The following is a 57,671-nucleotide window of genomic DNA, read 5'->3' on the forward strand; positions in this document are numbered from 1 at the left end:
TGAGCTAGTAATGGGGTTGGTAAAACCATTAGATTTGATTGAGTCTGCACGTTAACCGCTCATATTTTAAATACTGGATATGCCCAATGTTTGAGCCACAAAGGGTTGGTTATGTTCAAGCATAAACCACAGAATTGTTACAGCGCAGTGTGTAAACACAGCCAGAAACTGGACTGATATTGGAACTAAACGATGACTGAGGCGAAAGCCAAGGGCATTAATTAATCATCAATAATGCTTAATTAAACTGCCTAAATTCATATGGGTGACTGGTGCATATTCACACCAATCGACGTCATTACTGGATGCGTAGCCATATTCAAATTGAGTTTAAAAATAACAACACTTGGTTTTTGAATAAAAAAATCAAGAAAACACAGCTGCCTGCTTGACCGGAACTTTCTAATGGGTGACCCCATTCGCTCGACCCCATTCGCTCACAATCAGTATAAATACAAAGCACATTAAAAAAGCTTTTCAAAAATGGAGACATATCACTCACTACATTGTTCAATAATTACTAATTGATTATCAATCTTGATTTTAATTGGCTTGTTATATGACTTTACTCATTTAACCTAACCGTGCCATCAGCACTTACAATTATAAGTCTAAAATGGTCTAAGCTTTCATATTCAAAACCTAGTTCGCACCAATCAAGCTTGTAGGGCTTTTTGCTCATAAATTGTGGGTCATATCCAATTTCATTTATAAAAGATACCGCTAATTCCAAAGACCTTGATTCAGAAATAGAACAAGTATACTCAGTATGATAAAAAGCTATCAGCTCCCAACTTACTAAAAAAGCCACAAAGCTTGGTAAGATGAAAAGGCTATAGCTTGATTTTTGTTGTTTAACTTTTAGGAATGCACAATGTAATAATGATGTATAAACTCCCAAAGTTAAAAATGTTACTCCAATACTCATGCTAGTGTTTGAAATATACTTCAACTTTGCTATTGAATAATCAATCGATAATCCGAACACTATCCACAGAATTAGAATAAAAAAACCTTTTAGCATTTTGCCACTCTATTTGATAGTTGTATAACGCTTTTGACATGCGGGTTTTAGGAGTGCTTTGGACGAAAGCCAGCGGGTAAAATTCCTAGTACTTTACGAATGACATAATTCATTTGTTATTTACCCGATTGTAAAATTTGCTTTGCAATACCTGTGATCTCAATATCGCCCGAATTAATAGCGCTTTGTGATGCAATTGAAATAATAAAGCTATGCTTGGTGCTTTTTACAACATAAAAATAGAAGTAAAAAGTTAAATGTTCTTTTTCAACTTTAGCTTGAGCATACATACTTTCACAACCATCACCACACTCTTTTGGGGATAGTACAGACCCCATTGTTGCTAAAGTTTCATTTACCCTTGATACAATCTCTGAATATTGTTCGTAAACGCCGTTCCCGAACTCAATATTAACAAAAGGATTTCGTTCTTTGTCAAAAGCTAAAATACGGCTAACTTTATCAGTCTGAACAGTTAATTCATCAGGAAGAGTAATACTAAACGACTTAGTTTCAACTAATTGAGCATTCGATTGTGTCGATATAAGTATCAACAAAAGTAGGATGTAGCGCATAATTCTCCTCAGATATATACGTTTCACATATGGGGCGCAGGCTTGCTGGCTATACTTTCGCGAAGCGCAAGCCAGCGAGTAAGCGTCCCAATGAGCGAAGCGAATGAATATGATGTGTTTGTCATAATTTATTCAAAATCAACCTCTAGTGTTACATACATGCCACATCCAGTACCGTAGCTAAAACTTAAATAATGCTGCTGAGAGTTTTTATGGTCTGTAACGAACCATACTTTAGTAACATCATCATCTTCGTATGTGCTTAACATAGCGAAAAAGGTTGGTTTTTCAAGGTTGCTCACGAATAGTGAGACTGAATGAAAGCGTTGACCATCAATACTCTTTGGCAACTCTGCAATTACGTCGTATGCACCACTGTTCAAAGTGGTTTCTACTTTGAAAAGATTACCGTATTTTATATTCCACTCTGCCGCTTGCGCTTCTGTATGAAAGCAAGTTGTTGAATTAGCAAAACAACTAAAAAAACACAATGCAAAAATAGCTCTAAATGTTCAATCCCTAGAAAAATATAACGCCGCGCTAAACGGCTAAGTAATAGTTGGCTAAAATTGAAGCGAAGCGGAAACGAGCCAACTGTTACGTGTCCGATTTTTTAAGCGTTTTGTTAGCTGTACTGTAATCCGTAACTACATACAAACCAAAAATATTTTCTTGCACCGAAATCACGAGCGTATTGCCCACTGATTGAGAATTCCAAAATTCTTCGCCAACTTTTAGATCTAGCGTGCCGAATTTTTCTGGAGCTATAGCCAATATATAACTAGTCGACTTCCCTCTGCTGATTCTTTTTTCGATTATTTCAGTATCAAAATACTCCGGCTCACCAACTAACATGTAAGAGTTCAAGAAACCTACAACGGCGAGAAAAAAGAACATATAAGTTGTTCTACGCTGACTTCTAAAAAAATTCCTCTTATCTACAAAACTATCCCAAAGCTCAGATGGGTTACGCTTTTTGTGTAAGACAAGCCCTATTATTAAACCAAACAGAGCAGTACCTATTGCTAGCTCAAAGCCGAAAAAGGTACTGTTCACGGTTTCGATTGAAAACCAAACACCTAGTATTAGGAAAATGAACCACAGAAATTGAGACGTTTTATCAGTTTTCATGAGTACAGCTAACATGTTTATAGCGAGCGAATCGCACGTTCTTCTACCTCATCGTCGCTAGTTTGTCTGAATTACTCATTTGTAACAAACTTCTTAACTATTTGCCAGCACTACCAAAATATAGTAGTTCTGGTTTTTACTTAAGGGCAAAAACGAGCGATTAGGTCGTTTTCATGACTATTCAAGAATATACTTTGACCAAATTGAAAAGTAACTGTTAACGACGGCTTCTCGCTCATAGCAGTTTGTCGGATGAACTCCAAACCTATTCACGTAAACTGTAAGATCAGACATGAGCAAGGCGATATCAATATTCACGTGTTAACATTAATGCTTAAGTAGATGACAATAAAATACTGGTTTCGCTATTTAAAATGCCATCTATCTCGCGTACTTGCCTAAGTACGCCATCAAAGTCACTTAGGTTTCCTGCTTGTATTTCTGCTACTAAATCCCAAGCGCCGTTGGTGGTATGTAACTTAGTGAGCTCGGGTATGCCGCGCATTGTTTTTATAACTTGCGAGGTCGATTTACCCACCACTTCCACCATCATTATTGCTCTTACGGCTTCGGTTTCTATGTGTTCGTGCACCCGCACAGTAAAACCTAATATAGCGCCCGATGAAACTAACCGATCCAAGCGGTTTTGTACTGTCCCGCGCGACACCTTTAAAACATCAGCTAAAGCAGAAATAGATGCACGGCCGTCTTTTCTTAATTCGGCTATTAGGGCGTTATCTAATGAGTCATAAATATAAGGGAGCATACGCTTACCTCTAATTATTTTTTATACAAAATACTAAAAATTTATATTTATGCCTAGCAAATTGCTAAAAAATACCATTATTTGTATAAAGTATTAGCATTTTAAGTGGCATCTGTAGTCGATAAACTTATTTTAATTAGTTTATATTGTTATTACAGAGGTAGTCATGAGTCATTTTATAGCGCAGCCAAAACACGGTGTTCCATTTGTAAGTGTTCAAGCTATGGCCAAGCTAATAAACACATTAGGAATAGAAAATGTATTAGTTAGCCTAACTAACAAACTAAAACACGACTTTGCTCGTTGGCACGAATTTGATAAATCGCCGCGTTATGCAGCACATTCTCCCGATGGTGTAATAGAGCTTATGCCGGTAAGCGATGGCAAAATGTTTAGCTGCAAATACGTAAATGGCCATCCAAAAAACACGTTTAAGGAGCTTCAAACGGTTGCGGCTTTTGGTATTTTGTCAGATGTTGATAGCGGCTACCCGGTAATGATTAGCGAAATGTGCTTATTAACCGCACTACGCACTGCTGCAACATCAGCGCTTGTGGCTACTTATTTAGCACCAAAAAACTCAACCACCTTAACCCTGATTGGTAATGGAGCTCAGTCTGAGTTTCAGGCTTTAGCGTTTAAAGCGGTATTGGGTATTACACACATTCGTTTATACGATATAGACGAAGCAGCCTCTCTAAAAGCGTTTAATAACTTAAGCACTAAAGGTTTAAACGTGACTATATGTGAAAGTGTTGAAGAGGCAATAAAGGGCGCACACATAATTACCACATGCACGGCCGATAAAACAAACGCAACCATTTTAACAAACGATATGATCCCAGAAGGTGTTCATATTAATGCGATTGGTGGCGACTGCCCAGGCAAAACCGAGCTCGATTCCGCTTTACTCGAACGCGCTAATGTATTTGTAGAGTATGAACCACAAACCAGAATCGAGGGTGAAATTCAACAAATGAGCAGGTGCTTTGCTGTAACCGAGTTTCATAAAGTCATTAATAAACAGCAATTTGGTCGTACAAGCGAAAAAGAGCTTACTATTTTTGATGGTGTCGGCTTTGCAAGCGAAGACTTTAGCGCGTTAGTATATATTCGCGAGCAGCTTATTGAGTCAGGAGAATACGAAATACTCGACCTGATCACTCAGCAGGGCGACCCGCGCAATTTATTTTCAGTTCTTGAAGTACCGCTTATAGATAAAGAGAGCGCAGCATGAGCCTAACACAACAAGCAGCGAGCGCAGTTGTGATGGTGCGTCCGCATCACTTTACGTCTAATCCACAAACTATGCTCGACAATGCGTTTCAAAGTGAATGTGCAGCAAAAAATGAAAGCGAACAAGCCTTTAAAGAAGTTACTAAAGCGGTTGAGTTACTACAAAACGAAGGTGTAACCGTTCATTTATTTGAAGATGAGCAAACACACACACCCGACTCGGTTTTTCCAAACAACTGGTTTTCTACCCATCAAAATGGGCAATTAATTATTTACCCAATGTTTGTTGAAAACAGAAGGTTAGAATATCGTAAAGATATAATTGATTTTTTAACGGATCACTATAAAGTGGCGGTAGTGACTGATTATGCGCATTTATCGAAAGAAAATTCATTTTTGGAAGGTACCGGATCACTGGTGCTCGATCACCAATATAAACTTGCCTTCGCGGTAGAATCTAAACGCACAACAAGGTCGGTCGTTAATACAGTGTGTAATTTACTTTCGTTCAAGCCGGTTGTGTTTAATGCAACTGACGAGCAAGGTATAGCGGTGTATCACACTAATGTACTAATGTGTGTGGCTAGCAAGTTTGTAATGATTGGCTTAAATATGGTGCCTGAAGACCAACGCAGTGAGCTGGTAGGGCATTTTTTACAAAGCCATCACGAAGTAATCGATCTGTCGGTTGAGCAAATAAATAAATTTTGCGGTAATGCCATTGAATTAAAAGGTAAAAACGGCCGAATTTTAGCGCTGTCTCAAACCGCTTACAATGCGCTAACAGGCGAGCAAATAATTGCGATACAAAAAACGGCTAAACTAGTGCCTTTGCCTATACCTACCATTGAATCTGCTGGTGGCTCTGTAAGGTGTATGATTGCAGGGGTACATTTACAAAGCAAATAAGGCGAAATTTAAAGGCAACATGGTTGCCTTTATTGCGTGTGAAAGAGTAAGCGTTGCCAGTACATTTTAAAATGCCTATGTTAAAGCGCATAACTATAAAAATATAATAAGGAATTCGCAATGTTCGATACGGTAGTAAAAAGTGTAAATAACCTTTTGTGGGGAGAAGGTCAGGTACTCATTTATATTTTACTTTTCACCGGCGTATGGTTTTCTGTGCGTTTAAAAGCAATTCAAATACTTAAATTTAAACACATGTTTAGCCTGTTAAAAGGCAGTAGTAAATGTAATAAAAACGATATTTCGTCATTTCAGGCACTGTGTACCGGGCTTTGTGCTCGGGTAGGTACGGGTAATTTAGCGGGTGTTGCAGTCGCTATATCGCTTGGTGGCAGTGGTGCCATATTTTGGATGTGGGTTATTGCTATATTGGGCATGGCCACAGGCTTTGCTGAAAGCGTTCTAGGGCAAGTGTATAAAGTACGCGATAGTAGCGGAGAATTTAGAGGTGGTCCTGCGTATTACATTCAACAAGGGTTGGGCAGCCGTGCCTTTGCTATAGTATTTGCCGCGTGTTTATTTTTAGGTTATGGCTTTACCTTTAGCGCAATGCAAACAAATACAATTACCGATGCACTAAACTATGCATTCGAAGTACCCACTTTTTATTCAGGTTTAGTTATTACGGTATTAGCAGGGTCAATTATTTTAGGCGGCTTTAAAGCCATTGCCCGTTTTGCTGAGCGTGTAGTGCCATTAATGGGCATATTGTTTGTAGCAGCTGCCGTTATTATTACAATTATGAACTTACCGCAAGTACCTGCCATGCTAAAAGATGTGTTTTTATCGGCCTTTGGTTTACAAGAGGCTGGCGCAGGTGCGATGGGCGCTGCCATTAAAAATGGTATTCAACGCGGTCTATATTCTAACGAAGCGGGTGCGGGTAGTGTGCCGCATGCTGCTGCAAGCGCAAGCCCCATTCCTAATCACCCAGTTACACAAGGCTACATACAAATGCTTGGCGTATTTTTCGACACCATCGTACTTTGTAGTTGTACCGCCGTCGTTATTTTATTAGCCGATGTAGACATAAGCGGCGAAATGGAAGGCATACGTTTAACGCAAAGCGCTATGACCGCGCATTTAGCACAAGGTGGTGTGTACTTTGTAGCAGCAGCTATCACGCTATTTGCATTTACCTCGGTGGTAGCTAACTATGCCTACGCTGAAAGTAATTTACATTTATTTAAGCTCGATAACAAAGTAGGGCGCGGTATTTACACCTTACTATATTTATCAATGATGCTTTGGGGCGCATCGGCCACATTAAAAGAAGTATGGGATTTAGCCGATATTGCCTTAGGATTAATGACAGTGGTTAACGTAATCGCTATCATACTGTTAACGCCAACTATTCTGTCGGTAACACACGATTACCACGCACAAAGAGACAAAGGCATAGAACCCGAATTTAAAGTAAAAGACGTAAAAGTACAGGGAAAATGCGAAGACGGCATTTGGGATTGATCTAGCAACTTTAACGATAAAAAGCGGTTTTATGGCAGCATAAAGTCGCTTTTTAATTTTGCATAATTATTCATATTTAGAGCGTGCTAAAGTTTAAAATAGATATATAAAAGGTAAAAATACAGACATGATCGACATTGTCGCAGGGAAGAACGCAGCAAAAATAATAAACGAACAAGGTTTTAAACCCGAGCTATTTACCTCTTTTTTAGGGGCAAGTGGCGGGCCTAAATGGTTTACCTTATTTGGATTAGACAAATATATTTTTGGTGAATTTTTTAAAAACCGCACTCAACCCCTTAACTTAATTGGATCATCTGCTGGCGCATTTCGATCTGCCTGTTTTGCCCAAAACGATCCGGTTGCTGCCATTGAGCGGTTAGCAAAATCGTATTCGCAAACACGCTATTCTAGTAATAAACCAACACCTAGCGAAATCACAATAAAAGCGCGCGCATTACTTGAAGATGTATTTGGCGATAATGGCGTAACCGAAATAATAAATAACCCCGTTTTTAAAGCGCATTTTATAGTGGCTAAATCGAATGGCTTTATTGCCAGCGAAAATAAATTAATTCAGCTTTTAGGCTTATCAAAAAGTTATATGCTAAACCGCGTTAACCGAAAGTTATTAGGCTCGCAGTACGAGCGGTTTATTTTTGGTGCGCCAAACAGTAACTTATCAATAACCGACAGTTATAATTTTAAAACGAAAAACATAGCACTTAGCCAAACTAATTTAAAAGATGCCTTACTTGCCTCGGGCTCTATACCGCTTGTTATGCAAGGTATAAAAAATATTGCAGGCTCGCCACAAGGTATGTATCGCGATGGCGGAATAATTGATTACCACTTTGATTTAAAAATTAATAACCCTGGCTTAATTTTATATCCGCATTTTAACAGCGAACCAAAAGCAGGGTGGTTTGATAAAAACTTAAAACGCAAAGTAGCACCACAAAATTACGACAACGTGGTGATGATCACCCCATCAAAAAAATTTGTAGCCGGCTTACCTTACGGCAAAATCCCAGACCGAAACGACTTTACCGATCTTGATGCCGACACGCGTATTAGATATTGGAATACCGTGTTTAGTGAGACTGAAAAATTGGCTGAAGCATTTGATAATAATTTGAAAAAGGAGAAATATAATGCATAAAAGGGTTAAGTTAGATAACGGTATCACGGTTGATATAGATAAAGCTCCAGATATATGTCCTATTTGTAATCAAGCACAATTACCGGCTAATATTTTTGCAAAACTAACTGGCGATGTTGAAAATAACAAAACGAAGTTAGAGCTTGCAATGGAGTGTATGAACCTTAACTGCGCGCGATTATATATTAGTCGTTATAGTAAAACTCGTAGTACATACAACCATAATTTCAAATTTGACCAATCAATACCAGAGACTTTTAATGCTCCTAATATTTCCCAGGAAATAATAAATATCTCTGAATCATTTGAAAAAATATTCATTCAAGCAAGTGAAGCTGAATCAAGACAATTAGAACAGTTGGCAGGTATTGGTTATAGAAAAGCACTTGAATTTTTAATTAAAGACTATTGCATTAGTATAAAACCTGAAAAGGAAGAAGATATCAAATCAAATCAATTAAGCCGTGTTATAAATAACTATGTAACAGATGAGAATCTAAAAAATTGTGCAAATAGAGCTGTATGGCTTGGTAATGATGAAACTCATTATATTAGAAAATGGAAAAACCACGATCTTAAAGATTTAAAAATCTTAATTCAATTAACTTGTGCCTGGATAGAAACCTCAATTTTAACAAAGAAGTATATGGATGAGATGGATCGTATTTAAGTCAGTTTGATGACAGTCCATAAAATAGAGAATAAAAACCAAAAAGTAAGCTATCTATATTTATATACATAAACAACCCATAAATTACGTTATGTTAAATTGCGTTGTTTATAATAAAGCGAGCGTGATTATGCAAATCAGCCCGCTTTTAGGAGAGTTATTAACGGTTAATTTAGCTCAGAATCTACCCAAAACTTAGTCCCTTTTAATACAGCTTGTAGTGCAAGGCCATTTTCGGTTACAGAATATACAGTAACTTGGTCTGCAATGGCTTCGGCCACCAGTGCGCCACCTTTATCTTCGTATTTTGCTGCTGCATCTGCATTTCCACCAAATGCCCAACCGTGTTCAATAAATCTATTTACTGCTGCTTGGGTATGAAAAACCATAACTACATTAAAATCTTTAACACCTAAACCTAACCCTAAACCAGCTTCACCCATGTTCATGTAAGTAGATTTACCTGTTAGGTTATTTTTTACTACGCCATAGCCACCACCAAAACTAGCAAGAATAACGTTAACATTCGCGTTATCAAAAACAGCATAACCAGCAGAGTTTGCTATTTGCGTTTTAACATCAGGCTTTTTAGTATAAAGTTTACTAAGTGTGTTACTTTTCATACTTTGTACTAAAGAACGTTTTTCACTAGGAGATGCACTACCGGTAGTCGCACAACCTGTGAGTATTAACGAGAGTGTAAGTAAAAATAATATACTAACTTGTTTCATAATTTTTCCTTAATAAGATTTGGCATGGCAATTTAAGCAAAGTCTAAAATAAGTGTTTAATTACTATGTCCAATACTAGACAGTATCGGACTTAAAGGTTATTCTGTAAATAACTTATTTAATTGAATATTTATATACTATGCTTGTTGCGTTAGTCGATACGTTAAAACAATTAAGGTATCAAATTGCTCATCTTGATGATGGCACTCTCAATTCAGAATACCCAGAACTTGCTACATTTATACAGCAAGTTAGCTTGACTGTAACTGAATCAGAATCTGATCTTAAATTTTTATACCAATTTTTATATGTGTATGGCCGAAAATCAGAGGCAACATATAGTCGTTTTAGAAACGAACTTGAACGTTTTTATTTATGGTCATGGTTAATTGCCGAAAAATCAGTGTTCGATTTAAAACGTGAAGACATAGAAGCTTATGTAGATTTTATGGTTGAGCCTGATAAAAAATGGGCATCAACATCAGTCCAATGGCGCTATAAAGATGAGCAAGGTATTCGCCGATTAAACCAAAATTGGCGCCCTTTTATGTTAAAAGAATCAACGGCAAGTCAGCAAACATTATCGGCAATGTTTACTGCACTCAATGTTTTTTATAAATTTTCATTATTAGAAGAAAAAACCTTTGCTAATTTTGTTCCTGTTGTGAAAAAAAATAGCCCGTATTTAGTTGTGCAATCTCAAATTCAGATCCCAGATACCTTAAGCGATATACAGTGGGAATATGTGTTTGGGGTTACTCGCGATTTATGCGAGCAAAAACCAGATCTAGAACGTAATTTATTTACCTTAGCTTGTTTAAAAGGTTTATATTTACGAATTTCTGAATTGTCGGAGCGCCCACAGTGGTCGCCAGTTATGTCGCATTTTTGGCAAGACAATGACGGCTTTTGGTTTTTACGTATTATGGGTAAGGGGAATAAATTACGAGATGTTACGTTAAGCGATGATTTTGTTGAATATTTAAAACGTTATAGATTATACAGAGGGTTACCCGCCCTTCCCCGCGTTGACGAATCAGAACCTTTGGTCCATAAAATTAGGGGCCAAGGTGGCATGACTGTTAGGCAAATTAGGCGTTTAGTTCAACAAAGTTTTGATTTGGCTCAACAATCATTATTAGATGATGGTTTTAAAGATGATGCAGAACAACTTGAAGCTGCTACTGCACATTGGCTTCGTCATACTGGTGCAACACATGATGCGCAAACGCGGCCGCTTAAGCATTTATCTGAAGATTTAGGCCACGCAAAAATTGCGACAACAGATCAAATTTATATTCAAACTAATATTAAAGAGCGAGCAAAGTCTGGCGTCAAAAGGAAAATTTAATGACCTATTTAATTATCGCCTTTATAGGTGCATTATTTTTAATTTATTCATTAACATTTAGACAGTTAGAAAAAACAGAAGTCACCGGCCCAATGTTTTTTGTAATGGGCGGCATTGTTTTAGCTAACGTATTGCCTAATAACGGCGGTGAATTAAAAGCTGGTGTAGATTTATTACTTCCGTTTATAGAGTTAACCTTAAGTATATTTTTATTTTCGGATGCGGCAAAATCTAAATTGAGCGTACTAAGGCATAGTTTTCAATATCCAGGCTTATTGTTATTTATTGCCCTCCCCTTAACATTATTGTTGGGGATAGGTGTTAGCTTGTTTATATTTTCTGAACTTTCATTAATTCAATCTGCATTAATCGCAATTATATTAACACCAACCGATGCAGCATTAAGCAAAGGATTATTAGCAAGCTCACAAGTTCCTGAAAAAATTCGCGAGGGTATTAATACCGAAAGTGGATTAAATGATGGATTATGTGTTCCAGTATTTTTAATATTTATTTTGTTAGCTAAAAACCCTGAGTCAGCTATTACCGTTTCTCATGTTGTAAGTGTATTTTCTCGAGAACTTGGATTAGCACTGTTTGTTGCTGCAGTTAGTATTAGTATTTTTATTCCCGCTTTAAACTTTGCAATGAAACGGCACTACTTTGCACAAAACACTAGCCCATTTTTATTGTTAGGTTTTGCAATGGTTGTATTTTCTATTACACAGTATTTTCATGGTAGTGGATTTATAGCTGTGTTTGTTGCGGGTTTATTGTTTGATAAGTTCTCAACTAAAGCAGTTAGTTCTGAGTTAATTGAGGATTCAGAACATATTGCTGATTTTACGTCGCTGATGATTTGGTGTTTATTTGGGTATGCATGTGCGTATTTAGTTTTTCCAAAAATGAATTTTGAAATTGTAGTTTATGCGTTGCTAAGTACTACGCTAATCAGAATTATTCCGGTTATGTTATCGCTGCAATTTACATCTTTAAATCTAAAAGAACGATTTACCTTTGCATGGTTTGGACCTCGGGGACTTGCATCGATAGTATTTACTTTAATGGTGATTGATACGCAAATAGAAAATAAATTTAAAATTGCGAGCATTGCTATGACCACAATATTATTTAGTGTGTTTATTCATGGGATAAGTACAAAACCAATCGCGGATAGTTTTAAAAAAACATCAAAATAAACGTATAGAAAAATTTAAATAAAAAGGCAGCGATAAATTTATTGCTGCCTTTTTATTTGATTAAATTATTTGAGCACGTGTGCTAGTAATTCAATTGGGTGTTTAGGTTTAAATTTCTCATAGCGCTTTACTTGGCTACGACATGAAAATCCGGTTGACAACAGTTGTTCTGATTTAGTTTTATCAACAATGGGCTTCCAACTCATTTCGTATAATGCACGAGAGTTATCTTGGTTTTGGGCTTCGTGCCCGTAAGTTCCCGCCATGCCGCAACAACCTGTATTGGTTGTGTTTAATGTTAGCCCAATATCGGAGAATATAGTTTGCCAAACATTGGCTGCCTTTGGCAGTGATGTGGTTTCAGTACAATGGCTCAATAATGTAAATTCGGTTTCATTATTTTTATTTGCACTTAAGCCTTTAAACGATTGAGTTTCTAGCCATTCGTGGGCAAGTTGCACATTAAAATCACCGCGGTTATTTTCTAAAATTGTATTATATTCATCGCGGTAACACATAACCAACGATGCATCTAATCCTACTAATGGCGCATTTATATCATTTAATTTATTTAAAAATTCAGCTGCGTTTTTGGCGGTTATTTTAAATTCATGCAAAAACCCTTTTACATGTTGTGGTTTACCATTGGGTTTAAACGGTAACAACATTGGTTTTTTGCCAAGTTGAGTTATTAGAGTAATAAAGCTTTCTACTAATTCAGCTTCATAAAAACTAGTAAATGGATCTTGTACTATTAAAACGTATTCGCTTTGTTGCTGGGCATTTAAGTTAGTTAAAAGCTCAAAGTTAAATTGCTGTGCTTTGTTAATTCGTTTTGAAAGTGCCGGAATGCTCAGTTGGGGTGTATCAACATAGCCAACTGTTTTTTTAATTAAGCTGCTAACAAACGTTGTATTTACAACTGGGTTAATTATTTTTCCAAACTTGGCCATCAGTGGCGCGCTACTTTCTATGTTACCCACTAAGTAATCCTTAAGTGGACGTGCATAGTAACTGTGGTAGTAATTTAAAAACCGAGCACGAAAAGTAGGAACATCAACTTTTATAGGACAAGCCGTTGTACACGCTTTACAGGCTAAACATTCATCCATAGACGTTTTTACTTCGTGAGAAAAATCGTAAAGGCCTTTCTTTTTCTCGCGGCTATGTACAAATCGTTCCCACCAAGTAATAACTTCGCCTTTGTTTAATTCTTTTTCTACACCAAGCAAATCTATGTTTTTAGATTCTTGCAAACGCAGCCATTCGCGCATTAAACTCGCTCGTCCTTTTGGAGAATTCCGACGATCGCCAGTTACTTTATAAGACGGACACATTGGCGAATTTTCATCGTAGTTAAAACAAATACCATTACCGTTACACGTCATCGCATTATTAAAACTGGTTTTAACATCGATTGAAATTTGTTTATCGAACCACGATCTTTTTTGCCCATCGACGCTAACTAGTGAGTCTTCACTATCGATTGGAGTACATATTTTACCTGGGTTTATTCGGTTATATGGGTCGAACGCTGTTTTAATTTTTCGTAGCTGAGTAAATAAATGTTCGCCAAAAAACGCTGGGCCATATTCACTGCGGTAGCCTTTACCATGTTCGCCCCACATTAAACCGCCATACTTGGCTGTGAGTTTAACCACTTCATCTGAAATGGTACGTAATAATTTTTCTTGTTCAGGATCGCACATATCCAGTGCGGGCCTTACATGTAAAACACCAGCATCAACATGGCCAAACATACCATATTGTAAATTATGACTGTCGAGTAAGGCTCTAAACTCAACGATATAATCGGCTAAATTTTCAGGCGGTACGGCGGTATCTTCTGCAAAGGCCAATGGCTTTTGGCTGCCTTTTACATTACCAAGTAAACCAACCGACTTTTTACGCATTGCATAAATTTTTAAAATGTCGCTTTTGTCGCTGGTAAGCTGATAGCCAATGACTCCATTAGTTTGATTGGCTACACATTCATCTAATAATGTACAAAGTGTGTTTACTTTATCTTTTATGTCGTCGGGTGATACTGCATTAAACTCAACCATATTGAGTCCTTGCATATCTTTACTTGGAACGTCGGTTATTAAGTCCGATACTGAATGCCAAATTATATCTTCGCGCGCTAAATTTAATACTTTACTGTCGACAGTTTCTACTGAAGTTGCACGGGCATCTACCAAAAAAGGTGAATGACGAAGTGCAGAATCAAAACTATCGTACTTTATATTTATAAGTGTTTTAAATTCAGCAATAGGTGTAAGGTTTAATTTTGCCTCGGTGACAATACCTAGCGAACCTTCTGAGCCTGTTATTAAGCGGCTCATATCAAAAGTAAGTAAGTCATCACTTAGTACATGTTCTAGGTCATAGCCGGTTAAAAAACGATTTAACCGAGGAAACTTATTTAAAATAGCATCACGTTCATCAATGGCAATATTAAGTACGGTTTTGTATATAGTGCCAACTAGTGTGTCTTGCTCTGCAATAATTTTTGCTTTTTCGACATTTATTGGAGCGGTACTCATTGGTGTACCGTCTACTAAATAGGTTGTAAGGCCTAATACATGATCGCTTGTTTTACCGTAAACGAGTGACCCTTGACCTGATGCATCAGTGCTGATCATACCGCCTATGGTTGCACGATTACTGGTAGATAAATCGGGAGAAAAGAAAAACCCATAAGGTCTTAAAAAGTCGTTTAACTGATCTTTTATTACGCCGGTTTGAACCCGAACCCACCCTTCTTCTATGTTAATTTCTAGAATTTCACGCATGTAGCGCGATAAATCAACAACAATACCAGGTGTTAAAGACTGACCATTAGTGCCTGTTCCTCCACCGCGCGGTCCAAATGTTAATGATAAAAAAGGGTCTCGTGATGCAGTTTGCAAAGCAAGTTGAATGTCTTTTTCGGTTTTGGGAAAAATGACACCTTGAGGTAATTGCTGGTAAATACTGTTATCGGTTGAAGCGGTAATACGTGTTGCATAACTTGCATCGGTATCACCGGTAAAGCCTTGCTTTTGTAATGTATTTAGGTAACTTGCGACAAGGTCTGACGCGGCATCTTGCTGAGTAATTGTTGCGATCATAACGGCATACTTTTAGACATTTGGTTAATTATATCATGCTGATTGCTAATAGAAATTGAAGAATTTACAGTTTGTAACACTCTTTTAGTCGATTTAAGCGCTGCTGTAATTATAATCAAGTTAACTACACGAGAGGTCATTTATATGAAAAAAATTGTATTACAGATCATGGGTGCGTTATTTATTTTATTAGGATTAATATTTGCGGTTGTACCTGGGCCATCACTTATATTTTTTATGGCTGGTTTATTGTGTTATTCGTTTTATTACCCAAAGGCGCGGTATTATTTGACGCTTTGCCAAAAAGCATTGACTAAATCGTGTCAGTATTTAGATAAAAAATTAGCACGCAGTTAAAATAAATTGACCAATAAAAAAGCCAGCAATATATGCTGGCTTTTATATAGTTACAAGGTTATTTAGCTAATTTTTTAGCTAAATATAACCAAGTTTCGATTACTGTATCTGGGTTTAATGATACAGAGTCTATGCCTTGGTCTACCAACCATGCAGCAAAGTCTTCATGATCTGAAGGGCCTTGACCACAAATACCTACATACTTTCCTTTTGCTTTGGCTGTTTGAATTGCCATAGAAAGCAGCTTTTTGATTGCAGGGTCTCGCTCGTCAAACAAATGAGCAATTAGACCTGAATCTCGGTCTAAACCCAGTGTTAACTGTGTTAAATCGTTAGAGCCGATTGAAAAGCCATCAAAGTGTTCTAAAAACTCTTCAGCAAGTAATGCATTTGACGGAAGTTCACACATCATAATTACTTTAAGACCATTTTCGCCACGTTTAAGGCCATGCTCTTCTAGTAATTCGATTACGCGCTTACCTTCTTCAAGTGTGCGTACGAATGGAATCATGATCTCAATGTTAGTCATGTCCATGGTATTACGTACACGCTTAATAGCTTCACACTCTAGTGCAAAACAGTCGCGGAAGTCTTCAGATATGTAACGCGCTGCACCACGAAAACCTATCATTGGGTTTTCTTCTTCTGGCTCGTATTGTTGGCCACCCACTAAGTTAGCATATTCGTTTGATTTAAAATCAGACATACGAACAATTACACGCTCTGGTGCAAACGCACAACCTAATGTCGAAATACCTTCAACGAGTTTTGAAATGTAAAATTCGACAGGTGAATCGTAACCGGCAATCATGTCAGTTATTTCAGCTTTAAGGGCATCTGTTTGTGCATCAAAATTTAATAACGCTTTTGGATGCACACCAATCATACGGTTAATAATAAATTCAACACGGGCAAGACCAACACCTGAATGTGGTAAACGTGCAAAGTCGAATGCGCGGTCTGGGTTACCTACGTTCATCATCACTTTCATTGGTAGGTCTGGCATTTCGTCAACACGTGAAGTGAGCACTTCAAAGTCTAAAATACCTTCGTAAATAAAACCCGTATCGCCTTCGGCGCATGATACTGTTACTTCCTGTCCTGCTTTGATTAGGTCGGTTGCATTACCACAACCTACCACGGCGGGAATACCAAGTTCACGAGCTATGATTGCTGCGTGACATGTACGGCCACCACGATTCGTTACAATCGCTGCTGCACGTTTCATGATCGGCTCCCAGTCTGGGTCGGTCATGTCGGTAACTAAAATATCACCAACCTGTACTTGATCCATTTCGTCAATCGAGTCGAGTACACGCACAACACCGCTACCAATTTTATGGCCGATTGCGCGCCCTTCTACAACAATGTTGCTTGAACCGTTTAATTGAAAACGTTCCATTACGTTGGTGTCTTCGTTTGAGCGAACCGTTTCTGGACGAGCTTGCACTATATATAGTTTGCCGTCGTTACCGTCTTTTGCCCATTCGATGTCCATAGGACGGCCGTAATGCTTTTCAATGATTACAGCTTGCTTGGCAAGGTCTTGTACTTCTTCGTCTGTAATGGAAAATTTATTAGAAAGTTCTGGATTAACATCCACTATTTCTACTTGTTTGCCGTGCGCTTTGTCGTCTGAGTAAATCATTTGAATGGCTTTAGAACCAATATTACGACGAACTACAGAAGGCTTATCCTTTAATAATGTTGGTTTATGTACATAAAATTCGTCTGGGTTAACAGCACCCTGTACTACCATTTCACCTAGACCGTAGCTTGAAGTAACAAATACAACATCTTCAAAGCCAGATTCAGTATCGATACTAAACATAACGCCAGACGCTGATTTATCTGAGCGTACCATACGCTGGATACCAGCTGATAAAGCAACACCACGATGATCGTAACCTTGGTGAACACGATAAGAAATTGCGCGGTCGTTAAATAACGAAGCAAAAACGTGTTTAATTGCAACCATAACGGAATCGATACCAACTACATTTAAAAATGTTTCCTGTTGGCCTGCGAAAGATGCATCTGGCATATCTTCAGCAGTTGCAGATGAACGAACTGCAAATGATACATCTGCTGAACCGTTGCCATGAAGTTGGCTATATGCATCGCGAATGGCTTGGTCTAAATTTGGTTGGAATGGTGTATCGATTATCCACTGGCGGATATCGGCACCTACTTTAGCGAGTGTATTTACATCATCAACATCGAGTGTATCTAAGATGTCATGAATTTTGGCATTGAGTCCAGATTGGTCTAAAAACTCATTAAAAGCATCGGCGGTTGTTGCGAAACCACCCGGTACTTGTACACCAGCGTTAGCTAGGTTAGAGATCATTTCACCAAGAGAGGCATTTTTACCACCTACTCGAGGAACATCTTGCATACCAAGCTCTTGATACCAGAGAACGTATTCTTGCACGGGTCTTTCTCCAAAAAACAAATTGTAGTTGAAACTGTGAGAGTTAAGAAAGAAAACCTTTTATAAAGGCCACCTTCATTCTACACTGGCAACAGTCCTCGCGTAAACCGTGAGTAACCCATTTTAGGGATTAAAAGTAACAAAAAGGTTAATTATGAGAACTGCATTTTATATATCTGATGGAACAGCAATTACATCAGAAGTGTTTGGGCATGCAACGTTATCTTTGTTTCCAATCGATTTTAATCACAAAACTATTCCTTTCGTAGAAACAGAAGAAAAAGCACACGAAATTAAAGCGTTAATTAATGCAACGGCTGCAAAAACAGGTGAAAAGCCCTTTGTATTTTTTACATTTGTAAATCACAGTTTAAGCGAAATTATAAAATCAGCAGATGCTATTCCGTATGATTTTTTGACCACGTACAGCGAAAAAATTGAAAAAGAACTAGAGGTAGCGCCTGTACCAAAAATGCACCGGACACATTCTATACACGAGAAAAGTTATGACTTTAGAATAGACGCGGTGAACTACGCTTTAATGAATGACGATGGCGGCAATATTAAAAACTTCTCTGAGGCTGATATTATTTTAATTGGTGTGAGCCGAAGTGGTAAAACACCAACTAGTTTGTACTTAGCATTACAATATGGAATTAAAGCAGCCAACTACCCTATCACTGAAGAAGATTTAGAGAGCGAAGGTTTACCTAAATGCTTGGTGCCTTACAAACATAAATTATTTGGTTTAACTATTGACCCAGAAAGGCTCGCTGCAATTAGACACAGACGAATGGCCAATTCTAAATATGCTTCTATTAGGCAGTGCCGTATTGAAGTACGTGAAGTTGAAATGCTCTATAAACGCCATAAAATTTCGTACTTTAATTCAACCCATCATTCAGTTGAAGAAATATCTGCAAAAATACTAATGGATACCGACCTAGAGCGTCGTAAGTACTAACTTATTTATATTTAAAGCAATAAAAAAGCCGCAATTAAGCGGCTTTTTATATGAGTGCGTATTATTTACGTGCGTCTTTTAATAAATCAGCAACTAAAAAGCCTAACTCTAGTACTTGGTCTGCATTAAGACGAGGGTCACATTGTGTTTTGTAACGCTGCGCTAAATCGTCGTCTGACAAACCATATGCTCCGCCGGTACATTCAGTAACATGTTGACCTGTCATTTCTAAGTGAACACCACCTGCGTATGAACCTTCTGCTTTATGAACAGAGAAAAACTGGCTAATCTCACGCATTATATTGTCAAAGTTACGAGTTTTGTAACCTGAGGTCGCTTTTTCAGTATTGCCATGCATAGGATCTGAGCTCCAAATTACCTTACGCCCTTCCTGTTGTACTTTACGTACTAGTGCTGGTAATTTTTCTGGCAGTATATCTGCACCCATGCGTGTAATTAATGTTAACCGACCTGGGATGTTATCTGGATTTAATGCATCAATTAGACGTATTAATTCATCTGGATCCATACCTGGGCCAACTTTTACACCAATCGGGTTTTTAATGCCTTTAAAAAACTCAATGTGTGCGTGATCTAATTGACGTGTGCGTTCACCAATCCAAACAAAGTGCGCTGAACAGTCATACCAATCGCCCGATAGGTGATCGCGTCGTGTTAGTGCTTCTTCGTAGCCCAGTAACAATGCTTCGTGTGACGTATAAAGGTCAGTCTCTTTAAGGCTAGGAGCAATAGTTGAATTTATACCACATACTTCCATAAATTCTAGTGCATCTTGAATCTTGTCAGCTAACTGTTGGTATTTTTGTTTTTGTGGATTGGCAGCTACAAACCCCATGTTCCAACGATTGACCTGATGTAAATCAGCTAGACCACCCTGTGCAAATGCACGCAATAAATTCAATGTAGCAGCACTATGATGGTACGCCGTCATTAAACGCTGTGGATCTGGTATGCGCGCTTCAGCTGTGAAGTCAATGTTGTTAATGATGTCGCCACGGTATGATGGTAGTGAAACACCATCAATAGTTTCTAAATCTGCAGAACGTGGTTTGGCATATTGTCCAGCCATACGCGCTATTTTAACTACTGGGCACTTTCCGCCATAAGTTAAAACCACTGCCATTTGTAAAATTGTTTTAAACGTATCTCGAATATTGGCTGCATTAAAATCACTAAACGACTCTGCGCAGTCTCCACCTTGAAGTAAAAATGCGCGGCCTTCACACACATCTTCAAGCTGTTTAAATAGGCTACGCGTTTCTTCTGCAAAAACTAACGGTGGTGCTGTTTTTAATTGGCCTTCAACAGACTTTAATACTTCTTGATCTGGGTACTGTGGTTGCTGCAGTATTGGCAGTTCTCTCCAGCTATTTGGGTTCCACGATTGCATATTCTATCCTCATTCCTACTTTACCTGATGTAGTGAAATTAACGTATGCGAGTACCTCTATTCAAGCACTAAATTCACTATTTACTAATTATTTTGTTATGGGGTAGTTATAAACATACATTAATCACTTTATTTTTGCATTTATATGAAAAATAAACTTCATCAAGTTTGTAATATAAGCCATTAATATCAATAAATTAAAAATTAAAACATTAGATTTATAGTGTACAAGAACTGTTAGCATAGTAGGGGATATTATTAGCAATATACATAGGAACACATCATACTTAAAAGTCAAGCATTGTAATCTTAACTTTACAGTACGGACTAAGTAATTGTTAGCACTAGTATTGCGTTTGTAAATTATTGTGCTAGCAAAGCATACCAAGGGTTTAGGTACGAACCTCTAAGATTAATAATCTTATGTAAAAGAGTCACCTATGCACACAACACTAAAGAACACATCATACTTGATTGTATAAAAAGTTTAATCTGAGCATCTATTAATATATAAACTATTGCCATCAAAAGGCAAGGTTAGTATTCTTATTCATAAGTGTAAGATGTGTTCTTGGTGTGTTGTGGTCTCTAAAATTAAAATAAGAAGTCAGTTTGATTTAATGAGCGAGTTAACCTCATTATTGATTGGTGAACTCAAACAGTGTGAATATTCAAAAGCTGAATACTATAAGTTGCCTGATATAAGTGCTAGCGAAGAAGATAATGTGCCTCAAAGTATATCCGTTTCAAAAATAACGGGAGATGATGCTCAACGAGCTATTTTTAATTCATTTACTGATATATATACAAAGTCAGGGTTAAGTAGTCGAGTACTTAAAAGACACCCTGGTTTATTAATTATAAAAAACGCTGATAAACTGGCGCTTACTAATAGAATTGCTCAGGTAAATAAGGCTAAAGCAGCATTCAAAGAATGTATCCTGGGTATTGATAACAACGACGCTCGTTTTGAAGCTGTTCATAATGCTGTACCAAATTTAATTACCCTAGCCGCATACAGAAAAATACACAGTGAAAGTGAATCACCTTTCTCTGTTAGATTTACATGGATGCACAAACACGCAACCAAAACCCTCACTAAAAAAATGGCTCTCGAGATGTTAAGTAAATCTGCAGGTTATACAAACCCAAGAATGATCGACCAACAAAAATGGCAATCTCTGGTCGCTCAAGAACAAATGAGAATAGCAAGTTTAGGTGAAAAGGAAAAACTAAGAATAAGACGCCCTACTCGAGTAAGCCCGCAAGTTAATATCAGATACACTGCACAAAATCGTTACCACGTTAGTGCTGCATTACCATTTATATTAATAAACCCCGAGCCCGATGTTAAAATTGGTACCTTACCAGATTACGAAAAGCCAGCTAGTCACCCTCGAAAACGAGAGTATGATTTCCTAGTAGATAGACTTTACCTTGAACAGGTAACAAATTAATTATGTTAAAAAGGCCACTTTAAGTGGCCTTTTAGTATGTGTAATAGCAAAAATAAATTATTAACTATTTTTCGACTATTTCTTCTATTTTATCTTCATCAATTAAAACGGCGTTTTCAACGATGCGTTTACCGCCTTGAATTTCAATACGTTTGTTATGCTTGTTCAATGTAAGTATTTCATCACAAAATTGATCTGACGGGTGCATTTCATAGGTGTAATCTATAATATTGCCTGTTTTATCGTCTTTTACATTGGTAATACTGTATTCAGAGATAGCCCCCTTTTCAATAAGGTCTTTCATAGTCGTTGTCATATCACGACGTAATGCTTTTAATTTGTTTTCTGTAATGTTGTCGGTTGAGTATATCGAACCATATTTTTCCATAATAGAAAGCAATCTGAAATGATACGTTTTGCCAGGTGCCGCATAGCGCCAAAGGTGGTATAAACGTAACATCATCCAGCGTGATAATCCCCGCTTTAATTCTTGGGCACTATTAAAATAATAACCTTTATATTCAAGGTTATCGATCATGTTATGAACAAAAGCATTTAAACACGCAACGCATTTAACATTGCCTCCCTGCCCCTTTTTCCCGCTAAAATGTAAAGAAGATAAAAAATTCATATTTGATTCGTAGAACGAATCATCAATGTCTGAATTTTTAGTATCTGTTGCAGAATATTTAAACGAGAGTTTTGAGCCTTGAAGTGCTTCAAGCGATTCTTTAATAGCAGGATATGGCATAGACTGACCAACCGCTTTAAGTTCTTGTGCTAACTCGTTCATAGAAAAAACAACGGCATATTGAATACCGGACTTAAAATTTATTTTTACTATTTTACCTTTGGAGGCTAAACGGATAAGAGCACGTTCTACTTTTTCTTCTCTATCTGATGGCCAGACTAGGTATTCAATATCTTCACCGTCTTTACGAGTACTAACAACTGCCGGTGTTATTTTTATTTCGCCATCGTATAAAATACCATCTACTTTTTCTGATATCTTACGCGTAATAATTGTTTTTTTAGGCGCTTCTTCTAATGGAAGTTTTTTATGACCAGATCGAACAAAACGTCCCCATAAATCATAATGGTTAAATGTATTAGAATAAGCACGTAAACCATGTGCTGCATTTTCAATAGAAATGCGAACGTCTTTGTTATCTGTAAATAGTGCTAAACTTTCGTTATCAATTGCACTTTCCACCCCGTGAATTTGGCCTCTTAATGTATCAGGCAAGTTATCTACCGAGATGTTGACCTTTCGGCTCATTGTTCTTATTTCCATTTATTATTGCGACATCTAATAACAACACATAAAACAAAAAAAGTTAAATGTTTAAGTTAGTATAAAAGTGATCTGCCTTTAATTAATCAACTCAGATCAGTTTTATACTAAGTAGTCGCGTTTTTCTTTAATTTAAGATCATCATTATACTAACAAAGGTGTTTCAAATCTCATTTTTACTAACTCAGTTAAAAATTTGTCCACTAGTATGCTAAATTTAGCGGGCAAAGCACGACAAATCTTGTATTTAATATACCAGCCTGTGGATAAGAGCATTGTCAGTTAGCATAGATCTGATCTGTACTTACTACAGATCAGATCTATACCAATTAATTACTGCATTTACTTAACTGGACGGTGTATAACTTTCTAATTTACTTAGTAAAAGCATGATCTTAAGCACCGTATTTGTTTATAACTTTAAGGGTAAGCTGTGCATAACTACAAAATATATTTAGCAGTTAATTAAATGCTGATCTGTAAGTTATTAAAGATCTGATCTTAACCACGTATAATACTGATCTAATTTTTTAACATTTATTTATATTTATCATGTATTTACACGCTTATTTTCCGCCCTTAGCCTTTATTACCTTATATATTTAACCACCTTTAAACTTCTTTATTTATACTAAGCAATATTAAAGGTGTAAAATTATTATATGATGTCTTCTTTTTAAAACACATGTCGCCATAAATAGTTGTTTACAGGTATTTGAATGGACATTATACTAATTGCCTAACTTTGAGGAAGGAAAGTATGTCAATTAATAATAATGCGCTAGATACCTATCGACTTTTGAAAGCAACAGCTGAAGTTGCTGAAAAGTCACTAGAAGGACGTATTCAACATTATCGCGCTCATCTTAAATCAGAAGAAAAAGAATTAAGAACATACACCCAAAAAGCAGCCGCTGATTTATTAGGATGTAACAATCGTACATTAAAACGTCGTCATGACAATGGTGACTTTGACGATTTGAACATCAAACGTGGTGCTAACGGCCATTATGCTTATACCTTGGTTAATATATTTGCAATGGCAGATATAATGGATATAAAGCCTGATCACCGAGCTAATAGCGATAAACTACAGGTTATTGTTATTAATTCGCTCAAAGGAGGATGCGGAAAAACGACTAGTATGGTTAATATTGCAGCGGCATTAGCCACTACAAATATTAAGCGTTACCGCATTGGTATTATAGATCTCGATCCTCAGGGCTCTTCGTCTAGCTTTTTCCCATCGAGTGAGCATGATCCGATTACTGTCGGCGACCTAATGCGCGATTGTATTGATTTAGATGACGGTGAAACCTGGCCAGAATTCGTTTCATGTTCATTTTTACCAACGCATATACCAAACATTCGTGTCCTACCTTCTGGTATGGATGATTTTTACTTTGAACACGAAACTGCAACTTTACTCAAAGACACCTCTAATTATGAAGAGACTCGTCATTATCATAAATTACTCGAAAAGGTCATTGAGCCTGTAAAACACGAATTCGATATATTACTAATAGACACAGCCCCCACTCTTAACTTTATGTTTTACAATGCATTAATGGCATCAACAGCAATGTTAATTCCTGTTCACCCAGAAGCTGTTGATTTTGATGCTAATAATAAATATTTAAAACGTTTAGGTGAGATTTATCATACTGTTGCAGCTCTTGGCCATGAAGGTTGGGACTTTATGCAATTTCTAGTAACGAACTACGTTAAAGGTAACCACTCACAGCGTGACATTGTTAAAGATGTACGTAGCGCTTTTGGTCGTCAAGTTATGAGTTATCCAATTAACCATAGCTCTGCAATTACGGCTAGTTCGTCTTCTTTCAACACCATATTTGATCAAAAAGCGTCAGACAGCCTAGCAAGCCGCGAATCTCTTATGCGTGCTCAAGAAAATATTAAAGATGTTGTTGACGAACTTGAAATGCTGATCCGATCTAACTGGCAATCTACCCAATCAAAATTAAATACCCCTAAGTAAGGATGTTAAATAACAATGGCTAAAAAACGTAAAAACGACACCCGCTTAGACCCGTTTGCAACGGCTGTAGAGAATAGCAGCCTTGATGCGCTTTTAGAGCAAGCGAATGCTGGCGATGTTATTAAAATGCCTGCACCGAGTGACTCCTCGCGCCAAATTACCCTTGTTTGTAAAGTAATTTCGCATGCTGATATTCAAAAAACAACTAATGTTTATGGTAAAAATCGTCGTGTCCAGTCGCTATTAAATGAAAAATCGGTCTCGGATATCCTTCCTGCTATTCGTGAGGATGGACGAAACCAGCATCCTGCTCTGCTTTGGGAGCAAGATGATTCAAGTTTGGTACTTGCTGGTTCGCGCCGTCGAATGGCGTGTATTTTAGGTAATGCAGATTATCTTGTTTTAAGTTCAAGCGATTTCACAGAGCAAGATGCTAAAATTTTAGCTGTATCGTCTGATCAATACATAGCGCCAAGCCTGTGGGAATTAGGCCAAGCTTACCAACAAACCAAAAACGAGCTGCTCGAACAAGGTAAAAAAGGATCGTACCGCGAAATTGCTGCGATTGAAGGTGTATCTCACACCGCAATTGCAGACGCAATAAAAGCGTATGAGCAAATACCGTCTTCTGTTATTGCTTTGTATCCAACCGCTAATCACGTTGGTCGAGAAGTCGCTAAAAAGCTTATTACTGCCAAGGAGCGTAACGCAGAGAGCTTTAACCGACTAATAGCTGATGTAGCTAGCAATACTGAAGTAAACGCCATTACAAGTGACGACAAGCGTGCTATGGCTATCACTAAGTTATTGACTACAGAATCTCAAGCGGCTTCAAAAAAAGAAGCTGTACTCGAAAACGAGTATGTAATGTTGCAGCGAAACTTAAAAAGTGGCGATGTATCGATTAAAATTAACAATAAAGTTATGACAGACAAGCGTTTAGAGCAGTTAACTAAGTTACTTAGTGCATTTAATTAGTTAGTAAAAAAATGATCTGCTAGGTCCTATAAGTTAGTAAAATCATGATCTACCAGCCTGCTCAGTTAGTAAAAATTTGATCTAAAATAACGTTTATTTAGCTGCTTTACCTAAATAGCGTCACTGAGATCATTTTTTTACTAACTATTTACCACTTCAGCACCATTCTGTGAGTTATCCGTTTATCCCTTAGTAAAATTATGATCTGTAAAGCCCCCATGCTGTGCATAAGGTGTTTGTATTTTGTTCGTTATTTGTGGGTTATTGTTTGTTTTTTTTATTCTTGAGCTATTTAGTACCACAAACCGAATTTTTACCAAGCTATCAGCTCCAACCAGTTTACATTACTGTGAATAGTGCTTTAGCTCAGCGCTTATAAGGCATATACTGGGAAAATTATTTTTAAAAATTAATCCTTTGAGTGACATGTCTGCTAACCTATCAAAAAATGATTTACTCGCTATTTTTGAAGAAATTAAAAATGAGCAGGCTACCCAGTTTCCTCTTTCCGAACGCTTTATAAATAAACTGTTTAAGCCAAACGTGTTGGCAAAAGGAAAAGAATATTATAAAAATGGTAAAATTACTTGGTTAGAACATAACAGTGATTTTTCGGTGGTAGACTCAACCGTTCAAAGTGATACCGGTGCTTCGTATAACCAGCGAGTTGAGATCAGTAAATTACCAACGGGTTATTCTGTTGATACCCATTGCACCTGTAATATTAAAACAAAGTGCCTACACCTCGCAGCCATTTTACTAAAGCTCAAAATAGAGCACTCTGGTGAGTATGGCGAAGACTACTTTATAAATGATTGGTTCAGCGAATTAAGTACACTTAAAAGTACCGAATTAACAACCCCATCCCAAGTGTTACTTTTTATATTAAGTGTCGAAAATAATAAAGTATTTATATCCCCCAAAATTGCTAATTACGATAAAAACCAAAATTATACGTTAGGGCGTAACCTAACCGACCAGCAATTAAATAGCTTTATAACGCCAAATGATTTACTTGAAAGTGACTTTAGGCTTTACAGCTGGATTCGCTCACAAAATGCAGTCGGTAGCCTCGAGCTAAAAGGTCAATGGGGATTTAGTGCGTTACAGCAGTTAATTGCTACCGAGCGCTTATTTTTACATCGCTCTCGTGTTGCAATTAAACCGCAAAGTGGCCAATCACTTAGTTTTAATTGGCAACAAGAAAAAGAGCTTACAAAATTAGTTGTTAACTTAGAACAAAGTAAAAATTGGGCGGTGCTAAAAACCACACCGCCCACATATCTAGACCTTGACCATCTAAAAGTTGGCCGCATACGTACACCGTTGAGTGGCGATGAAATAGCGCATTTACAAACCATGCCTGCAATACACAGCGCTAATTTTGATCGTATTTATAAGCAGCTTGCAGATAACTTTGGTGCGGGAGTTATCCCCCACCCTACCAATACGCAATCTGTTTTACCGCAAACAGCGAGTAACGCAGTAATTAAAGTATCTATGGGAGATGCTGGTTTAAGGCTGTCTTTATCGTTTAGGTATAAAAATAAAAATTACCCAGCAGGTAAAGCGCCAAATAATTTAATTAACAGCGCGTTTGAAAATACAGTAACCAATGAGCTTGTTAATTTAGGTTTTGAGTTTTGTAAAGGGGGTTTACAAAGTGAGTTTACTTTCAACAAGCAATCGGCTATTCATCTTCATTGGTTAACTTACGAGGTATTTCCGGGCTTTAAAGAGCATGGTTGGAAAGTCACTATTGGTAAGATGGATATCGCCAATCCACAAAGTGAAGTATCACTCATTGCTAATAGAGCTGCAGGGCATCAAATGCACTGTAAAGTGCTTATTAACAATAGTAAGCTTTCACACATTTTTAGTAACGAAGATCCACTTTATCAATCGTTAAATCGACAAAGTCAGCTTTTTCATTACTACCCTGTTGGCCGTCAGTTTGGTGTTATTAATAAGTCAGCTATAAACTTGCTGACTGATTTTAAGCAACGTTTTGAATTTGTAAAAACGCGTGATGAATTTAATATACCGCTTTCGTACTTGCCAGAACTTGTAAAACATACTGCAATCAACGTTGAGCTTCACGACGATTCACTCGAGCGCTACCTCGAGGAGCTTAACAATACAGATAAGGCAATGCTGAGTGTATCGCTGCATGGCTTAAATGAGTCGGTTGAACTTAGAGAGTATCAACAGCAAGGTGTTGATTGGCTAAGTTTTTTAAAACGTCACAAACTTGGTGGCATTTTAGCTGACGATATGGGGTTGGGTAAAACACTGCAAGTCATTGCGTTTTTAACAAGTACGTATAATCGCCCACAAGCGGGCCCTACACTCATTGTGTGTCCAACTAGCTTAGTGAGTAACTGGCAAAACGAAATAATAAAATTTACTAAAGGTCTTAAGGTAATAACCATATTTGGCGCTAATCGCAACGAGCCATTAAAGCACCTAGCACAAGCACAATGTATACTTACAACTTACCCTTTATTAAAGCGCGACATAGCTTATTATTCGCCGCTTTATTTTGAAAATATAATTCTTGATGAAGCGCAATATATTAAAAACGATACTGCTCAGGTATCACGATTAGTAAAAAGGCTTAATGCTGATTTTAAATTGTGCTTAAGCGGTACTCCAATTGAAAACAACTTGCTTGAGCTTAAGTCTTTACTCGACTTTGCTATGCCCTCTTTATTAGGCTCTCAGGCTCATTTTAAACAACATTTTCAAACGCCTATTGAACGCGAAGCCGATATGGAACGTGCCGAGCAATTAAAAGCACTCATAATGCCGTTTATTATGCGTCGAACTAAAGCACAAGTTGCGCAAGAACTACCGCAAAAAACAGAAATTACTAAAGAATTTGAGTTTGAGCCTAAACAAAAAGAAATGTATCAAGGAATAACACGTGCACTTGAAGAAAAGCTAATTGATCTATTTGCTGAGCAAGGCGTTCAAAAAAGTAAACTTGCCTTTTTAGAGGCTTTACTAAAGCTTAGGCAAATTTGTTGCCATCCAAAGCTTATTGAGCCCGATACACAAGCAGGCTCTGCAAAATTAGAATGGTTGTCTACTCACCTCCCTTTAATGTTAAGCCTAGGGCGTAAAGTAATTATATTTAGCCAATTTACGTCCGCGTTAGATTTAATTGCTAAACAATTGAATGAGCTAAACATTAACTTTAGTTTATTAACAGGCCAAACTCGCCATCGCGATAAGGTCATTGATGAGTTTACCAGTGGTAAAACGTCTGTGTTTTTAATTAGTTTAAAAGCAGGCGGCACTGGGCTTAATTTAACGCAAGCAGATACCGTTATTCATTTCGATCCATGGTGGAACCCTGCCGTAGAAAAGCAAGCCACCGATCGAGCCTACCGTATTGGGCAAACAAACCCTGTTTTTGTTTATAAGTTGATCATGAGTCATTCAATTGAACAAAAAGTTTTTAAAATGCAAGAGGACAAACAAGCACTCGTTGATGCCCTATTTACTGATAAATCAATGAGTTTTACACAGTTTGATGAGCAACAAATGTTGTCACTTATAAAAAATTAATTTATTTTAAAATTAGTGCGATCTTTTTTGAACTTATTCAAATCTAGGGCGTCTACTATTATGCTTGTTGATTAATTGCAGTTAACACAAGTTTTCATGTTGATTTCCTATTTAGTTACTAACTTTTAGTAATGATTAAGCCAGTTCATTTTGAACTGGCTTTTTTTATGCTCCTTTTTAGTTGCCCATTAGCCGGGGCTGAAGTTATACCAATCCGCAATAATGCTTAATCATTTTGTGGGTCCAAAAGTGTCGCTATCTGCGTTAAAAAATTCTCATTTACGACGGCATGGGTGCAGAAGGTAGAGCAATGCAGGAGTAATTGCAGAAAACAACTAAATAACGAGTTTTTTGTCAAGCTATCAACACGTTTACCTATCCTCAAAATAGATCACTTAATTAAGCGGATTGGTATTATTTAAATTAATTCGATCTTTTTATGAACTTAATTCAAAACAGAGCGTCTACTATTATGCTTGTTGATTAATTGCAGTTAATACAAGTTTTCATGTTGATTTCCCCCATTTAGTTACTTATTTAGTAATGATTAAGCCAGTTCACTTTGAACTGGCTTTTTTTATAGCTAATTTTTAGCATTTAATGGTTTATGAGCCAAAGATCAGTTTATTTAGAATAATTTGATCTTTTAATGAACTTAATTCAAATAGCGGCGTCTACTATTATGCTTGTTGATTAATTGCAGTTAATACAAGTTTTCATGTTGATTCCCCCTGTTGTGTTACTTATTTAGTAATGGTTGAGCCAGTTCACTTTGAACTGGCTTTTTTTATGGCTGTTATTTACTACCCCCTACTTCTGTTCAAACTTATTCGTTATGATGGCATGTCCATAAATTTTATAAGTTTATTTTATGATTACTCAAATACTCACCCAAATTGATTGGGTAAGCACTGCTGCAGGGTTTACTGCAGGTATTGTGCTTTATAGTGTTATTGCCGTTTTGCCTCGCAAAAAATTAAAAAAAATAATTAACGAGCAGCAACAGCAACTTTCTTTATTACAAAGTCAGTTCGATAACAAAGCAGAGCAGTTTAGCGCCTTACAAGATGAACACGAGCTGCTTGAACATAGCCATCAAGAACAGCGTGATGAGGCGCAGCATTTTAAAACGCGTTGCAGTGAGCAAGAAAAACAAAGCATGCAATATAATCAGTTTTGGCAAAAAGCCGAAACCGAATTAACTCAGCTACGTGCGCAATATAATAATCGAGACATAGAGCTCAATAATATGCGAACCACGCTAGAGCAAAAGCAGCAAAACTTTACTGAGCAGCTAGCGCAAATAGAGCAAAGTAAAAACGTGCTTAAAAAAGAGTTTGAAAACTTAGCCAATAAAATACTCGATGAAAAAACCCAAAGCTTTAAAGTGACCAACCAAGAAAGTATTGAACAACTGTTAAAACCTGTTCAAGGCGAGTTAAAAGGCTTTAGAGATAAAATGGAGTCGATTCATGTTGAAGATTTAAAACAACGAGCTCAGTTAAAAACAGAGCTTTTACACTTACAAGCCAAAAGCCAATCCATCACCGAGCAAGCTGATAAACTAAGTAATGCGCTACAAGGGCAAAAGAAAACCCAAGGTAACTGGGGAGAGCTGATGCTTGAAAACGTACTCGATAGCGCAGGCCTGCGCGCCGGTACTGATTACAAGCGTGAAGTGTCGTTTAATACCGAAGACGGCCGCTTACGCCCAGATGTTGTTGTGTACTTACCACAAGGTCGTCATTTAGTGATTGACGCAAAAACATCTCTTAATGCCTACACCCGTTATGTAAATGCTGAAAATGAACTGGATGCTAATCAAGCTATCAAAGAGCATGTAAATGCAGTTACAGCCCGTATTAACGAGCTAGCAAGTAAATCATACGACCGTTTGCCAGGGCTCAACTCGCCAGAAGTTGTAATTATGTTTGTACCAATAGAGTCTGCGTTTGTAGAAGCGCTTAAATATCAAAGCGATATTTACCAACAAGCGATAGAAAAAAATATACTGGTTGCCACACCTACAACGCTATTAACCAGTTTAAATATTGTTAAACAGCTTTGGCGTTTTGAAGAGCAAACCAAATATTCAAAAGAGCTTGCAAACCGTGCCGAACGTTTTTACAACAAATTAAACGGCTTTTTACTGAGTATGGAAGGGGTTGGTAAACAGCTAGACCGAGCAAAAGAAAGCTACGACAAGGCTTTTTCGCAGCTTTACCGAGGCAAAGGTAACTTAATTAAACAAGCCGCTGAATTTAAAGAGCTTGGTGTATCTGTTCAAAAAGAGTTGCCTAACGAGAGCGTAGAGCGAGCACAGCTAGAGTTAGACTAGCCCTATTGGTTTGCTTGGTGATAGCGTTTATAAACTGTAAGCGCTATTTATCAAACTTTGCTTTAATCGAGCAATACCCTCAATTACTAGGCTTAAGCACAAAAGTAAAACGCAATAAAAAGGAATAACGTAAATGAACGCTAAATTTATTATTTTTGCTTTAAGCCTATCAAGCTTTTTTACCCACGCCTCAAATGAAAAAACCTATCAACCAACTCAAGCTGACTATAGTGAAGGTGAAAAGTGGGTATGGAAATATAAAGGGGTAACACCTAGCAATGAAATACGTGCACAAGGCACCGACACTAAGCAAATAGTCAGCAAAAGTGGCACTCTAGGTATGTTAACGGGTAAAGGAATTACCTCTTTAAAGGTATTAACAAAGCCTAATAACAGCACAACGGCGCGTTATTATTGGCCGTTATATGTGGGTAAAACATGGGTGTTTGAAGAGCACTGGGAAAGCGAAGATGGCACTAAGGGCTCAACAATTCAAAACGCTAAAGTTATCTCATATAAAGATGAAACAGTAGAAGCTGGCACATATAAAGCTTATACCATTGAGTACACAGGTAAAATTATTAACTCAAGAGGCTACTCAGCCGACACACAAGATATTCACTTATATGCACCTATGTTAAAAACATTCATTAAGTTAACTCAACGCCAAAAAGGGTATTTATACGTTGAAGAGCTAATTGAATATACCAATTAATAATTCATTTTTTCAAATAGCTGCAATATCCAAAAACATAAGTGACATTAAAATGGTCGTACAACTAGAAAATGCAGTTCCTTCTGTAGCCAAGAAAATTTATAACGTTTTTCAGAGTGCTTATAAAATAGAGGCCCTTTTAATAAAGGCTTCACATTTTCCACCTCTTAGCAGAATGCAGCACGATATTGTGCGCAGCAACGCATTATTTTATGGTTTTTATTGTGAAAGTACCCTAGCTGGAGTTATAGAAATTAAAGTAAAAAATAAGTGCTTAAGTATCGAAAGTTTAACTGTGCATCCAAGCTACTTTAAAAAAGGAATAGCGGGTAAGTTAATTGCTCATACGCTTAAATCGCATACGTATAACAAAGCGGTAGTAGAAACTGCTGTCGCAAATACGCCAGCAATTAATTTATATAAAAAACATGGCTTTTCTGAATATAAACAATGGTTGCCGGCACATGGTATTTTAAAAACGGCGATGCTACTTGAACTTAACTAACAAAGTACATGATTGAGTTATCTACTTTAATTAACAAACCGGATAGGCAGAAAACATGACAAAAAATAAGCTAATTAAATTTGGTCTTATTATGGCTGTAGGCATGAATATAGGCGGTGTTTTACTTTTCTCTCGATTTTTTACAAATCCTGTAATAAATGAACTAGACCCTGTTGTTATGTCTAACTTTGGCTTGTTAATGATCGTTATAAGGGGCTTAGCGTATTTAGCTAGCGCTTTTATTACCTCAAATATAAAGTGGCTTGCCGGCGCGTTTGTTATTGAAAAACTGGTTTATGTTGTGACTTGGTTATTATGGTTAGCAAACAACAACCTAAGTAATGTATATGATAAAGATTTATTCGCAGGTATTTTTTACAGTATTTACGGTATAAACGACTTTGTGTTTATGATGTTTTTTGCTTGGGTATTTCTACTTAATAATAAAAACGGCTAACCGTTAAAACTGGCCCTCATTCAATAAATCACTCATTTGTTTCTGTGTTAAACATTGTCCATTTGACCAGCTTGAATTTAATTGCGTAATTAAGCTACCAATGCGCTGCGATTTTTTTTGCAGCTGAGTTATCAGTGCATTCGCTTCGTTTTGCTTTTGCTGCAAGCGCTCAATAACAACCGTGTGATCTAGGTTATTTTCTGGCGTTTTTAATGTTGGTATTTCCTCTAACGAAAACCCTAAACTTTGTGCAAACTTAATCATTTTTATTTGCTCAATGCTTGAATGTTCGTATTGTCTGTAGCCATTACTATTGCGGCTGCTTTTCGGTAACAAACCTTTACTTTCGTAATAACGAATTGTACTTGGGGCAACGCCAACAAGATTTGCAAGCTCACTTATTTTCATAGTTGTCCTATTTAACCTATAAATACTGCCTTGACCTTAAAGCTAACTTTAAAGTTATAGTGGCGATAATGTCAATTTAATTGGTTTGTAACATGCCAGAAAATCAACAAGGTGTCGTCTTTTCACCTATTACTTTACCTAGCGGTTTAGTTTTAAAAAATAGGCTAGTAAAAGCGGCCATGGAAGAAAACCTAGCTGACGTCGATCTTACACCATCGCAAGTACTTAAAAATTGTTACAGCGCATGGGCACAAGGCGGGGTTGGTTTAATTATTACCGGTAATGTAATGGTTGATCACTTAGCTATGACTGGTCCCGGTGGCCTTGCGCTTGAGCATAATACCGATGTAACGCCTTTTGCGGAGCTTGCGCGTTTAGGGCAGCAAAACGACAGTAAAATTGTGATGCAAATTAATCACCCAGGTCGTCAAGTGTTTAAAAAAATGGGGGGAAAGGTTCTTTCAGCCTCCAATGTGGCATTAAGCATGGGAAAACACTCTCATTTATTTGGCCAGCCAAAAGCAATGACACACAATGAAATTGATGATGTGATTGAGCGATTCACAAATACGGCATTACAAGCACAAAAGGCAGGGTTCGATGGCGTGCAAATACATGCGGCTCATGGTTACTTATTAGCACAGTTTTTATCGCCTTTAACCAATAAGCGTGATGATAAATACGGTGGTAGCCTTGAAAATCGAGCGCGTTTACTCACAGAAATAACGCAAAAGATTAAGGCTAGTTGCGCAAATAATTTTTCGGTATCGGTTAAACTAAATTCGGCTGATTTTCAGCGCGGTGGATTTGAACCTAGCGACGCCCAAGCAGTAATTACTCTATTAAGTGACTTAAATATAGATTTTGTTGAGCTTTCGGGCGGTAGTTACGAAGCACCTGCCATGCAAGGTAAAACGGCCGATGAACGTACACTCGCTCGCGAAGCGTACTTTTTAGAATTTGCCAAAACAATTAGTGAACAATCCAGTATTCCTATTATGACTACGGGTGGTATAAGCCGCTTAGGTGTAGCAAGTACGGTTGTTAGCTCAGGAGTGGCGCTTGTAGGGATGGCAACTGCGTGTGCATATTACCCTTCTCTGGCCAAAATTTGGCAAACAAAGCCAAATTTTATTGCATCACTACCTGTTATTACTCTAAAAGATAAAACCCTAGCAGGCCTTGCCACTATGGCATTAGTAAAAAAGCAAATTCGCCGCATGGGCCAAGGAAAACCTGCAAAAATAAATGCATCAGCGGTATTTACTTTAATTGGCGACCAAATTAGAGCCATAAAATTAACAAAGCGCTATAAAAAACGTTTTATTGAAAAATAGTCCTCATAACCGCCGTTGTTGTCTCTATTAATTAAGTTTATTAATTGTTAAAAATACGCTAAAGTTTAATTAGCATATTTATATGATAAAAACTAATGAAAGGAAAACAGAATGCGGCTTAAAGGTTATCTAAAAAAGCTTCTATGCTTTTGGGGACTTCATTTATTAATAATTAGCTTGCCAAGCATTGCAACAGAACAGCAAGCAGCGCAGGCATGGCAAGATCCAAGTATATTTAGAGTCAATAAACTCCCACCCCGCGCGTTCTATTACCCTACAGCAACCGAGCAAAACGCATTTACAATGGAGCCTTGGCAGCTAGATAACTATAAATTACTAAATGGGCAGTGGAAGTTTAATTGGGTTGACTCTCCTAGTAGAAAACCAGATGGATTTGAAAAAGTAACCTACAATGACGCAAGCTGGGATGAAATAGCTGTCCCTGCCAATTGGGAGCTAAATGGTTACGGTTCTCCTTTTTATCACTCTCACTACTGTTTAATACCTAATACTGAGCAAATTGAGCTACCGCGTTACTATAATCCTGTTGGCTCATACCGAAAAATAATTAACATTGACGAAAGCTGGAATAACAAACAAATCCTTATTCATTTTGGGGCAGTAAAGTCGGCGTTTTATATTTATGTAAATGGTCAGCAAGTTGGTTATTCAGAAGACTCTAAAACTGCCGCTGAATTTGATATTACGCCATACGTTTCTAAAGGCGAAAATACCCTAGCACTACAAGTTTACCGTTATTCAACAGGGTCTTACTTTGAATGCCAAGATATGTGGCGTATGAGTGGCATTGAGCGCGATGTATATTTATATGCTGCGCCAAAAGTGCGTATAAGTGATTTTGAAGCCAATACCACTTTGATAGATAATTACACAAACGGCGAGCTAACGCTAACCACAACAGTACAAAACCACACTAAGCAAACCCACGCTAACTTTGACTTGCTCGTTTCACTGCTAGACGCAAACGATAAGGTAATGAGTACTAAAACGTTGTCAGTTCCTAAAATAAAAGAGCAACAAAGTACGCAAGTTAAAGCAGTGTTTAAAGTCAATGATGTACTGCCTTGGAGTGCTGAAGTTCCTAATCTTTATAAATTAAAAATAGGCTTACGCAATAGTAATGAACAGGTGGTTGAGTGGATCGGAAAATCAATAGGCTTTAGAAGCAGTGAATTAAAAAATGGTAATATTTTAGTTAACGGCAAACCAGTTTTATTTAAAGGTGTAAATAGACACGAGCACGACCCTGTAACAGGGCACGTGGTTTCTAAAGAGTCTATGGAAAAAGACGTAGCATTAATGAAAGCCTTTAATATTAATGCAGTACGTATGGCTCATTACCCGCAAGATCCGTACATTTATCACCTTGCAGACAAATATGGCTTATACGTTATGGATGAAGCTAACATTGAGTCACATGGAATGGGAGCTGCAAACCAAGGTAAGTACGACCCCTCGGCACACTTGGTAAATAAGCTTAGCTGGCAAAATGCATACATAGATCGCATTTCAAACATGTATCACCGTTCTAAAAATAACCCATCGGTTGTTATGCGCTCACTGGGTAATGAATCGGGCGATGGTATTAATTTAGAGGCGTCGTACGATTGGCTAAAGCGTCAAGCCCCAGGGTTTCCAGTTGTATCTGAACAAGCACAGTTAAGGCGCCACACCGACGTATACGGTCAAATGTATGCGCCAATCCAGTCGGCTACTCGCTATGCTAAAACAATGCATGATGTATCAAGACCCATGATTTTAATTGAATACGAGCACGCAATGGGTAATTCGGTAGGTAACCTTGAAGAATATTGGCAGGCCTTTGAAAAATACTCACAGTTACAAGGCGGTTTTATTTGGGATTGGGTCGATCAAACTTTTGCCATGAAAAACAGTAAAGGTGAGCTTTTTTGGGCATATGGTGGCGACTTAGAGCCTCCATTTGCAGTAAGCGCAAAAAGTTTTGCTGCAAATGGGTTAGTTTACGCCGACAGAACGCCCTACCCTTATTTGTGGGAGGTTAAACAAGTACAGCAAAACATCGACTTTGAGTTATCGAGCAAAACGCCTTACGAAATAAACGTAATTAACAAACAGTTTTTTGCCGACCTGTCTGACTTTACTTTGTCATGGCAGCTAATGGCCAACGGTATTGAAGTAGAGCAAGGTGCTAACCTTGGTATTAATGCCAAACCACAAACATCTCAGCGTGTTAGTTTGCCAATTAAAACAAAACTAAAAGCAGGAATTGAATATTTTTTAAATGTACAAGCCGTTCTAAAAAGCGCTAAAAATACATTGCCAACGGGTCATGTAGTTGCGTCAGAACAACTAGCATTAACAGGCTTTGCACTGACTAATAATACAAAATCAGCCTCGTTAAAAGTAAAGGATTCTGAAAATTCTTTAGCTTTTTCTACTAAAAACGCTCAATTTACGTTTAACAAAAAAACAGGCTTATTAAATGAAATTAATGTTTTTAAAAAGTCATTACTAGCCAACAACGTAGCCCAACCTGTGCAACCTAACTTTTGGCGTGCGCCTACCGATAATGATTTACCGCAAAAAGGATATGGTGACTCGTTTGCTGTGTGGCAACACGCAGGTTCAAATATAACACTGACTAGTTTTAGTAGTAAAAAAGTATCCTCAACACAATACAAAGTCGAAACAGAGCACACATTAAATAACGTTGAAAGTCGGTACTTCACAACTTACACAATAAATGGCAATGGTGTGGTTAATGTAGACGTTTACTTTTATGCCGCACCTCATAATTCGTACTCAGCCTTACCCAGATTAGGTATGCAGTTTGTTGTGAACGAGAACTTTAAAAACGTACAGTGGTATGGCCGAGGGCCTCACGAAAACTACGACGATCGTAAGTCATCGGCTTTTGTTGGCTTATATCAGTCTGACGTTGACTCTTTACGTGTACCGTATGTTCGCCCGCAAGAAAACGGTCACAAAACGGATGTACGGTACGTTACGTTTTATAATGATAAAGGAATTGGTGTTAAGTTCTCTGGCGATCCCTTAATTGGCTTTAATGCATCTTTCTACGATATGCACGACTACGATAAGAGTACTGAACAAGTTAATCGGCGCAATATGCACCCATCAGATTTAACCAAAGCCCCGTACATTTTTGTAAATATAGATTACAAGCAGCGTGGTGTAGGTGGAACGGATTCGTGGGGTAGTAAACCCTTGTACGAATATGAGCTCCCATGGTTAGACTACAAATACAGCTATAAAATTGAAGCTGTTAAGTTAAACGCTAAAAAATAGCTATACATAAAGCTTTAAATGACTACCCTAAGCCCGCTTTTTCCCCTTAAATAGTGGGCTTTTTTTATGTAAAACATGCTAATTTAAACGTTTGAAATAGAAGGAACGCTAAATGAACATAGGTATTTATATATATGATGATGCTGAAGTGCTCGACTTTTCAGGCCCATTTGAAGTCTTTAGTACGGCTAAACGTTTAGCTAAAAACGAGTGGAACATATTTTTAGTCGCGCAACATAATCAGCCTGTAAATGCGCGAGGCGGCTTTAGTGTAAACCCCCATTACAGTTTTGCTGACCATCCGGCCATTGATTTACTTTTAGTGGTTGGCGGTGTTCATAATAATGAACTTACCAAAGCACCTGTGATTGATTGGATAAAACGTACAGCCCAGTCAGCTCCGGTAGTAGCATCGGTTTGTACCGGGGCATTTTTATTAGCAAAAGCAGAGCTATTAAATGGTAAAAATGTAACAACCCATTGGGAAGATATAAACGAGCTAGCCGCTTTGTTCCCATTACTCAATGTAATGAGTAATAAGCGCTGGGTAAAGCATCATAAATTTACAACCTCGGCGGGTATTTCTGCAGGTATCGATATGAGCTTACATTTAGTGGCTGAGCATATAAGCCCTGAACTTGCAGAGCTAACAGCAAAACAAATGCAGTACACCTGGCACAAAAGTATTTAATCACCTTCTAACAACCTATTATAAAAAAGAAGTTTACTGATTAGCAAAAACAATACGGCTTAAATGTACCTATTATGCGATAAGCATACTGATATAAAGCAAAAAAGTTTGCTAAATTAAGGTTGGTTAATACAAGTATGTATTGCTAAATCAACTTATTGCAAAACTCATAAAATAATAGCAGTAAGTAAATATCACTTTAGGGATTCACATGACATTACTTAAAACCTCGGCACTTGCTTTTTCTATATTAGCGGGGCTGTCTTTATCTGGCTGTTCTATGACTCAAAATACTCCATCTACCTTGGCTTCTGCTGAAATAGTCACGTCACTTTCACTCGCGCAAATTTATAAAGATAAAGAATTTAAAACCCAGCGTAGCACTTACTTTAAGTGGCTAGATGATGGCACTGGCTACACCGTACTTGAAGAGCGCGAAAGCGAAAAAGAAAAAGCAGACGATAACAACGCCGATGATGAAAAAGAGCACGGCGTAAAAGGCAATGACATTGTATTTTACAATGCTGACGGCACAGGCCGTAAAGTACTGGTTGAATTTGAAAAGCTACTGCCAGAGGGTGCAGACGAGCCATTTGCAATCGAAAGCTACCAATGGTCAAAAGACGGTAAATGGCTGATGGTATTTACCAACAGCGAGCAAGTTTGGCGTTCGCGCAGCCGCGGGGATTTTTGGTTACTTAACCTTGAGACTAACCAATTACAGCAATTAGGTGGTAAAGACGTTGAGCCAACTAAGTTAATGTTTGCTAAGTTCTCACCAGATAGCTCAAAAGTGGCTTACGTACGCGATAACAATATTTATATGCAAGCGGTTGGTAGTAACGATGTAACCGCGCTCACAACCGATGGTAACGCCACCCTTGTTAACGGTAATTTTGATTGGGTATACGAAGAAGAATTCACTATTGCCGATGGTTTTCGTTGGAGCCCCGACAACAAATCAATCGCCTATTGGCAGCTTGATACCAGTGACGTTAAATTTTTCACTATGATCAACAACACCGACGAACTGTACCCTACCCTTAAAAAGTTCCCTTATCCTAAGGCCGGTGAAACCAACTCTGCCGTGCGTGTTGGTGTGGTAAGCCTTGCTGATAAACAAACCCGTTGGGCTGAGCTTGAAGGCGATAACCGCGACCGTTATATTCCGCGTATTAGCTGGGCAGGCACCGGTAATGAATTAATGATTCAAGACTTAAACCGCCCACAAAGCCATAACAAAGTGTGGTTGTTTGATTGGCAAAAGCAGCAACTGACCAAAATTTTAGAAGACAAAGACGATGCGTTTATCGAATGGTTTTATAAAGCAAACTGGTCAAAAAACGGTGAGTTTTTTATTTGGCATAGCGAACGCGACGGTTGGCGTCATCTTTATCGTATATCGCGCGATGGCAAAACTATTATCGACCTAACCCCAGGTGATTACGACATTATTGATATGCTTACCATCAATGAAGACAAAAACGTAATGTATTTTATTGCCTCGCCAAACGATCCGGGTCAGCGTTACTTATACAGCACACCGCTTGATGGCAGCAGCAAACCGGTACGGGTCACGCCTGCTGAGTTTGAAGGTTCAAACAGCTACTACATGTCAAAAGATGCCTCGTGGGCTATGCACACTTACTCAAAGTTTGGTATGCCACCGACTAAAGAGATCATTAAAGTGAGCGATCACAGTAATGTAAAAACCTTAGTTGAAAACAACGAGCTTAAACAAAAGCTGGCTGAGCAAAGCTTACCAAAGCATGAGTTTTTTAAAGTAAGCGCGCAAGATGGCACCGAGCTTGACGGCTATATTATGTTCCCAGAGAACATGGATAAAAGTAAAAAATACCCAATTGTGTTTTACGTATACGGCGAACCATGGGGCTCTACTGTGCAAGACCGCTGGGAAGGCAACAGTTACTTGTATAAATCACTGTTAACGCAAAAAGGCTTTATTGTGGCATCGGTTGATAACCGTGGCACACGTGCACCAAAAGGCCGCGATTGGCGCAAATCGATTTATAAAAAAATTGGCTCAATTACCGTGCAAGACCAAGTAGACGCACTAGATGCCATGGCAAAACGCTGGGATGTAATAGACACCGAGCGTGTTGGCGTATGGGGACACTCAGGAGGCGGTAGTTCAACCCTTAACTTATTGTTCCGTCATGGTGATAAATTTAAAGTGGGGATTGCCTCAGCACCCGTGCCAGACATTCGTTTGTACGACACCATTTACCAAGAACGTTATGCGGGTAACCCTAATACAGACCCAGAGAGCTACGATAACACCTCGCCAATTACCTTTGCTAAAAACCTAACCGGTAAGCTACTGCTTATTCACGGCACTGGCGATGATAACGTACATTACCAAGGCTCAGAGCGTTTAATTGACGAACTTGTTAAGCACAACAAACAGTTTGAGTTTTTCTCATACCCTAACCGCTCACACAGCCTACGTGAAGGCAAAGGCACCGCCCTGCACTATCACACCATGATGGCTGACTTTTTTGAAAAGCACTTACTAGCTAAGTAACCGCTTTAAAAAATAAAAGACTAAAGCCGCACACTAATTATTAGTGTGCGGCTTTTTTTATCAAAATGGTGTGGGGGTTTACAACTGAGGTCAAAGTTCAAAGGTTAAAGGAACAAGGTCAAAGATTTTTAGTTACGGTAAGTTGGGTAGAGTGTAACGAAACCCAACAAGGTAAAGGCGGCTTCGCTCAATAGCAATGCGCTAAAGGCTCAATGGTAATAATTGAATCGTTTAAAACTAAACATAGCTTTGGGATTAGAGAGGCATTAAAAAAGTAGCATCCTTGCTACTACAAGTGCGATATTAAGAGCTTGGTTGCGAAGGTTGATACTTATTAACGAGAATGTGCTGCAAACTTTTAAGTGCGCGCTTTATCGCTTGCAGCATACTTCTTCCTTTTGTATTTACATTAATACTGGGTAGCCCAGGTACAAGAATATTAATTTTGCACTGCTGCAAAGTGCCGTGACGATCACTCGAAAGATCATTTATTTGAATCTCAACTTTGCGAATATTCAAAGCACATTTTGCCAATTGTGTTTTGATCAACTTCAAAAGCGACATCTTTTCACTTGCGTTAATTATCTTGTTTTTAACTGTAAGTTTTAGCTTCATGCAATTACACCTTTTAATAGTACCTTTGTTGCAGGCATGACTGTAATCTACTAACTTAGAGGCAAAGGAAAAAGCTGATTATTTCTTGCTTTAAAACAGGTATTTTCGAATGATTACCAACATCAACTACAATCACTTATATTATTTTTGGCAAGTAAGTAAGCACGGCAGTATTGCAGCGGCCAGTAAAATACTTAATTTAACGCCGCAAACGGTCAGCTCACAAATTACTAACTTAGAGCAACGATTAGGAAAACCACTGTTTGTTCGCCAAGGGCGAGGCCTACAGTTAACTGAATTTGGCCATGTAACTCAGCAATACACCAATGATATGTTTGCTATTGCTCACGAATGGCTAGAAACCACGCAAGGTGATACCACGCACTATTCACGAACGTTAAAGGTTGGTATTTCAGATGTGTTACCCAAATCACTGGTGTCGAAATGGCTAGCGCCTTTAATTAATAACGACCGTATTACCAATTTGCACTGTATTGACGGTCAACAAGATGAACTGCTGGCACAAATGGCGATTCATAAGCTTGACTTAGTGCTAGCCGATAAACCGCTCGATACCACTTTATCGTTTAAGGCGTTTTGCCATGAAATAGGCAAAAGCCAAATCGCTCTTTTTGGAAACAAAACATGGCATTCGCAGTTACATAAGCAGTTTCCGCAATCTTTAAATAACAAGCCTTTAGTTCTCCCCGCAAAAGAAAGCCCTGTCGCGCGTGCTATGTATTATTGGCTGCAAGAACATAAGATTGAAATGACAATAGCTGGCCATGTCGACGACAGCGCATTAATGAAGTCGTTAGGTGAACAAGGGTTTGGCATATTCCCTGCGCCTATTTCGGTAAGAGCCGAAGTAGAGCGTCACTACGACGTTAATTATATTGGTACAATTGATAATGTTTATCAGCATTATTATGCTTTTACACCCGACAGGCTCATTAAAGACAGTATATACGATGAATTTATAAAGCATGCTCAAACAACGTAAGCTTAGCGCTACTCGTCACGTAGTTATCAATGTGTTTAATTAAGCGCCTTATTTTTAAATGCAAAACTGTATTAAAAAATAAACATTTTCTCATTCAGCTTTATATTAAATTCTTAGTGTGGGTTGCTATGTTTTTAAGATTCTGATTTTATTATTTTTTATCAAATAACAGACCTGCCGATACAAACGATGAACATGCTCTAAAAGTATTGAATAATATTCAGGTTTTATATGAATAAACTGCATGGCTTGTTATTTTAAATAGAAATCTAGATGGCTAAAATGCGTTTTACCTCTTATCACTTATCAATCAGTGCTGTTAATTTAGTTAATCCACTTAAGCGTGAATCTGGCTCATGTTTTACCTGAAATAAACCCGTTTTTCTTCATGCTACATAGCGCGTATAAATTTATTAACTCTGCAGAGCACCATTACAGCTAACCCGTTATGTCGGTTTTAACAGCGAGTAATGTGTCATTGATAAAAGCAGTAACAACTCAAATTGAAAGGATACGGCTATGAGCACTGATCTTACATTTACGATTAAAAGCACTAACTTGGATGAAAACTACCATCCGTCAAATAACACACGTATTACGACCAATTTCGCTAATTTAGCAAGGGGTGAAAGCCGCCAACAAAACCTGCGTAATACCCTAAAAATGATCAACAATCGTTTTAATGCACTGGCCAGTTGGGATAACCCACAAGGGGATCGTTACGAGGTTGAGCTAGAGATCATTTCGGTTGATTTAGACATTGCAGGCAGTGGCCAGGCATTTCCGTCAATTGAGGTATTAAAAACCAATATTATTGACCACCAAACCAACGAGCGAATTGAAGGCATGGTGGGTAATAACTTTTCATCCTATGTGCGCGACTACGACTTTAGCGTGTTACTACTTGAGCATAACAAAAGCAAACCGCAATTTAGCATTCCCGATAACTTTGGTGACTTACACGGCAAGTTGTTTAAATGCTTTGTAAACTCAAATACCTATAAACAGCACTTTAAAAAGCCACCGGTTATTTGTTTAAGCGTGTCTGATAACAAAACCTATCAGCAAACCGAAAACTTACACCCCATCTTAGGCGTAGAGTATCAGCCTAATGAGTCGTCGTTAACAGAGCAATATTTTAAAAAAATGGGCTTACAAGTGCGCTACTTTATGCCACCAAATAGCGTTGCACCGTTAGCGTTTTACTTTTTTGGTGACCTACTCAACGACTACAGCAACCTTGAACTAATTAGCACCATTAGCACCATGGAAACGTTTCAAAAAATTTATCGTCCAGAAATTTATAACGCCAACGCCGCCGCTGGTAGCCGTTATAAACCTAATTTAAAAAATGACGATCATTCATTAACGCAAATTGTGTATGACCGCGCAGAGCGAGGTCAATTAGCGGTTGAGCAAGGCAAATTTACCGAGCAGCACTTTATTAAGCCTTATCAATCGGTGTTGCAGCAGTTCTCATCAAGTATCGCTTAATCACACAACAAAATTAAAGGCAGCATTTATTATGAAAAAACTATTACCCACTTCATCAGCAGGCAGCTTGCCAAAACCGTCATGGCTTGCTGAGCCCGAAACCTTATGGTCACCGTGGAAATTACAAGGCAGTGAGCTGGTAGATGGCAAACACGACGCCCTGCGTATTTCCCTGCACGAGCAACAAACCGCAGGCGTAGACATAGTCAGCGACGGCGAACAAACTCGCCAACACTTTGTAACCACCTTTATTGAACATTTAAATGGCGTTGATTTTGAAAACCGTAAAACAGTTAAAATTCGCGACCGTTACGACGCCAGCGTACCCACAGTAGTTGGCCCTGTGTCTCGCACTAAATCGGTATTTGTTGAAGACGCCAAGTTTTTACGCCAGCAAACCAGCCAACCAATTAAATGGGCACTGCCAGGGCCCATGACTATGATCGACACCCTGTATGACGATCACTATAAAAGCCGTGAAAAACTAGCATGGGAATTTGCTAAAATACTCAACCAAGAAGCCAAAGAGCTAGAAGCCGCAGGGGTTGATATAATTCAATTTGATGAACCCGCTTTTAACGTGTTTTTTGATGAAGTAAACGACTGGGGCATTGCCTGCCTAGAGCGAGCCATAGAAGGGTTAAAATGCGAAACCGCCGTGCATATTTGTTACGGCTACGGCATTAAAGCCAACACCGATTGGAAGAAAACCCTCGGCACCGAGTGGCGACAATACGAAGAAGTATTCCCTAAGCTGCAAAAATCGAATATTGATATTATTTCGCTCGAATGCCAAAACTCACATGTACCTATAGAGCTACTCGAACTGGTTCGCGGTAAAAAAATAATGGTGGGCGCAATCGATGTAGCCACCAATACTATAGAAACCCCTGAAGAGGTGGCAAAAACTTTACGCGAAGCGCTTAAATATGTAGATGCCGACAAACTTTACCCCTGCACTAATTGCGGCATGGCACCCCTACCCCGTAACATCGCAAACGGCAAACTCAACGCTCTTAGCAAAGGCGCAGAGCTAGTACGTAACGAGCTATTAGCAGCAAATGTTGCTTAATTTTAGTTACAGCTGATGCAAAAAAGCCACACTTTAACACATGTTGAGTGTGGCTTTTTTAATCAAAATAGTGCGGGGGTTTACAGTTAAATTATAAGGTTAAAGGCAAAAGCTGAAAGGTTATAAGTCTGTTGAATATTGGTTGGGTTGAGTGCAACAAAACCAGCAAAAAGTAAGGGTGTGAAGCTTTATCTTTTAGGATTTCAGTTTACTTTTAGTTTTTGAATTGTCTGAGAGTCTTCAAATCTATAAATGCATAACTAGGGTTAGCTTACTTTTTCATTTTTTATAAGTTAAGATAAAATCAATAAAAACAAGTTCTTTTAAGTTGAATAAGATGAAAATTGAAGCTAATGACAAGGATTTAAGGGACGTATTTAAGCTTGGGTATTTCAAAATCCCGCGATTTCAAAGTGTTGTGATTCAATGAAACCGGACACCAATTTAGGTGGTATTATTACCACTCAAACTGAGGTGTTCTATGACAAAACAACGTCGCTCTTTTTCTCAAGAGTTTAAACTTGATTCAGCAAAATTAGTCCTTGATGAAGGATACTCATTCCCTGAAGCTGCTCGCTCACTAGAAGTCGGTGAAACAGCTCTTCGTCGCTGGGTTAAACAATTACAAGATGAGCGTGGTGGCACAACACCAAACTCTAAAGCTCTTACTCCTGAACAGCTTAAAATTCAGGAGCTTGAAGCTAGAATTAATCGACTTGAAAGAGAAAAAACAATTTTAAAAAAGGCTACCGCTCTCTTAATGTCAGACGAGATGAACAATATTCGTTGATAGGCCATTTAAGTGAGCATGAGTCTTTAGAAATGGTCTGTAGCGTGTTTGATGTTCCGCGTTCTAGTTATTATGATTTTAAGCAGCGTGTGGCATCAATTAAGCTTGAAGAGGTGCAGCTTAGGTCAACGATTAGTGAGTTATTCTCACTCAGTCGTGGAGCTGCTGGTAGCCGCACATTAGTGGCGATGCTAAACCACGCTGGCTTACCTATTGGTATCTTTAAGGTACGCCGCATCATGCGTGACTTGGGATTGGTATGCAAACAACCAGGGCCTCATTCATATAAATTAGCGACGGTGGAGCGGCTAGATATTCCAAACATACTTAACCGTGAGTTTGACGTTGATGGCCCAAACCAAGTTTGGTGTGGGGATATTACGTATATTTGGACAGGTAATAAATGGTCTTATCTAGCTGTTATTATCGACTTATTTGCTCGTCGTGTGGTTGGCTGGGCAATGTCAGATAAGCCTGATACTGACTTAGTTATTAAAGCATTAGATAGAGCATACGAGCAACGAGGCAAGCCACTTGGGCTTATGTTTCATTCAGACCAAGGCAGTCAGTACAGCGCAAAAAGGTTTCAACAAAGGCTGTGGCGTTACCGTATAGAACAAAGTATGAGCCGCCGAGGAAATTGCTGGGATAATGCCCCGATGGAGCGCCTATTTAGAAGCTTAAAAACGGAATGGGTTCCTTCGTTAGGTTATAGTAATTACCAAGAAGCTGAAAAAGATATTAGCTATTATTTAATGAATTATTATAACTGGCGCAGGCCACATAGCCACAACCAAATGGTTGCCCCTGCTATAGCAGAAGAAAAACTTAATTTACTGTCCGGAATTAGTTGACCACAACAAAGGCCTTACTCTTGGGAGAGAGATGAGGTAGTAAATTTTTGGGATGACATTACTAAAAATACCTCGCCAGAGTACTTTATAGGCTCTATGGTAGTATATCAAGACAATAAACCTTATTTTGGTATCGTAGACGGACAGCAACGTTTGACCACTATAACGCTTATTCTATCAGCCATAAGAGATGCATTCATAAAATTAGGAGAGCAAGATCTTGCTCGTGGCGTTCACCAGTATGTAGAACAGCCAAATATCGATAATATTAATGAGTTTGTGCTTCACTCAGAAACTTCATTCCCTTATTTGCAAAACCATATTCAAAGTTACGCCGAGCAGAAAATTGATCTTGATGTTGGAACAGAGGAAACAAAGCTTAAAAATGCTTATGAAATAATATCTAGAAACCTAGAAAAATACGCTGGATGCGGTTTGCTTCAATCCCCGCAGTTAGAGCTAGTTCCGACAGATAGCTCACCGATAACAAAACTCAAAATACTTAGAGATAAAGTTTTATCCCTAAAACTAGTGTTTATACAATTAGACAATGAAGATGATGCTTACCTTATTTTTGAAACTCTAAACGCAAGGGGAAGAGATTTAAAATCATCTGATCTAGTTAAAAATTTATTACTAAAAACAATAAAAAATACAAATGTAAATATAGATACCCCAAAAGAAGCTTGGGTAAATCTCGTTAATAAATTTGATGATATTGGTGAAATTGATGCTGTAGACAACTTTATACTTCACTACTGGATTTCTAAACATTCATACTGTTCTGAAAAAGAGCTTTTTTCAAAGGTAAAAGAATATGTTCAGTGTAAAGATACAGCTCAAATTCTCTTAGCAGACTTTAACTTCTATGGATTATTATACTGTAAAATGTTAAATCCCGATTTTTTCACCTGGGATAACAATAGAGGTAATAAGGTAGTTAAAACAACTTTACTCACTCTTAACCGGTTTAAAGTAAAGCAACAATCATCATTTGTTTTAGCTTTATTAGCGAGTTTTGAGAATAAAATCATAACGTTAAATAATCTTCAAAATGCTTTACAGAAAATAGAGCACTTTCACTTTATTTTTAACGCTATAACCTCACAGCGCTCATCTGGACATATAGTTACAACATATTCAAAAAATGCTGTTTTGTTGTCAAATGCAAAAGATGCAAATGTTGCAAACAAAATAATAAAAGACCTTTTAGAAGCATTGTCCAGAAAATTACCACATTATGACGAGTTTGAAGTTAAGTTCATGGAACTTATGTTCACTAAGAGCAGATCAAAAGATCGTAACGTTATTAAGTACTGTTTGAGTAGGCTTATGCCAAATACTAGTGCTTGTTTAGACATAAACTATGATTCACTCACAATTGAGCACCTTATATCTCAAAGCGACAGCAATAGAGATATCGAAGAAATTGGTAGTATTGGAAATTTATTACTAGTGGACCAAGTAACCAATTCAGAAGTTTTGAAAAATAAAGTGATTACAGAGAAACTAATACATTTAAAAGCTGAAAATTATCCACTTGAGCAGTCCTTCATTCCTGAAAACTTTTTTGGCAGTCCTGAAGACATTGAACAAAGAGCAAAAAATATAGCTCGCTATTTGTTTCAAAAAAGTAAAGTTTAGAGTTTTTAAATTTTAGTTTTTAGGTAATTTATACTTTTTAGCTCACTCAATTCCACCCTACTCTGCGGTTTTTAATTTCATCAGAGTAGGAGCCACTGGTATATTTTATTCTGGAGAATAAAACTTTTCCTTACTTGATTAACCTCTGAAGACTATGTCGCCAAAAACCAAAACCAAAGAAAACCAAAGGGGTCACCCATTAGAAAGTTCCGGTCAAGCAGGCAGCTGTGTTTTCTTGATTTTTTTATTCAAAAACCAAGTGTTGTTATTTTTAAACTCAATTTGAATATGGCTACGCATCCAGTAATGACGTCGATTGGTGTGAATATGCACCAGTCACCCATATGAATTTAGGCAGTTTAATTAAGCATTATTGATGATTAATTAATGCCCTTGGCTTTCGCCTCAGTCATCGTTTAGTTCCAATATCAGTCCAGTTTCTGGCTGTGTTTACACACTGCGCTGTAACAATTCTGTGGTTTATGCTTGAACATAACCAACCCTTTGTGGCTCAAACATTGGGCATATCCAGTATTTAAAATATGAGCGGTTAACGTGCAGACTCAATCAAATCTAATGGTTTTACCAACCCCATTACTAGCTCATTACGTTAACCAAATTTTTTATAGTCGCTAAGCAAACGCCTTGTATTCATCGAATGGTACATTGTCTTTAAGCACGTGATAACAGGCTCTTGCGAGCTTATGCGCAACCGTTTTAATTGCGATAACTTGGTTCGTTTTAGCCAGTTTTCGTTGATAATATTTTTTAACTGTTGGGTTATAACGAATGGCAAAGTTAGCAGCCTCAGTAAAGGCCCACGCTAAATAACGATTACCATTCTTCTGATTCGTCGCGCCTTTTTTCTTTCCATTACTGTACCTTGCCCCTTTAACACAGCGGCAATACGATGAGAAATTTCCTGGGCTATCAAAACGTTTAATAGTGCCTGTCTCTAACATAATGGTCAGTGCTAACGTATTCCCAATTCCATCTATACTGGTTAGGTTTATAAACTCAGGGGAGAGCGATGTTTGTTGTAATATAGCGCTCTCTATTGCATTGATTTGCTGTTGAGCACAGCGTATTAATGAGAGATTAGAAATGACCGACAGTGCTGTATTCGTTGAGCTGAAATCGGTGTGTACTTGCTCAACATTGACGCCTTTTCTGATAGCGGCCATTTGTTTGATTTTGTTGCTACTGAGCTTATAACCAAGATGACGCATGTAACAACTTTGCACCGATAATAAGTTTTTAGTGGACTGTTGAACAATGTCCATTCGTTTGCGCATTAAGTCGCGAACAGCCCTGAGCTCACGGGGGTAAATATAGCCTTCAGGCAGAATGTTTAAACGTAGCATTTCAGCTAGCCAACGTGCATCACTATGGTCGTCAGCATGTTTTAAGCCTGAATATTGTTGAATTGCAGCAGGGTTCGCTAAGTGTAGTTTAAATTCTGCATCCATTAATGCATCAACTAACCAATACCAATTAAATGTTGATTCGACAACAAGCCCTGTTAACTTGTCTTTATACGGGGCTAAAAAAGATAAAATGACAGAGATGTCATTATTTAAACGCTTGCAGCTAAGCGTTTCACCGTGTTCATTAATGATAGCAATAACACAATTATTTGAATGCAAGTCAATTCCACCATATAGTTTCATACTAAGTTCCTCGAGGTACAGTTTATGTTTTGGTCAACACAACTGTATCGAAAAACTCGAGGAGCTTTCTATATGATTATCAAATCTTGACTTCAGACATCAAGTTATTGGCCAACCAGTTTTTCTTATTTTAACTTTAGGCAAAAGCCAATACGTTGGGGGCGATTTTTGTAATTTACTTTTTAAAGTTGCTAGTTAGCTAGCAAGGTGAGCCTTATGAAAATAAGATTGGCTAACCGCTAACCGCTAACCGCTAACCGCTAACCGCTAACCGCTAACCGCTAACTATTAACCTTAACGCCTTCTTTGTATTAATAGCTATCCCAATATGGGGTGTCTCCGAAGTATTTGCTTGAAAAATCAACAAACGCGCGTACTTTACTCGGTAAAAATTGCCTGTTTGCATACACCATGTAAAGCCCCATAGGCTCGGGTTCAAGGTGTTGTAAAATACGTACTACTTTGCCTTGGGCTAATGCCTCTCCTGAAATAAAAGTAGGTTGCATGGCAATGCCGCCGCCTGCTATGGCTGCGTTTAGTAATATATCGCCATTGTTAGCCACTAAATTACTATTAAGTTTAAACTCACCTTTTAGCTGATCTACACCTGCAAGCATTTTTGTTGGCTCTGCGTTGGCGTAGCGCAAATAGTTATGTTGTTGCAGCTCTTGTAATGTAGTGGGTGTGCCGTGCTGTTTTAAATATGCAGGCGATGCAAATACTGCTAACTGTATAGGCGCTATTTTTTTAGCAATAAGGGATGAGTTTTTTAACACGCCTATACGCAGTGCTATATCAATGCCTTGCTCAACTATATCTATAAATTGGTCTGTTAGTTTTAAATCTAACTTTAAATTTGGGTACTGTTTTTGAAACTCAACCAGCAGTGGTGCTAAATGCCTTGTACCAAACGACATAGGCGCGCTAATACTTAATACGCCAGATACACTGGTGCTTAAATTATTAAGAGAGTTTTCCATATCATCAATATCAATAATAACTTGCTGGCAGCGCTTAAAATATTGAACACCCGCTTCGGTGGGGCTTACTTTACGTGTAGTGCGGTGCAGTAAACGAGTATGTAAATTATCTTCTAGGGCTGAAACATATTTACTAACTAACTGAGGAGAAATATCGAGCTTTTCGGCAGCTTTAGAAAACGAACCTTCTTGCACAACGGCTAAAAAGGTTTTCATAGTGGTGAGCTTGTCCATAATTAACAACAATTTGTTTTTAATATATAAATAAATAGCATATTTATCGTCAAAATAAAAACCAATATAGTGCTTAAACTCATTGTTAGTTAAGGTTTTTAGTATGACTCAGCCCGCATTATTTTTATCTCATGGCTCACCAATAATGGCTATAGAGCAATCGGCTACTGCTAATTTTATAGCGTCTTTGGGGCAGTCACTTAATACACCCACTGCTATTGTGGTTTTTTCAGCGCATTTTGATCAAGCAAGCAATATTAAAATTACCGCAGGGGCAGCGCCTAAAACTATTCACGACTTTTATAACTTTCCAGCTCAAATGTACAACATACATTATCGCGCTCCTGGTTCACCAAAACTTGCCAATACTATTGCTAATTATTTTAATAGCGAAGGGCTGAATGCGGTACTTGATAAAGAGCAAGGGTGGGATCACGGTGTGTGGATTCCATTACGTTTAATGTACCCACACGCTAATATTCCTATTGTGCAGGTGTCTATTAATACCCGCTTAGGCGCAAAAACTATGTATAAATATGGCCAGTTACTTGCTCCGCTTCGTGAGCAAAATATATTAATTATTGGCTCCGGCGGTATTAGCCATAACCTAGCTGAAATATTTAAAACCCCGGCTACCCCAAACCGAGTGCCCATGGTAAAAGCATTCACCCATTGGGTTGAACAAACGCTTTTAGCGCACGATATTCCTAAACTATTAAATTACTTAACCGAGGCGCCATTTGCCTTATTTAACCACCCTACACAAGAGCACTTTTTACCATTATTTGCTGCTATGGGTGCAGGGGGCAGCTATATTGAAAAGATTCATGAGCAAACCGAAATGGATATTTTAGCGCTTGATGCATATAAATTTTATTAATTTGAGCAAGTGTTCAAATTAAGTTAAGCTCGTAGCCACTAATCTATAAGTATTTTAAATTTTTGGGAGTAAACATGGCAACCACACTCGCATTTGACGTATACGGCACGCTTATAAATACCCATGGTGTGCTTACATTACTTAAAGATATGATTGGCGATAACGCACAAAACTTTTCAAATACATGGCGTGAAAAACAGTTGGAATATTCGTTTAGGCGCGCCTTAATGCAAAACTATGTTCCGTTTTCAGTTTGTACTAAACAGGCACTTGATTACGCGTGTTTAGCGCATAAAACTCAGCTTAGTGACGATCAAAAACAGCAATTGCTTGAGCAATATAAAACGTTACCCGCCTTCGACGATGTTAAAAAAGGGCTTGAGCAACTTAAAGCACAAAATTACCGATTGTTTGCGTTTTCTAATGGCGCGGCCGCTGCGGTAAATACCTTACTCGAAGCCGCTGGCATTAGTGAGCTTTTTGAAGGTGTTGTAAGCGCCGACGACATAAAAACTTTTAAGCCAAACCCGGGTGTTTACAGCTATTTTTTACGCGAGGCAAATTCAACGGGCGCAAATACGTGGCTTATTTCGAGTAACCCTTTTGATATAACCGGCGCTATTTCGCATGGTATGCGCGGTGCGTGGATAAAACGCTCAGAAGACTCTATTTTTGATCCATGGGAAATTCAACCAATTACCACAGCAACCGATTTAGTTGATTTAAAGACCAAATTGGTGAGCTAATTAACATTGCCTTTAATGCACTTATTGGTGCAAAGCCAAGGTTTTATTAAAAGGTTTTAGGGCGTTGCTGTTAACGCCCTTATTTTTAAGTATTTTTAAATACCCAACCTTCCCCTTTTTATGCATTTTATTCAAATTACACATAAACTCGACTTCCAAACTTTCAATATAAAACGTGTTTAGATTATTTCTAATGTAATTCTTTGTAATTAATTATCCATTTCTTAACCCGAAAAAAAACATAGAAGTAATCCATTTTCATTATTGTAAATAAAAATCATTACCATTAAGATCCTTGAACCCAAAATGAGTACCAAGGAGCGAAATATGTCACAATTACAAACTGCACAGCTCAGCCCTATCCAAAACCAAGCTTTATTTGAGAAAAATGGCCTTCCGCCGCAATTTAATCTTGATCAATTTATTAATTATCAAATAGCGTCGTTGCAGGGGCTTTCGGCTGTGCAACAAGCTATGGCAAAAGCGCAAAAGCCGTTTTCTGGCGTGGCGGTTAATACACTTGCCGCCACTGTTAATGATGTAGATTTAGCCAAGCCTCTTGCTGATTTTCCTGCTGTATTAAACGAGCTTAAAAGCGTGTATTTGGATCACGCTGTGTATTTTCATCACCCACGTTACATGGCGCATTTAAATTGTCCTGTTACGTACCCAGCGGTTGTGGCAGAGCACATAATTGGCGCAATCAATACCTCAGTAGACACCTGGGATCAAAGCGCAGGCGCGACTCTTATTGAACAAAAATTAATTGATTGGAGCTGTGAAAAAGCAAAGCTACCGAGCACTGCCGATGGCGTTTTTACAAGTGGTGGTACACAATCGAATTTAATGGCGATGCTTGTTGCACGCGAAGTAGCCGTGAGCCGTTATGCCCCTGAGCATCAAGTAAAACTACAAGGTTTGCCAAACGTTGCCTCGCGTTTTCGTATTTATTGCTCAGAGGTGGCGCATTTTAGTATTCAAAAGGCTGCGGCGTTATTGGGCTTAGGTTATAACGCAGTAGTCCCTGTGGCTACAAACAGCAAAATGCAAATGGATATGGACGCGCTTAACCATGCAATTGCAGATTCTAAAGCTAAGGGCGATTTACCTATAGCGGTGGTTGTTACCGCCGGTACGACCGATTTTGGCTCAATTGACCCTATTAAAGACATAGCAAAACTTGCTAAAAAAGAGCAGCTTTGGTGCCATGTAGATGGCGCATACGGCGGCGGATTATTAGTGAGTGAGCACCATCGCAGTGCCTTAAACGGTATAGAGCTCGTAGATTCAATTACTATTGATTACCATAAATCGTTTATGCAGCCGGTTAGCTGCAGTGCCTTTTTGTTAAGTGACAAACGCCACTTTAGCCATATTACACTCTACGCCGACTACCTAAACCCATTAGCGGAGGCCGGTAACGGCACACCAAATTTAGTTGATAAAAGCTTACAAACCACACGCCGTTTTGATGCCTTAAAACTTTGGTTAACATTGCGCACTATGGGGGACGCGCCACTTGGGCGAGCGTTTGATAAAGTAATTGGCCTTGCTCGTCAAACCCATATTGTGCTTAACGAGCACCCTGATTTCGACGTTATAAATTACCCAGAGCTTAGCGCGCTGGTATTTCGCTTTGCGCCAGAGGCGCTAAAACATAACCCCGATTTACTCGACACCCTAAACCTGCACGTACGGCAAACATTTTTAAAAACTGGTGATGCCATGATTGCGCGCACCAAAATTAACGGCCGTCACTACCTTAAATTTACGTTACTCAATGCGCAGTGCCAATTGAGCGATGTGCGCGCCGTGCTTGAGCAAATTAGCACTATTGCGTGGCAAACGTATAAGGAGCAACAATAATGAGCAACCAACCTTATGACTTTATAGGCATTGGCCTTGGCCCGTTTAATTTATCGTTAGCGTGTTTAAGTGAACCACTAGAAGGCGTTAAAAGCCTATTTTTAGAGCAGCGTAGCCAATTTGATTGGCACCCAGGCATGATGCTAGAAGGTGTTACCTTGCAAACGCCGTTTATGTCTGACTTGGTGACCCTTGCCGATCCTACTAGCCAGTACAGTTTTTTAAATTATGCCAAGCTTAATAATCGGTTATACCCATTTTATATTCGTGAGAGCTTTTTTTTACTGCGTAAAGAATACAACCTCTATTGCCAATGGGTGTGCTCGCAGTTGAGTAACGTAAGCTTTGAGCAAAGTGTAACTAAGGTTGAGTTTTGCCAGCAAACTCAGTGCTATACCGTTACCTGTAATACCCCAGGCGGTGAGCAACAATATGTTACGCGCCACTTAGTGCTTGGCACCGGCCCTGCCCCATATATTCCTGATTGTGCAGTGAAAAGTAATTCTAATAACGTAATGCACAGTAGCGACTTTTGCCACCGCCTTGATGAGCTAAAATCCGCTAAACGCGTAACGGTTGTAGGAGCTGGACAAAGTGCTGCTGAGATTTATCACACCCTATTACAACAAGCCGTGCCACAAGGTTTGCAACTAGATTGGATAGCTCGCTCGCCGCGTTATTTTCCGCTGGAGTACACCAAACTCACCCTTGAGATGACCTCACCTGAATATGTTGATTACTTTTATAATTTAAAAACAGAGCAACGAGATTGGCTTAATCAAAATCAAAAAAACCTATTTAAAGGCATTAATGGCGATTTAATTAACGACATTTTTGACACCCTTTACGCGCAAAGCCTAGATGGGCCCATTTCTACCACATTTAAAACTAACAGCAAGCTTACTAATACACGTAAAAGTGCTGGTCGCTTAGTCACTGAGTTTTATCATCAAGAGCTAAATGAAGCCTTTGAAATAAAAACCGATTACTTAATTTGTGCCACGGGCTTTAAATACAAGCGCCCTGCTTTTTTAAACCCCATTGCGCAGCAGCTCCCAGAAGATGAACAAGGCCGCTATTTAGTTAGCCGCGAGTATGCGGTAGATAGCGACCAAAAACGTATATTTGTACAAAATGCAGAGCAGCACACCCATGGTTTTGTAACCCCCGATTTAGGCATGGCGTGTTATCGCAACAGTATAATTTTGCGCGAAATACTCGGTTATGCGCCGTATCAGGTTGAGCAAAAAATTGCTTTTCAGTGTTTTGATTTAAGCGATGTAGAAACCCATTCACAGCAAAAGAGTAACGCCGCATGAGTTTACGTTTAGCACTTATTTTGCTTACGGTTATTTCGGTGGTGTGCGACACCTTATTACTGCCGTTTTATCCGCAATTTTTTGCCAGCGAATTTTCTGTAAGTAACCCCACACTAATTGGGGTGTTTGTAGCTAACTGTTGTATTACCGTTATGCTCGCGCTGCCCCTGTGGGCAAAGGTTGCCAAAAAATACCACGAACTGGCTCTTTGGCTTGTAACGCAAGTGATTGCCGCCTGCTTTGGTTTGCTTTGTTATTTTGCAACTAATGTGTGGGAATTTTGGTTTTATTATCAGCTTATGTTGGTGCTTAAAGCCAGTTACCTGCTTATTTAC

General features: G+C 38.3%; 45 protein-coding genes and 1 pseudogene (1 of these 46 running past the window's edge). 32 read left to right on the top strand and 14 right to left on the bottom strand.

Going from position 1 to position 57,671, the window contains the following annotated elements:
• Positions 1–565: 565 nt before the first annotated feature.
• The 5 genes from ATS76_RS18250 to ATS76_RS18270 form a co-directional block, all read right to left on the bottom strand.
• Positions 566–1,024: a hypothetical protein gene (locus tag ATS76_RS18250; protein ID WP_152995659.1), complete on the bottom strand. Its 459-nt coding sequence runs from the start codon at positions 1,022–1,024 to the stop codon at positions 566–568.
• 116 nt (positions 1,025–1,140) lie between these two features.
• The gene (locus tag ATS76_RS18255; RefSeq protein ID WP_058553227.1) at positions 1,141–1,599 is read right to left on the bottom strand and encodes a hypothetical protein; all 459 of its coding nucleotides are present in this window, start codon (positions 1,597–1,599) and stop codon (positions 1,141–1,143) included.
• Between the two features lie 128 nt (positions 1,600–1,727).
• Entirely contained in the window at positions 1,728–2,090 is a 363-nt protein-coding gene (locus ATS76_RS18260; RefSeq protein WP_058553228.1) for a hypothetical protein, read from the bottom strand.
• Positions 2,091–2,196: 106 nt separating this feature from the next.
• Positions 2,197–2,730 carry a hypothetical protein gene (locus tag ATS76_RS18265; RefSeq protein WP_152995660.1) on the bottom strand — a complete coding sequence of 178 codons (534 nt, stop codon included), beginning with the start codon at positions 2,728–2,730 and terminating at the stop codon, positions 2,197–2,199.
• A 334-nt stretch (positions 2,731–3,064) separates the two neighbouring features.
• On the bottom strand, positions 3,065–3,496 hold the full coding sequence (locus ATS76_RS18270) for an Lrp/AsnC family transcriptional regulator (RefSeq protein WP_058553230.1): 432 nt from the start codon (positions 3,494–3,496) through the stop codon (positions 3,065–3,067).
• A gap of 166 nt (positions 3,497–3,662) precedes the next feature.
• Between ATS76_RS18270 and ATS76_RS18275 the strand changes: the two genes are divergently transcribed.
• The 5 genes from ATS76_RS18275 (at position 3,663) to ATS76_RS18295 (ending at position 9,000) form a co-directional block, all read left to right on the top strand.
• Entirely contained in the window at positions 3,663–4,733 is a 1,071-nt protein-coding gene (locus ATS76_RS18275) for an ornithine cyclodeaminase (protein ID WP_058553231.1), read from the top strand.
• Positions 4,730–5,641 (top strand): citrulline utilization hydrolase CtlX, encoded by a 912-nt coding sequence (gene ctlX, locus ATS76_RS18280; protein WP_058553232.1) that lies wholly within the window; start codon positions 4,730–4,732, stop codon positions 5,639–5,641. The genes ATS76_RS18275 and ctlX overlap by 4 nt, the downstream gene beginning before the upstream one ends.
• Before the next feature lie 120 nt (positions 5,642–5,761).
• The gene (locus ATS76_RS18285) at positions 5,762–7,168 is read left to right on the top strand and encodes an alanine/glycine:cation symporter family protein (RefSeq protein ID WP_058553233.1); all 1,407 of its coding nucleotides are present in this window, start codon (positions 5,762–5,764) and stop codon (positions 7,166–7,168) included.
• Between the two features lie 127 nt (positions 7,169–7,295).
• Positions 7,296–8,330 carry a patatin-like phospholipase family protein gene (locus ATS76_RS18290; protein WP_058553234.1) on the top strand — a complete coding sequence of 345 codons (1,035 nt, stop codon included), beginning with the start codon at positions 7,296–7,298 and terminating at the stop codon, positions 8,328–8,330.
• Complete coding sequence (locus tag ATS76_RS18295; protein WP_058553235.1) at positions 8,323–9,000, top strand: DUF4145 domain-containing protein; 678 nt, start codon at positions 8,323–8,325, stop codon at positions 8,998–9,000. The genes ATS76_RS18290 and ATS76_RS18295 overlap by 8 nt, the downstream gene beginning before the upstream one ends.
• A gap of 167 nt (positions 9,001–9,167) precedes the next feature.
• On the opposite strand, the gene ATS76_RS18300 is transcribed toward ATS76_RS18295, so the two are convergent.
• Positions 9,168–9,731 (bottom strand): YSC84-related protein, encoded by a 564-nt coding sequence (locus ATS76_RS18300; protein WP_006794784.1) that lies wholly within the window; start codon positions 9,729–9,731, stop codon positions 9,168–9,170.
• A gap of 139 nt (positions 9,732–9,870) precedes the next feature.
• On the opposite strand from ATS76_RS18300, the gene ATS76_RS18305 reads away from it, so the two are divergent.
• The gene (locus ATS76_RS18305) at positions 9,871–11,082 is read left to right on the top strand and encodes a tyrosine-type recombinase/integrase (protein ID WP_058553236.1); all 1,212 of its coding nucleotides are present in this window, start codon (positions 9,871–9,873) and stop codon (positions 11,080–11,082) included.
• Entirely contained in the window at positions 11,082–12,281 is a 1,200-nt protein-coding gene (locus tag ATS76_RS18310) for a cation:proton antiporter (RefSeq protein ID WP_058553237.1), read from the top strand. Before ATS76_RS18305 ends, ATS76_RS18310 begins: the two co-directional genes overlap by 1 nt.
• A gap of 65 nt (positions 12,282–12,346) precedes the next feature.
• On the opposite strand, the gene ydiJ is transcribed toward ATS76_RS18310, so the two are convergent.
• On the bottom strand, positions 12,347–15,394 hold the full coding sequence (ydiJ, locus tag ATS76_RS18315; RefSeq protein ID WP_058553238.1) for a D-2-hydroxyglutarate dehydrogenase YdiJ: 3,048 nt from the start codon (positions 15,392–15,394) through the stop codon (positions 12,347–12,349).
• 144 nt (positions 15,395–15,538) lie between these two features.
• Here ydiJ and ATS76_RS18320 point away from each other — a divergent pair, with 144 nt between their 5' ends.
• On the top strand, positions 15,539–15,751 hold the full coding sequence (locus ATS76_RS18320; protein WP_008131796.1) for a PGPGW domain-containing protein: 213 nt from the start codon (positions 15,539–15,541) through the stop codon (positions 15,749–15,751).
• A 58-nt stretch (positions 15,752–15,809) separates the two neighbouring features.
• Here ATS76_RS18320 and ppsA read toward each other — a convergent pair whose 3' ends face one another.
• Positions 15,810–18,185: a phosphoenolpyruvate synthase gene (ppsA, locus tag ATS76_RS18325; protein ID WP_058553239.1), complete on the bottom strand. Its 2,376-nt coding sequence runs from the start codon at positions 18,183–18,185 to the stop codon at positions 15,810–15,812.
• Positions 18,186–18,339: 154 nt separating this feature from the next.
• On the opposite strand from ppsA, the gene ppsR reads away from it, so the two are divergent.
• A complete protein-coding gene (ppsR, locus tag ATS76_RS18330; protein WP_058553240.1) occupies positions 18,340–19,149 on the top strand; it encodes a posphoenolpyruvate synthetase regulatory kinase/phosphorylase PpsR in 810 nt (269 codons plus the stop codon).
• 61 nt (positions 19,150–19,210) lie between these two features.
• On the opposite strand, the gene ATS76_RS18335 is transcribed toward ppsR, so the two are convergent.
• Positions 19,211–20,560 (bottom strand): class II 3-deoxy-7-phosphoheptulonate synthase, encoded by a 1,350-nt coding sequence (locus ATS76_RS18335; RefSeq protein ID WP_058405349.1) that lies wholly within the window; start codon positions 20,558–20,560, stop codon positions 19,211–19,213.
• 581 nt (positions 20,561–21,141) lie between these two features.
• Between ATS76_RS18335 and ATS76_RS18340 the strand changes: the two genes are divergently transcribed.
• Entirely contained in the window at positions 21,142–22,017 is an 876-nt protein-coding gene (locus ATS76_RS18340) for a DNA replication terminus site-binding protein (RefSeq protein ID WP_058553344.1), read from the top strand.
• A 64-nt stretch (positions 22,018–22,081) separates the two neighbouring features.
• Here the strand turns inward: ATS76_RS18340 and ATS76_RS18345 are convergent, their stop codons facing one another.
• A complete protein-coding gene (locus tag ATS76_RS18345) occupies positions 22,082–23,296 on the bottom strand; it encodes a hypothetical protein (protein ID WP_006793243.1) in 1,215 nt (404 codons plus the stop codon).
• A 775-nt stretch (positions 23,297–24,071) separates the two neighbouring features.
• Here ATS76_RS18345 and ATS76_RS18350 point away from each other — a divergent pair.
• The 7 genes from ATS76_RS18350 to ATS76_RS18380 all read left to right on the top strand — a co-directional run bounded on the left by ATS76_RS18350 (position 24,072) and on the right by ATS76_RS18380 (position 33,876).
• Positions 24,072–25,310 (top strand): AAA family ATPase, encoded by a 1,239-nt coding sequence (locus ATS76_RS18350; RefSeq protein ID WP_058553241.1) that lies wholly within the window; start codon positions 24,072–24,074, stop codon positions 25,308–25,310.
• A gap of 15 nt (positions 25,311–25,325) precedes the next feature.
• The gene (locus ATS76_RS18355; RefSeq protein WP_058553242.1) at positions 25,326–26,288 is read left to right on the top strand and encodes a hypothetical protein; all 963 of its coding nucleotides are present in this window, start codon (positions 25,326–25,328) and stop codon (positions 26,286–26,288) included.
• A 426-nt stretch (positions 26,289–26,714) separates the two neighbouring features.
• Entirely contained in the window at positions 26,715–29,861 is a 3,147-nt protein-coding gene (locus ATS76_RS18360; RefSeq protein ID WP_058553243.1) for a DEAD/DEAH box helicase, read from the top strand.
• 871 nt (positions 29,862–30,732) lie between these two features.
• The gene (rmuC, locus tag ATS76_RS18365) at positions 30,733–32,199 is read left to right on the top strand and encodes a DNA recombination protein RmuC (RefSeq protein WP_058553244.1); all 1,467 of its coding nucleotides are present in this window, start codon (positions 30,733–30,735) and stop codon (positions 32,197–32,199) included.
• A 133-nt stretch (positions 32,200–32,332) separates the two neighbouring features.
• The gene (locus ATS76_RS18370) at positions 32,333–32,914 is read left to right on the top strand and encodes a hypothetical protein (RefSeq protein ID WP_058553245.1); all 582 of its coding nucleotides are present in this window, start codon (positions 32,333–32,335) and stop codon (positions 32,912–32,914) included.
• 52 nt (positions 32,915–32,966) lie between these two features.
• Complete coding sequence (locus ATS76_RS18375) at positions 32,967–33,419, top strand: GNAT family N-acetyltransferase (RefSeq protein WP_058553345.1); 453 nt, start codon at positions 32,967–32,969, stop codon at positions 33,417–33,419.
• Between the two features lie 55 nt (positions 33,420–33,474).
• Complete coding sequence (locus tag ATS76_RS18380) at positions 33,475–33,876, top strand: hypothetical protein (protein WP_058553246.1); 402 nt, start codon at positions 33,475–33,477, stop codon at positions 33,874–33,876.
• Between the two features lie 3 nt (positions 33,877–33,879).
• Here ATS76_RS18380 and ATS76_RS18385 read toward each other — a convergent pair whose 3' ends face one another.
• Positions 33,880–34,284 (bottom strand): MerR family transcriptional regulator, encoded by a 405-nt coding sequence (locus ATS76_RS18385; RefSeq protein WP_058553247.1) that lies wholly within the window; start codon positions 34,282–34,284, stop codon positions 33,880–33,882.
• Between the two features lie 92 nt (positions 34,285–34,376).
• Between ATS76_RS18385 and ATS76_RS18390 the strand changes: the two genes are divergently transcribed.
• The 4 genes from ATS76_RS18390 (at position 34,377) to ATS76_RS18405 (ending at position 42,169) form a co-directional block, all read left to right on the top strand.
• On the top strand, positions 34,377–35,621 hold the full coding sequence (locus tag ATS76_RS18390) for an NADH:flavin oxidoreductase/NADH oxidase family protein (RefSeq protein WP_058553248.1): 1,245 nt from the start codon (positions 34,377–34,379) through the stop codon (positions 35,619–35,621).
• 111 nt (positions 35,622–35,732) lie between these two features.
• Positions 35,733–38,933, top strand: a complete 3,201-nt coding sequence (locus ATS76_RS18395) for a glycoside hydrolase family 2 TIM barrel-domain containing protein (protein WP_082664378.1) — start codon at positions 35,733–35,735, stop codon at positions 38,931–38,933.
• 112 nt (positions 38,934–39,045) lie between these two features.
• Positions 39,046–39,624 (top strand): DJ-1/PfpI family protein, encoded by a 579-nt coding sequence (locus ATS76_RS18400; protein ID WP_058553249.1) that lies wholly within the window; start codon positions 39,046–39,048, stop codon positions 39,622–39,624.
• 211 nt (positions 39,625–39,835) lie between these two features.
• On the top strand, positions 39,836–42,169 hold the full coding sequence (locus tag ATS76_RS18405; protein ID WP_058553250.1) for a S9 family peptidase: 2,334 nt from the start codon (positions 39,836–39,838) through the stop codon (positions 42,167–42,169).
• Positions 42,170–42,472: 303 nt separating this feature from the next.
• On the opposite strand, the gene ATS76_RS18410 is transcribed toward ATS76_RS18405, so the two are convergent.
• Positions 42,473–42,784 carry a hypothetical protein gene (locus tag ATS76_RS18410; protein WP_058553251.1) on the bottom strand — a complete coding sequence of 104 codons (312 nt, stop codon included), beginning with the start codon at positions 42,782–42,784 and terminating at the stop codon, positions 42,473–42,475.
• Between the two features lie 109 nt (positions 42,785–42,893).
• On the opposite strand from ATS76_RS18410, the gene nhaR reads away from it, so the two are divergent.
• The 6 genes and pseudogenes from nhaR to ATS76_RS19510 all read left to right on the top strand — a co-directional run bounded on the left by nhaR (position 42,894) and on the right by ATS76_RS19510 (position 49,641).
• Entirely contained in the window at positions 42,894–43,787 is an 894-nt protein-coding gene (nhaR, locus tag ATS76_RS18415; RefSeq protein WP_058553252.1) for a transcriptional activator NhaR, read from the top strand.
• Positions 43,788–44,306: 519 nt separating this feature from the next.
• Positions 44,307–45,281, top strand: coding sequence for a DUF1852 domain-containing protein (locus tag ATS76_RS18420; RefSeq protein ID WP_058553253.1), 975 nt, complete (start codon positions 44,307–44,309; stop codon positions 45,279–45,281).
• Between the two features lie 31 nt (positions 45,282–45,312).
• Entirely contained in the window at positions 45,313–46,353 is a 1,041-nt protein-coding gene (locus tag ATS76_RS18425; RefSeq protein ID WP_058553254.1) for a methionine synthase, read from the top strand.
• A gap of 481 nt (positions 46,354–46,834) precedes the next feature.
• Positions 46,835–47,997, top strand: a protein-coding gene (locus ATS76_RS18435; RefSeq protein ID WP_152995624.1) for an IS3 family transposase whose coding sequence is annotated in 2 segments (ribosomal slippage) — positions 46,835–47,090 and positions 47,090–47,997 — 1,164 coding nt in all. Because the reading frame shifts where the segments join, the coding sequence is not laid out codon by codon here.
• Between the two features lie 18 nt (positions 47,998–48,015).
• Positions 48,016–48,624: pseudogene (locus ATS76_RS19505) on the top strand (DUF262 domain-containing protein); the annotation flags it as partial.
• Between the two features lie 261 nt (positions 48,625–48,885).
• Positions 48,886–49,641: a GmrSD restriction endonuclease domain-containing protein gene (locus ATS76_RS19510; RefSeq protein WP_268795554.1), complete on the top strand. Its 756-nt coding sequence runs from the start codon at positions 48,886–48,888 to the stop codon at positions 49,639–49,641.
• A gap of 632 nt (positions 49,642–50,273) precedes the next feature.
• Here ATS76_RS19510 and ATS76_RS18445 read toward each other — a convergent pair.
• Positions 50,274–51,311 carry an IS110 family transposase gene (locus ATS76_RS18445; RefSeq protein WP_058553256.1) on the bottom strand — a complete coding sequence of 346 codons (1,038 nt, stop codon included), beginning with the start codon at positions 51,309–51,311 and terminating at the stop codon, positions 50,274–50,276.
• A 311-nt stretch (positions 51,312–51,622) separates the two neighbouring features.
• Positions 51,623–52,525: a LysR family transcriptional regulator gene (locus tag ATS76_RS18450; RefSeq protein ID WP_058553257.1), complete on the bottom strand. Its 903-nt coding sequence runs from the start codon at positions 52,523–52,525 to the stop codon at positions 51,623–51,625.
• Positions 52,526–52,628: 103 nt separating this feature from the next.
• Here ATS76_RS18450 and ATS76_RS18455 point away from each other — a divergent pair, with 103 nt between their 5' ends.
• From ATS76_RS18455 to ATS76_RS18475, 5 genes are all read left to right on the top strand, one after another.
• Positions 52,629–53,405 carry a DODA-type extradiol aromatic ring-opening family dioxygenase gene (locus ATS76_RS18455; RefSeq protein ID WP_058405368.1) on the top strand — a complete coding sequence of 259 codons (777 nt, stop codon included), beginning with the start codon at positions 52,629–52,631 and terminating at the stop codon, positions 53,403–53,405.
• Positions 53,406–53,479: 74 nt separating this feature from the next.
• Complete coding sequence (locus tag ATS76_RS18460) at positions 53,480–54,151, top strand: haloacid dehalogenase type II (protein ID WP_058553258.1); 672 nt, start codon at positions 53,480–53,482, stop codon at positions 54,149–54,151.
• A 327-nt stretch (positions 54,152–54,478) separates the two neighbouring features.
• Positions 54,479–56,017 carry a pyridoxal phosphate-dependent decarboxylase family protein gene (locus ATS76_RS18465; protein WP_058553259.1) on the top strand — a complete coding sequence of 513 codons (1,539 nt, stop codon included), beginning with the start codon at positions 54,479–54,481 and terminating at the stop codon, positions 56,015–56,017.
• A complete protein-coding gene (locus tag ATS76_RS18470; RefSeq protein WP_058553260.1) occupies positions 56,017–57,336 on the top strand; it encodes a lysine N(6)-hydroxylase/L-ornithine N(5)-oxygenase family protein in 1,320 nt (439 codons plus the stop codon). The genes ATS76_RS18465 and ATS76_RS18470 overlap by 1 nt, the downstream gene beginning before the upstream one ends.
• Positions 57,333–57,671, top strand: partial view of an MFS transporter gene (locus tag ATS76_RS18475; RefSeq protein ID WP_058553261.1) — the 5' end (the start) only. The gene runs 840 nt beyond the window's last position; the window shows 339 of its 1,179 coding nt (coding positions 1–339); it begins with the start codon at positions 57,333–57,335; its stop codon lies off the right edge, out of view. Before ATS76_RS18470 ends, ATS76_RS18475 begins: the two co-directional genes overlap by 4 nt.

The sequence above is a fragment of the Pseudoalteromonas sp. 10-33 genome (assembly GCF_001469195.1).
GTDB lineage: Bacteria > Pseudomonadota > Gammaproteobacteria > Enterobacterales > Alteromonadaceae > Pseudoalteromonas.

Bases quoted from the DNA above. Each gene is read 5' to 3' on its own strand.
- ATS76_RS18355 (WP_058553242.1), top strand. From the start codon at position 25,326: ATGGCTAAAAAACGTAAAAACGACACCCGCTTAGACCCGTTTGCAACG.
- ctlX (WP_058553232.1), top strand. From the start codon at position 4,730: ATGAGCCTAACACAACAAGCAGCGAGCGCAGTTGTGATGGTGCGTCCG.
- ATS76_RS18310 (WP_058553237.1), top strand. From the start codon at position 11,082: ATGACCTATTTAATTATCGCCTTTATAGGTGCATTATTTTTAATTTAT.
- ATS76_RS18275 (WP_058553231.1), top strand. From the start codon at position 3,663: ATGAGTCATTTTATAGCGCAGCCAAAACACGGTGTTCCATTTGTAAGT.
- ATS76_RS18470 (WP_058553260.1), top strand. From the start codon at position 56,017: ATGAGCAACCAACCTTATGACTTTATAGGCATTGGCCTTGGCCCGTTT.
- ATS76_RS18285 (WP_058553233.1), top strand. From the start codon at position 5,762: ATGTTCGATACGGTAGTAAAAAGTGTAAATAACCTTTTGTGGGGAGAA.
- ppsR (WP_058553240.1), top strand. From the start codon at position 18,340: ATGAGAACTGCATTTTATATATCTGATGGAACAGCAATTACATCAGAA.
- ATS76_RS18455 (WP_058405368.1), top strand. From the start codon at position 52,629: ATGACTCAGCCCGCATTATTTTTATCTCATGGCTCACCAATAATGGCT.
- ATS76_RS18450 (WP_058553257.1), bottom strand. From the start codon at position 52,525: ATGGACAAGCTCACCACTATGAAAACCTTTTTAGCCGTTGTGCAAGAA.
- ATS76_RS18385 (WP_058553247.1), bottom strand. From the start codon at position 34,284: ATGAAAATAAGTGAGCTTGCAAATCTTGTTGGCGTTGCCCCAAGTACA.
- ATS76_RS18335 (WP_058405349.1), bottom strand. From the start codon at position 20,560: ATGCAATCGTGGAACCCAAATAGCTGGAGAGAACTGCCAATACTGCAG.
- ATS76_RS18320 (WP_008131796.1), top strand. From the start codon at position 15,539: ATGAAAAAAATTGTATTACAGATCATGGGTGCGTTATTTATTTTATTA.
- ATS76_RS18410 (WP_058553251.1), bottom strand. From the start codon at position 42,784: ATGAAGCTAAAACTTACAGTTAAAAACAAGATAATTAACGCAAGTGAA.
- ATS76_RS18445 (WP_058553256.1), bottom strand. From the start codon at position 51,311: ATGAAACTATATGGTGGAATTGACTTGCATTCAAATAATTGTGTTATT.
- ATS76_RS18270 (WP_058553230.1), bottom strand. From the start codon at position 3,496: ATGCTCCCTTATATTTATGACTCATTAGATAACGCCCTAATAGCCGAA.
- ATS76_RS18250 (WP_152995659.1), bottom strand. From the start codon at position 1,024: ATGCTAAAAGGTTTTTTTATTCTAATTCTGTGGATAGTGTTCGGATTA.
- ATS76_RS18420 (WP_058553253.1), top strand. From the start codon at position 44,307: ATGAGCACTGATCTTACATTTACGATTAAAAGCACTAACTTGGATGAA.
- ATS76_RS18350 (WP_058553241.1), top strand. From the start codon at position 24,072: ATGTCAATTAATAATAATGCGCTAGATACCTATCGACTTTTGAAAGCA.
- ATS76_RS18465 (WP_058553259.1), top strand. From the start codon at position 54,479: ATGTCACAATTACAAACTGCACAGCTCAGCCCTATCCAAAACCAAGCT.
- ATS76_RS18345 (WP_006793243.1), bottom strand. From the start codon at position 23,296: ATGAGCCGAAAGGTCAACATCTCGGTAGATAACTTGCCTGATACATTA.
- ATS76_RS18425 (WP_058553254.1), top strand. From the start codon at position 45,313: ATGAAAAAACTATTACCCACTTCATCAGCAGGCAGCTTGCCAAAACCG.
- ATS76_RS18395 (WP_082664378.1), top strand. From the start codon at position 35,733: ATGCGGCTTAAAGGTTATCTAAAAAAGCTTCTATGCTTTTGGGGACTT.
- ATS76_RS19510 (WP_268795554.1), top strand. From the start codon at position 48,886: ATGTTAAATCCCGATTTTTTCACCTGGGATAACAATAGAGGTAATAAG.
- ATS76_RS18360 (WP_058553243.1), top strand. From the start codon at position 26,715: ATGTCTGCTAACCTATCAAAAAATGATTTACTCGCTATTTTTGAAGAA.
- ATS76_RS18255 (WP_058553227.1), bottom strand. From the start codon at position 1,599: ATGCGCTACATCCTACTTTTGTTGATACTTATATCGACACAATCGAAT.
- ATS76_RS18300 (WP_006794784.1), bottom strand. From the start codon at position 9,731: ATGAAACAAGTTAGTATATTATTTTTACTTACACTCTCGTTAATACTC.
- ATS76_RS18460 (WP_058553258.1), top strand. From the start codon at position 53,480: ATGGCAACCACACTCGCATTTGACGTATACGGCACGCTTATAAATACC.
- ydiJ (WP_058553238.1), bottom strand. From the start codon at position 15,394: ATGATCGCAACAATTACTCAGCAAGATGCCGCGTCAGACCTTGTCGCA.
- ATS76_RS18265 (WP_152995660.1), bottom strand. From the start codon at position 2,730: ATGAAAACTGATAAAACGTCTCAATTTCTGTGGTTCATTTTCCTAATA.
- nhaR (WP_058553252.1), top strand. From the start codon at position 42,894: ATGATTACCAACATCAACTACAATCACTTATATTATTTTTGGCAAGTA.
- ATS76_RS18305 (WP_058553236.1), top strand. From the start codon at position 9,871: ATGCTTGTTGCGTTAGTCGATACGTTAAAACAATTAAGGTATCAAATT.
- ATS76_RS18405 (WP_058553250.1), top strand. From the start codon at position 39,836: ATGACATTACTTAAAACCTCGGCACTTGCTTTTTCTATATTAGCGGGG.
- ATS76_RS18370 (WP_058553245.1), top strand. From the start codon at position 32,333: ATGAACGCTAAATTTATTATTTTTGCTTTAAGCCTATCAAGCTTTTTT.
- rmuC (WP_058553244.1), top strand. From the start codon at position 30,733: ATGATTACTCAAATACTCACCCAAATTGATTGGGTAAGCACTGCTGCA.
- ATS76_RS18375 (WP_058553345.1), top strand. From the start codon at position 32,967: ATGGTCGTACAACTAGAAAATGCAGTTCCTTCTGTAGCCAAGAAAATT.
- ATS76_RS18380 (WP_058553246.1), top strand. From the start codon at position 33,475: ATGACAAAAAATAAGCTAATTAAATTTGGTCTTATTATGGCTGTAGGC.
- ATS76_RS18290 (WP_058553234.1), top strand. From the start codon at position 7,296: ATGATCGACATTGTCGCAGGGAAGAACGCAGCAAAAATAATAAACGAA.
- ATS76_RS18390 (WP_058553248.1), top strand. From the start codon at position 34,377: ATGCCAGAAAATCAACAAGGTGTCGTCTTTTCACCTATTACTTTACCT.
- ATS76_RS18295 (WP_058553235.1), top strand. From the start codon at position 8,323: ATGCATAAAAGGGTTAAGTTAGATAACGGTATCACGGTTGATATAGAT.
- ATS76_RS18400 (WP_058553249.1), top strand. From the start codon at position 39,046: ATGAACATAGGTATTTATATATATGATGATGCTGAAGTGCTCGACTTT.